The following is a 57,671-nucleotide window of genomic DNA, read 5'->3' on the forward strand; positions in this document are numbered from 1 at the left end:
TACTTCGCATAATCTGCAACGCTTGCGAAATCTCAGCAGCTTCAACACCAATCCTGCCTTGGATCTCTTCGCTTGAATAAGCCTTGGATCGTTCTTGTATATATTGATAAATTTTATCCATACGTTTCATAGTGTCACCGCTTTCATTATTTTCAAGTTGCTGTTTCTTTTCAGCATTTCACAAAGCTCTTAATTTAATCAATATGTATCGTAGATACTGCACTGTTAAAATGTTCCTGATACATGAATGAGCCATACTCTAAAGGTATAATTAGTCTCCTTTTATTCATCGATATAACACGTCTATCGAATTATCGTATTCGTAAATAATTCAGCTCTAGAAGTTTTTATAAATATTTACATTTTCTGTTGCACAAAAACAGACGGCTAAACCCAACAATATAAGTTAGTCCAGTCGCCTTATAAAGCTTCTAACATTTGCACACTTAAATCATCTCAATGATTCGCTATCGCAATATTAGCAAGCAGCAAAACTTACATATTTACATTTTATACAAAAACAATTAAATTTTATACAATTATAACCCTTTAATGCTCTTATTTCAAGTAAAAAAAATGATATAGGTAGGGCTTTTGATTGCCAATCTATATCACATTTTTACGTTTTTTATTTTATATGAAATTCAAATCACATCAATCAAAATATCACGAAACCTAGAATGTACTCCGCTCCGATAGATCCTCATTGAAAAATGATTTCAACTTATGATACTGCGCTTCTATTTGCTGCGGCACATCAACATGGACAATGTAATTTTTTCCACAAGGACCATAACCATTCATATCATCTTTCAATCTTGGTATCTCCCCCATAATGAGCTCTAAATATCTTTGTTCATTCCAAATCCCATTAATGTCTTTATTTATCAGTTTTAAGTTATGATCTACAACTGGAACAAAGGGTGCATAGTTTAGAATTTGCACGTATTGATTCTCCGTGTATTTCAAAAAAGATGCATAGGTTCTGAGCTGCATCGTAGGATCTTGGATTAAAAGGAGTGCTCTGTATTTTATATTTAATTGATCTAAAAGCGCAATTGCTTTGAATGCATTATCGCCACAATTTGTAGATTTATTTTCCACTAGAATCTTATCCGCAGGAATATGATAAAATTTAGTCATAATATCAAAAAACATATCGCCTTCGGCTCGATTTGCAACTTCAATATCAGCAAATTTTTCATTTTTTCTTATCTGTTGTCTTAATATTTCAGTTGAATGTCCAATGCCGCCATTAATGAGAATTCGATCACATAGGTTATTTTTATATGCAGTTGCTGCACATTGAATCGTATAGGGAATAGAGTTTCCTAGTAACACCAATACATCGACTTTTTTTAAGCCAGCGACCTTTTCTAAAGCTTGATAATCTAAATTATCAAGATCTCTCACCGCCAGAAAGGCAGCTATCTCATTAACAGCCTGTTGAATTTGTTTCGCATTCATCCTATCACCTCCATAAATTGTGTTCTGCAGCAAATACATTTGCTCTTCAAACTAATGTATTTATACTACTATGAACATGCCTCTACTCAACAATTTAAAATATCCCCTGTTCTTTTATTCACTGAATTTAAAACCTAAACTCTGAGTTTTTAAATACTCGCTTTTCCTCCCATATACATTCTTAAAGGTTGTGGTATCTTAATGTTCCCATCTGCCTCCAGATTATTTTCCAAAAATGCAATCAACATACGTGGTGGTGCAACAACCGTGTTATTCAGAGTATGCGGGAAATATTTTTCATTTGTCTTGTTTTTAATACGAATACCAAGCCGGCGTGCTTGTGCATCACCCAAATTAGAACAACTTCCAACTTCAAAATACTTTTGTTGCCGTGGAGACCATGCTTCTACATCAACACTTTTTATTTTTAAATCTGCCAAATCACCAGAACAACATTCTACAGTACGTACTGGGATATCCAAAGAGCGAAAAAGATCAACTGTATTTTTATATAGTGTTTCAAACCAACAAAAACTCTCTTCTGGTTTACAGACAACAATCATTTCTTGTTTTTCAAACTGATGAATTCTATATACACCACGTTCTTCAATCCCATGAGAACCAACTTCTTTTCGAAAGCAGGGAGAATAACTCGTTAAAGTCTGTGGGAGTTGTTCTTCACCTAAAATTGTATCCATAAATTTCCCAATCATGGAATGTTCACTAGTACCAACCAAATATAAGTCTTCACCTTCAATTTTATACATCATATTTTCCATTTCAGAAAAGCTCATTACGCCAGCTACTACATTGCTACGTATCATAAATGGCGGAATATAATAGGTAAAACCTCTATCAATCATAAAATCTCTCGCATAAGAAAGAATCGCTGAGTGTAATCGCGCGACATCACCACAGAGATAATAAAATCCAGTTCCACTTACTTTTCTTGCACTATCAAGGTCAATACCATTCCGTTTCTCCATTATATCCACATGGTATGGAACTTCAAAGTCAGGCACAGTAGGCTCACCAAAACGTTCAATTTCTATATTTTCACTATCATCTCGACCTATAGGGACCGATGAATCAATGATATTGGGGATTTTTAACATTTTACCCTGGATTTGATCAAAAAGTGTTTCTTGTTGTATTTTCAAATGTTGCATTTCTTCTGTGACAGCCGCAACTTTTATTTTTTTTTGTTCGACTACAGTTCTTTGACTTTGCTCCATAAGTATACCAATTTCTCGACTTATAGAATTTCTCTGACTTCTAAGAAAATCTGCGCGACCTTTAGCTTCACGAAATTGTCGATCCAATTCAATGATTTCATCAACCAATTGTAATTTATCATATTGAAATTTTTTCTTAATATTGTTCTTTACCAATTCTGGATTGTTTCGTAAAATTTTTATATCTATCATATGTTTCCCTCCTAAATTTATCTATTTTGTAAAAAAATACTCCCCCCGACCATATAATTTTATTATATGGGACGGAAGGAGTCCGCGTTGCCACCCAAATTGCCAGCATCTAGTCTGACCACTCAAACATGCTATAAAGGGCATGTCCCTTCGATTCATCATCGATAGCTCAAAAAGCGGAACAGCTTAAACTCTCTTCGGTTCACACCAAATCACCGATTCTCTGTCCAAAGTTATAAACTATATCTTTTCTCATGGCCAAGTATACCAATACATTTTCCTCATTATACACATTCTGATCTTTATTTTCAACCTTATTCTTTTTTATCACAATTAGATAAAAATTACAATGAATGGCTTCTTATAAGGAACAAGTTTCCCATATCTCTTTGCGACAAATACATTGACATTATAAAATTTCTTTTATAAACTGGCATTGCCCTTAGTGAGTTATTTCTATTTTAACGAATCTTTCTTATAACATAAAAAAACGATTTAAAATAACCTACACGAAAAGAGGTATTACCGTGAACTATCAAAACAAAGAAGAATTACTCGTCGAAATAAAAAAGAGTTATCACCTATTTGATCAAGAATTTGATACTGTCCCTGCCGAAAAATTCACCTTACATATTGAAGAAGTTGATAAGACCCCACAAGAAATGCTTGCCTATCAAATAGGCTGGTTAAATTTAATTATGGAATGGGAACAAAGTGAACTAGACGGTAAACTGGTTATTACTCCATCCCCGGAATATAAATGGAATCAGCTTGGATTACTCTATCAATCTTTTTATACAAAATATGAAGAACATTCTCTTGACGAATTGCGTCTTTTATTTAAAAATAGCGTAAATGCTTGGTGTGATTGGATTGAGCTTTTAACTGAGGAAGAACTTTTTACACCAAATATGCGTAAATGGACTATAACGAAAGCAAATTGGCCGATGTGGAAATGGATTCATATCAATTCTGTTGCACCGTTTAAAAACTTTAGGCCCAAAATTAGAAAGTGGAAAAAAATATATATACTAATATTTAGACATATACTAATTCCATCGGCAATCTTCCAAGTAGTATTTACATAAGCTGAGTATCATCTTTGCATAAAATTTACTTTATAAAAAAATTCTGACTAAGCTGCTGCCTGTTTTTTTGTACTGGATAGATAACGATCAATAATCGCTTTGATATTTGGTTCCAGCGAAATATCCTTGGTAATTGGATACAGTCGACCTTTATGCTCAATCAATACCCATTTCCCTTCTTTCTTTTCGAAGGTTAAGTCTACTCGTCCCAAATATATATTATCCTCGCCGCCTGCTTGCACAATAGGAATTCCGCCTGTACGATAAATAGGTTGGCTTATAACATAATGGTCATCTGCACCAATAATCAATGCAACACCACGATCCGCTAACTTCATATCCATCTGTACATCAGCAGACAAGCCCGCATGTGATAAAATAATCTGAATATCTGATTGGGCTTGCACTTCAGGCAGTAATTTTTGAGCTGCTTCTACTGGATTTTCAACCACCTTATTGACTGCCTGTGGATAGTTTTTCACCTTTATTGATGAAACACCCAAAATGCCAATGTTTAAGCCTTGTATATGTTTTATCGTATAAGGTTTTACACCTGGCAAGTATTGATCATCCGCTGTTTTAATACTGGAACATAAGGTAGGAAACTGTGCCTGCTTTACCAAATTATAAAGTTTCTGATCTGCAATAACAGGATCTGGATCGCCTTTAAATTCATTATTGCCAAGTTCCCAGGCATCATAGTGCATAGCATTATAAGCTGCCATTTCCATCTCACCATAAAAAATTTTATGATAAGGTCCGCGCGTATAAAGATCACCTGCATCTACAAGCAAAACATTATCAGCCTCAGCTCGTATCTGCTTAATAAGCGTTGCTTTTCTAGCCAAAGCATACGGATCATAATCATGAAAATCATTGGTATGGATAATGGTAAGATGATAAAATTGCGGTTGTTCCTTGGCAAAAGAGACTTGAGTTGATAAACTCATCAGAATAATTGTCCCTACCAGTAAAATAATTTGTTTCATATTAAAATATCGCATTTTCCAGACCCCCTTATTTATTATAAAAAGCTTACCATTTTTATAATGATTTTTGTGTTATTATTTTATTAAATTTACGTAAAACTAAAAGAATGAAAGTTGTATAACTTTATAGCAAACATTCAAAAGTTAAACTTTTAGAAAAACACTTGCATTAGAGTTAACTCCAAGTATTATTATATATAATGTATTAAAGAAATTACGACTAACGTATAAGGTTGCCAGGAATAGTTAGTGCAACTTATATAATATAAGAATGTAGTTTGGTTATTAAGGAGTGATCGTTTATCCATGAAACATCGTTTTAGTTTTTTTATATTTATTGGCATAATTGGTATGGCAGGAGGTCTTGGCGAATGGTTTATGTACCGACAAGGGTTATCATTGTTACAACCTGCCTGGACACTCGCTATTTTTTTGCTAGCACCTTTAACTTTCGTTGTGCCAAACGTTGCTGAAAAACATTTACCACGGTTACTAACGAAACTGCTATCTATTATTGGCGGTTATTGGTTTATTTTTTGCTACTATTCATTGGGATTTTTGCTGCTATATTTTATTTTCTCTGGAGTAAGCTTATTATTCCTGCAAGCAATGGATTGGAAAATAGTTTTGCCTTACTTTTCTATTGGATCGTTTCTCTTCATTGTAGTCGTTATTAGTCTGGGCACATGGAATGCGTTTCATCCAGTTTATCGAAAAGCCACATTGCTTACGAACAAGCCTTTACCTAAAAATATCCGTATTGCCTTTATTAGTGATATACATCTCGGAACTATTTTAGGTAAAAACTTCAGCAACAAACTCGCTGAAAAAATCAATACCATGCAGCCTGATATCGTGATTTTAGGTGGAGACATTATTGATGGTAATCTTGAATTCGTTCTAAAAGACAAAAGCTATGAAAATCTAAAAAAAATCAAGTCTGCCTTGGGAACCTATGCCGTATATGGCAACCACGATTATTATGGCGGCGATATAAACAAAGAACAACAAATTCTGGCTCCTACTATTCAATTTTTGAAAGACAAATCTGTTTTGATTGAAGGTATGATCCAAATTATTGGTTTAGATGATTTCATTTTCAATCCTAGAAATAAAGTTCCTCTACAAGATAATAAAGTTCTTAATATCCTTGTAGATCATGAACCATGGCGAATTCGTGAAGCCGCTGCTGCTGGTTACGATCTTTATTTGGCTGGTCATACCCATGCCGGACAATTTTTTCCGAATCGCATGATTACAAAAAAAATATATGACTTAGATTACGGCAGTAAAATGTTTGGCAATATGTTAACGATTGTTTCAAACGGCTACGGCTTTTGGGGAATTCCGGTGCGAATAGGACCTGCTCCTGAAATTGTAATCATCGAGATAAAAAACAATTAAAAATCGGTCTATGCTAGGAAATGAAACTCACTATCATAGACCGATTTTTACATTCGTTTTGCTTCCTCTAACATACTTAAAATTTCCTGACCATAATTTTTGCCTGGAACAGCCCATTTACCATTTAAACCGACCCATGTATTTACCTTGCCAAAAATCTCCGGATGTTTGTCTTTAATTAATACATACCGAGGATCTACAAGTTTTTTTCGCGGTGAACGAGTTGTTGCATAAGCCAAAAGATGTTGGATATGAGCACGTATGCCATCTTGAGGTGTTACAAAAAAAGCACCTTGTACTCCGCCACCGGTCGTCCCTAAACCGCAATAATTATTCTGCTGGGGAATAACATCTTTGCCATAGGCAAAACAACCAGTTTCCTTTATAGCTTGGCAAAGTGCCAAATCAGCACGCACACCTTCCGTTTTACCTTCTTCATAATAAAGACAAACCAGTTCTTCAATACTACAATTTAGTTTTGCTCCCGGATTCTTTTTTTGGATATAGGCGATCATTTTTTCGGGCGACACTTCTGTTTCTCCTAAAATCGTAATTTCATCCTGAATTTTGGGCTGTTCACTTGGTTTTTCATTTATTTGCCAATAAATGATTCCTAAAACAGCAGCCAAAAGCAAGACAATCGCCCCGATAAATTTCTTTTTTTGTATCAACCTCATACATATACTCCACCCTATCATCAAAAGTCACCTATTATAAGAAGCAGGGGGCTTTGATTTTTATTGTATTTAAATCCTATCACAAGACAGTATTTAAATACAATAAAAATCAAAGCCCCATAACTTATTTGCTATACAAATAACCCTGTTCTCTTAGAAAAAATAACCTTCAATTCGGAAATTTCTTCCAAAATCAACTTGTAAATTTCCAAAAACAGGAGTAAACTATAAAAGTATTCTAGTTTATCCAACGGGGACGTAGCTCAGCTGGGAGAGCACCAGGTTCGCAATCTGGGGGTCGAGAGTTCAATCCTCTTCGTCTCCACCAACTTAAAACACAAATCAATCATAAATATATACAAAAAGAAGCATCCTGTATTTAGCAGGATGCTTTTTTTGTATATATGCAATTATCTCGAATTTTTATCATACGTTTCGTTTAAGCGTTTAACTCTTTAATAATCGTTTTTGCAAACAAGGTACTAGACTGTGGATTTTGCCCAGTAATTAAATTGCCATCCACAACTACATATTCCTGCCACATATCTTTTTTGCTATAACTTGCCCCCAGTTTTTTCAATTGATCTTCCAATAAAAATGGCACTAATTTATCCAATTGTACGGCAACTTCTTCTTCATTACTAAAACCTGTAACTTTTTTACCAGCCAAAATGGATGTCCCATCAGCTAAAGCTGCCCGAACCAGTGCTGCCGGGCCATGACATACAGCGGCAATAAGTTTATTTTTTTCCATAAAATCTTGTAATGTGCTGGCCAAAAGATCATCCGTTGCCAGATCAAACATTGGACCATGCCCACCTGGAATAATCAACGCTTGATATTCATCTTTAACAGCATCGGATAAATTTTCCGTAGTTTCAAGAATTTCCTTTAGGGACTGCCAAGCAGCGGGAATTTCTTCAACAAGACTATTTGGATCCAATGGGCTTTTTCCACCCAACGGACTGGCAACCGTAATTTCATAACCTGCATTCGTAAATTCAATATATGGTACAGCAAATTCTTCCAGCCATAAACCTGTAGCATGTACCCCCTTCATTGAATCAATATTTGTAACTACCATTAACACTTTTTTCTTTCTCATATAAACCATCCTCATTTTCTTTAGCTATGATTTACTGGAACCATCTTATTTTCCACTAAAACATGCTTGATATTTTTTCTATATAAGTTGTCTTAAATTTCTATATCCCAGCACTGGCAGACTTATAGTTTAGCTGTAATTTATTTAATGCCTTCGCATCCTGTCTTTTGCCTAAGGTCGCAGCAAATTATTAAAAACAATTTCTAAATTCTCCTGAACCGGCTCAACTGATTTTATAACCTTCATTCGAAGTAAACTTCCCTGCCAAGAATCCCAGACAAAAGCCGCTAAACGGTGTGCCTCAATATCTTTTCGCACAGAACCAGTCTGTTGTCCTAAAAGAATCTGCTCAGACAAAACCGTTTTAAACTCACTAATTGACTCTTGCAACGCAAGTCGGCAGCCTTCACTAGCCTCACTAATTTCGGCTGCCAATGTACCAAGCAAACAGCCTTTCTTTAACGTCGCACAACGATATTTTTCAGTTGCTGCTAAAAATGAACTGTACAGAGCCTTCCTAGTGTCATTATTCCCGTTTTCTTCTTTTAAAAACCCCAACCATTCGCCAAGCGTTTTCTTTGCATAGTAACGTATAACGTCTACAGCAAAATCTTCTTTACTCGAAAAATAATTATAAAAAGAACCTTTTGGTATCTGTGCAACTGTCGCAATTTCCTGTATACCTGTGGCATTATAACCATGCTCTTGCAATAATAAAATGCCCTGTTCCAATAAAATTTGTCGAGTTTTCTCCATATCAGCACTCGATCTTCTCGCCATACATTGTGCCTTCTTTCTTTGTTACGAAATAAATTATCTGTTATGTACGTCTCTATATCCATATAATACGACCAGTCATCTTTAATGTCAATAAGAATTTTACAGCCTTGCAGCTTTCGTTTATAAATACACGTTTCATAAAATAAATTTATTTAATTCACCCAACAGACTATAAAACGCTTATTACTCCTAATAAATCTAACTTCTTCACCATATAAAATCTGCATTCAACCATCTATTAATTGTATTAAATAAAATGACAAAAAAAAAGCAATGTGATATTATAGGATTATATTCCTATTATTAATTCAATTTATTTCGTTAGAATAATTTTAAGTATGCCTTCTATATCTCACGCAAGTGGAAAATATAAATTCAAGAATAAAAGCATATACTATTTTATAGTATCACAATTCCATTCAGAAAGGGATACTATCCGATAATGTCTTAGCAATCTTGATTTTCATTTGTAATGATTAGGTCATTTAACCTACAACTATTTGATTTCGTATTTTCAATGATTTTTTTACTACAAAAATAAAAAACTCACCCTATCCTTTAAGGTGAGAGAAGGAATGTAATTATGAACTTAAACGAACCAAATGAAGCTTTATTAAACAGCCTGAACAATATGACAGTTCAAATAAGCCAATTAGATGAAAACAGGAAACAATTCCTATTAAAAGAATTGTTTAAACATGCAAAACTCTCCCCTGAACTCGCTTTGCAGCTAAATAATTTACCCCTAAAGCAAAAAGAAACCAGCATTAAACAAATTATAGATTCCTTTATAAAGTAAGAAAATATTTTATTTTACTGTATTTTAAAATAGAAAGTCACTCTATAGAAATATTTTAATTTTTTCATTCAACTTTTATATTAAGATCTACAATTACTCCCGGCTTCATACCATATCCATGATTCGTATCCATAAGAGTCGTCTGAACATACTCTCGGGGAACAATTATTTTATATTTCTCAACTTTAGTTTGATCTATCGTAGCAATGCAAGAGCCTGTCAGTAAATACTGTTCAAAATCCTGTATATTCGTATACAATTCAACATAGCCCTGAACCATATGACCATCTCCTTAATAATAACTAATAATGAAATATTTCGCTATAACTATGTTTTTTCCTCTAAAAACTATAATTCTTTTATTCAGATATGATTTTCACCTTTTCAAAATCAGGGCTAAATTCACCCTAACAGTTAAATACAAATTTTGGAATAATTGTCCATTGACATTGTACACTATACGGACTAAACTGAAAATGGACTTGGAACCACAGAGTCCAACAAAATAAAAGGAGATGTTTTGATGGAATTGCAAGGTAAAATCAGTCAATCGTTTATGTACACGCGTGTCGGAAAAACTCTCGGTCATTTTGTTATGATTCCAGAAAGTGGTCATTATCAAGGACAAACAGTAGGGGTCAGCATTACAGAACACACGAAAGAACAACCTGACCCTATGGATTTCAAGGAATCTCAAGAGGTTACTGTCCATACGCTGAGTGTACCAGAAGAAATAAACCCCGAACCATCAACGTGGACTGCGGACTGCAAATATTTCGCAACAGCAAAAGACTGCAAGATGCTTGTGCATCACTGATACGATTAACCAAAGCCATTGGATGAATGAATCCAATGGCTTTTATATTTTTACGGCACGTACCTGATTCAGGAAAATCTTCATGAATTTGTCATCAAATTGTCACAAAAATGCTTTATTATAAAACTTGAGATTAGTAATCCACATCTATTAATCTTATGTTTCTGGACTCCAAAGTTTCAATTTTAACTCCTTTTTAAATCGCACAGATTTTTCTGTGCGATTTTTTATATTTAAATTATATTGCTATTTACTCCTATTAGTGTATACTAATAGGAGTAAATAGTTTAATTAGTATACACTTTAAATAATGGAGGTATCTCATGGAAAAGGAAAATGCTTTGTTACTTTGGTTTGAAACAATTAATCGAAACGATGTGGATGTTGTAGGAGGAAAATCTGCTTCTCTCGGTGAAATGACCTCACAAACAGCTGTACCAGTTCCCTATGGTTTTGCCACAACGGCATATGCTTATCGTTATTTTATGAAAAAAAGTGGCTTAGATAAAAAAATATCCGATCTTTTAAATCAATTAACTGATGTAGAAAATGGGCCGCAGCTCCGCCAGATCAGCCAAAAAATCCGAACTGCAATTATGGCAGAAGAAATGCCAGCGGATCTAGCCGATATTATCGATAAAGCCTATCATGACTTAGGTGAAAAAAAAGGTGAAGCCACACCATTTGTGGCAGTACGATCCAGTGCAACAGCCGAAGATTTACCTGATGCAAGTTTTGCTGGTCAACAAGAAACGTACTTAAATGTTTGTGGTGCTGAGGATGTTATAGCAAAAGTAAAAGAATGTTATGCTTCAACTTTTACGGATCGTGCCGTATACTATCGGACTAAACAAGGTTTTGATCATTTAGAAGTAGCCTTGAGTGCCGTCATTCAAATGATGGTTTTTTCAAAAGCAGCCGGTGTTATGTTTACGGTAAATGTGGCCACTGGCGATGATACTCATATATTAATCGAAGCTGCCTGGGGACTTGGTGAATATGTAGTTCAAGGTATGGTTACACCCGATAGTTATCTAATTGATAAAAAAACATTACGTATTGACAAACATACGATTAACGAGAAAAAGATTCAATTCGTCCGCATGCCAGATGGCGGCTGCGAAGAAAAACTTGTTCCTACCGATTTAATTGATGCTGCTGTTCTTACGCCCAAGCAGGTATGTGAGTTAGCTGAATATGCACTAGCGATTGAAAAACACTATGGCTGTTATATGGATATTGAATGGGGAATAGATGAACGAACAAATCAATTGTGGATTTTGCAGGCCAGACCTGAAACCGTTTGGTCATGGCGAAACAAGGAAACGATACAAAAAGCAGCAAAAGAACTAGAATCAAACAGTAAAAAACGTGAAGTGCTGGTCAAGGGCATGCCAGCAAGTCCCGGACTCATATCAGGTATTGCTCGTGTAATTTGCCATCCATCGATGATCGACCAATTTAAAGATGGTGAAATTCTCGTCACTGAAATGACAGCCCCGGACTGGGTGCCTGTCATGAAAAAAGCGAAAGCAATTATTACCGACGCCGGTGGTATGACTTGCCATGCATCGATCGTCAGCCGGGAACTTGGTATTCCTTGCGTTGTTGGCACAAAAAGCTGTGGCATTGCCGGTACACTAGGCATAAAAAACAATACCGTCATCACAGTTGATGCAGCTCATGGCATTGTTTATGCTGGTAACTTAATAAAATCAGATGAACAAACTGAAAAGACGGTACAGCAAAATGTTACACCGTCAGAAACATTTCCCGTTACTGGAACTAAAATCTATATGAACCTCGGCGACCCCGATTTAGCCGAAAAATATAGTACACTTCCTTGTGATGGTATTGGTCTGATGCGAGAAGAATTTATCTGGACTACATATATTCATGAGCATCCCTTATATATGATTGAAGACGGTCGAGCGCAAGAAGCGATTGATAAACTTGCCGAAGGAATGCAGAAGGTTTGTCAGGCTATGTCGCCCCGCCCTGTAACCTTGCGGTTTAGTGACTTCAAATCCAGTGAATATCGTGACCTGAAAGGCGGTGACAAGTATGAGCCACACGAACCAAGTGCCTTACTCGGTTGGAGGGGTGCTTCCCGCTATTACGACCCAAAGTATACGGAGGCTTTTAAGCTGGAAATCAAAGCAATAAAAAAAGTACGTGAAGAATATGGCTTAACAAACTTGCATGTGATGATTCCGTTTTGCCGTTCTGTCGAAGAGGCTAGAAAAGTCACAGCCCTCATGGCTGCAGAAGGATTGCAACGAGGTCTTGATTTCAAAGTATGGCTGATGGCGGAGATCCCGGCCAACATCATCCTTGCCGATCAATTTAATCAATTCGTCGATGGATATTCGATCGGATCAAATGATCTTACGATGCTGGTATTGGGCTGTGACCGTGACAACGATACAATTTCACATCTATTTGATGAACGTAATTTAGCCGTTAAACGTGCCATTCGTCATCTGATTGATATAGCTCACAAAGATGGAAAAACAGTTTCGCTTTGTGGTCAGGCACCCAGTGTATATCCTGATTTTACAGAATTTTTAATTCATAGTGGCATTGATTCCATTTCGGTCAATCCTGACATGGTTGGCCAAACCAAGAAAAATGTCGCCCAGCTCGAGCAGCGCATTATACTTGAATCACTCACGGGGCGAGGTCGTATTGATAAAGAAGATTATACTTGGTAAAGCAATAATTTTATAAACTCATCACGCCCGTTGCCAGAGATTTACTTTGCAACGGGTTTTTGAGAACTTTTCAGCAAAATATGTTATGATAAAAGTACTTACTGAAAATCCCCGTATGAAAGGAGTGGCTAAACATTTCATTAACAGAAAGGCAACGTGCAATTGTTGAAATTGCTAAAAACGAAGGTCCTGTGACCGGAGAACAAATCGCCGAACGAACCCATGTCACCCGTGCTGCACTACGTGCGGATCTGGCAATTTTAGTTATGAGCGGCCTACTCGACTCACGTTCCAAAGTAGGTTATTTTTATACTGGAAAAAGTTTACTATCTTTTTTTACCGAAGAATTAAATACTATAAAAGTACATGAAATCCAATCTGTACCCGTTGTTCTTCCAACAACAGCAAATGCTTATGATGCTGTTGTTACTATGTTTTTAGAAGATGTCGGCAGTGTTTTTATTGTCGAAGGACAAGGAATTTTAACTGGCGTTGTTTCACGTAAAGACTTATTGAAAGCCGCGCTTGGTCCTGGTGACGATTTAGCAAAAATACCGGTCAAAATGGTCATGACACCGCTGGCAAAATTGATCGTAACCACATCCGATGAATCGGTTGTTTCAGCCGCCCGAAAAATCATTGAAAATGAAGTGGATTCACTGCCTGTTGTCCAACTTTCACCAGAAGGCGGTCGAGCTTATAAAATCGTCGGACGTTTGACCAAAACAAATCTGACACGGGTCCTTGTTGATCTAGCGGAAGGAAAAAGGAGTGATTTATCATAGCTGCATTACCTATTATTTATGTCATATCCGATTCAATTGGTGAAACAGCTGACACGGTAGTTCGGGCAACCATTAGTCAATTTGGGTTAGGAAATTTTGATATTGTACGTGTTCCCTATATTGATTCCGTGGAGCAAATTGATAGTACACTGCAAGAAGTTTCCATACAAAAAGCCTTAACTTGCCATACCCTCGTTTCGCCAAATCTACGCGAGGCTTTCAATCAACTCGCTCAAAAATATAATGTCGAAACGATAGATATTTTAGGACCCATGCTGCAGGCAGTACAAAAACTTTCCGGACTTGAACCAAAAAATCAACCAGGATTAATGCATTCACTCAATCAAGAATATTTTAAACGAATTGAAGCAATTGAATTTGCCGTAAAATATGATGACGGCAAAAGTCCTTTGGGTTTACGCAAGGCTGACATCGTATTAATCGGTGTATCACGAACTTCAAAAACACCACTCAGCATGTACTTGGCACATAAACGGCTTAAAGTTGCCAACGTACCTTTGATTCCTGGCATCACACCACCTGAAGAATTATTTCGCGTGCCGCCGCATAAAATTGTCGGTTTAATTGTCGATCCAGGTAAACTCAATGAAATTCGTACTGAGCGCCTAAAGGCCATTGGTTTAATGTCTGATGCAAGCTATGCGAAAATAGCTTGCATCTCCGAAGAAATCGAATATTCAAAATCTATCATGCATCAAATGCACTGTTTAGTAATTAACGTTTCAAATCGTGCGATTGAAGAAACAGCCCATATGATCTTAGAGCATTATGCCAAATTTGCCGAAGAACGAAAACTAAACTAATTGTACATAAATAGCAAGGGGCAAACAGCATAAACCTGTTTGCCCCTTGCTATTTACTGAAAAATTTTTGATTTTAAAAATCCGTAACATATTCTGCTTTCACCTTACGGGAAAGTGATTTAAAAACCAAATTATAGGAATGATCGATCAAAGCTATAATCTCTTTTTCTGGAATGCTGCCATCCAGAATTAATGTATTCCAGCATCGCTTATTTAAATGGTACCCTGGCGTAATACTTGCATACTGTTGACGTAGTATCGATGAATAGTCTATATCACATTTCAATGAAAGAACATTTTGATTATTCCTCCGAGCCATAAGTGCAAACATTTTAGCACCAATCTTAAAAACAATTACATCCGGTCCAAAAGGATAATCCTCCACAGCACCCAGTTTCGTCAAGCAATATGCATAAAAAACTTTAGATGATTGCATATTCTCACCTTTCTCAAACATACTTTAACAGTAGTCTAAAATTTACAAATGATCCGTATCAAACAAAAGTGTAACAGGACCATCATTTATTGACGATACTTTCATATCTGCACCAAATTCACCATGTTCAACATGAAAACCTTTGCTTTGACATTCTTTTATAAATTGTTCATATAACGGAATGGCAATACTCGGTTTAGCAGCCGCAGAAAATCCAGGTCTTCTACTCTTTAAATCAGCAAAAAGCGTAAACTGCGAAACAATCAAAAGTTCGCCGCCCACAGTTTCAAGATTCAAATTCATTTTACCATTTTCATCTTCAAAAACCCTTGTGCCACAAATTTTATCTGCCAGCTTAATGGCCTCTTTTTCTGTATCTTCTGGCGCAATCCCCAATAAAATTAAAAAACCTTGCTTAATTTGTCCATTAACAATTCCATCAATAACAACAGCTGCTTCTTGGACTCTTGTAACTACTGCACGCACGCTTATTTCCCCTTTATTGCATATTTCCATTGCCATTCTTGAAGCTATTTACTCTTGACAATTCTCTGTATAGTATAACAGATTTTATATTTGTACATGAAGTACTTTAATATATTTTTTACACTTAACCTTTTACATAATCCCTAAAAAGAAATAATAAAAAAATAGCCGCCGTTGATTTATACTTGTAAAACGAATATATATCAACAGCGGCTGTTTTTATATTTTTAAAAAGAATAAATTTTATTCCTTAGTATATTATTACCTATTTAATAAAATACAGCTTTCTTTTTATAAACTAGAGTTTAAACCGTTTAACTGCATCTTGTAATCCTTCAGCCATTTTCACTAAAGACTGACTAGCATTCGAAATCTCCTGCATAGATGCCGACTGTTCTTCTGTTGTAGCAGATACAGTTTGTGTATGTCCGGCAGCAGCTTTGCTAATACGGTCAATATCGCATACGGAGTTTACAATCGTTTCGCTCTCATTGGCCATTTCCTGCATAGCAGATGAAATCCCCTTAACTTGACTAGAAACACGCTCTACAAGCCCCACAATTTCAGTAAACGCTTTTCCTGCGGTATCTACTACTTCACTGCCTATCTTGACTTCCCGCGTGCCATTATTCATGGCCTCCACCGCTTTTTCAGTCTCATTTTGCACTTCAATAATCAATTCTGCTATTTGCTTGGCCGCTTCTTGAGATTGTTCCGCTAATTTGCGTACTTCTTCAGCCACTACAGCAAACCCTCGGCCTTGTTCTCCAGCACGCGCAGCCTCAATTGCCGCGTTCAGCGCCAACAAATTTGTCTGTCCAGCAATACCAGATATGGTTTCCACAATCTGACCAATCATTTGCGAACGCTCACCGAGCTTACTAACAGCTCGGGCTGAAGCTTCCACCGTTTCTTCGATCGTATTCATCTGTGTCATAACTGCTTCTACCGATTTCCCACCGCCGCTTGCCGACGTCGCGGCCTGCTCAGAAATAGTGGTCATCGTCGTAGCATTGGCAGACACTTCCTCTATTCCTGCAGACATTCGTTCTACAACAGAGGATGCCGTTTCGATTGTGCTTACTTGTTTATCAGCACCGTGTGCTAATTCACTAATCGTATCAGCTAATAAACCAATTGCCTGTGTTGACTGCTCTGTTGTAGCTGTAAGTTCTTCCGATGCGGCTGACACTTGATCGGACGAACTCATTATTCCTTGAATAATATGTCGCAAATCTTGACGCATCCGCTCCAGCGATACAGCAAGTTGATTAACTTCTTCCACGCCAGTCACTTGAATTTTTTGATTTAAATCACCTTCAGCGATTTTAACAGCCCCATTAACAAGCTCATTCAGTGGACGTGCTATACCTTTGGCTGTAAATATAGCTGCTGCGACCGCAATTAGCAAGACTAAAAATACTAAAATTGCCATAACCATTACACTGTGATAAATCACACTATTAATTTCACTTTTAGGCAGATAGGAAATTACGCCCCAATTGTAATTGTTGATGGGAGCATAGGCAATTAATGAGGAAATACCTGTCGAAGACATTCCTTCTTGAACTCCGGATTTTCCATTTATTACTGCTTGTGCATACGCTTCGGTCGCAATGCTTTCCTGCTTTTTCACCTTTTCCTCATCACGATGTGCCAAAAGCACTCCTTTTTGGTCAACAACATCTATATACCCTGTTTTACCAATTACAATTTTTTGAGCAAGTTCTCCAATTGATTTCAAGCTAACATCGCCTGCCAATACACCGACAATATTCCCATTCACATCCTTAATAGGGGTAGAAATCGTAATCGTTGGTGCATTTGTTAATTGAGAAATATATGAATTTGTTATATAGGTCTGCCCTTGAATCGCATTTGTAAAGTAATCCTTATCGGCTTTATTGTTCAATGAGCTATTCGTAGTTTTCGCAATTTGCATACCACTTTGATTCATCACATACATAGTTTCAAATTCCGGACTCTTTTTTTGAGCCACAACAATCATTTCACGAAACTTAGCCGCATCCATTGAATAAGCTGTCGGCGATAATGCCAACGTTTCTATTAAAGTTTTATCACTACTAACAAACTGTTCAATTTCCTTAGCAATTTGACCCGTAATATTTTCATTACTGCTAAATATGTTTTGCGTGGTAGCAGCAGCATTCATATATGTACTTACACTACCCACTACCAATGCAGCAAAAAAAGAAAAGACTGCTATTAAAATTGTCAAACGAATTTGCAACGTGTTTTTCATACTGAAGCCTCTCTCTCATAAAATAAAGCATCCTATATGTTTTTAATTTTCAACAAAAACTTGTCATCTCTTATCCATACTACTATTTTGTAAAAATTTTCCTTTTATAGCATATTTACAGATTTCTCTATTTGATTAAGTGCTTTAACTAATCTTGCGCGCGGGCAGGCAATATTCATTCTCATAAACCCAGCACCACCATCGCCAAATGTAGAACCTTCATTCATGGCTACCTTAGCTTCTTCAATAAAGAATTTCTGCAGCTTCGCTGGCTCCATATTCAGGTCTTTGCAATTCAGCCAAATTAAATATGTAGCTTGCGGGTGACCAATTTTTATTTTCGGTATTTTTTCTGCAAGAAACTTTTGAAGATATTCAAGATTACCTTCCAGATATTCAAGTAATTGATCAGCATAATAGTCACATTCATTATAGCTGATTTCGATTGGCAGCGTACCGAAGATTGTCCTGCCATATGCTTTGAGATTTTCAAGTGGTGCATAAAATAAATCATGATTACGACGATTTGGTATTACAGCTGCGCCTGTTCTTACACCCGCTATATTAAAAGTTTTACTGGGATTGACACAAACCACACAGTTATCAGCAGCTTCTTGTGAAAGACTCCCAAAAGGAATATGTTTACTTCCTTTATAAATTATATCTGAATGTATCTCATCGGAAACAACGAATACATTATGTTTCAAACAAAGTTCAGAAATTTTATTCAATTCCTCTCTGGTAAAACATTTTCCTGTCGGATTATGCGGACTGCACAAAAGAAACATAGTCGTTCGTTTTTGACTGAGCAGCGATTCCAGATTTTCAAAATCAATTTCATAACTACCATCTTCCTGTAAAATAAGGTTATTACCAAGAATATGTCTACCATTGTTCGGAATAATAGCATGGAACGGATGATACGCTGGCATCTGAATAACAATATTGTCGCCTGGATTTGTAAAAGCATAAATTGCATATACAATAGCAGGAATAACGGCAGGCGTATATTCTACCCACTCCGCTTCGATCTTCCAGCCAAATCTTTTTTTCTGCCAATTAACGATGGCTTCTTCAAAATTTTTATCATTGACAGGATATCCATAAATACCATGCTCCGCTCTTTTTACCATAGCATCAATAACCGGCTGTGGACACTTAAAATCAGTATCTGCAATCCACATAGGAATTACATCATCTGCATAAGTATCCCATTTTTTACATTCAGTACCTTTACGGTTAATCAATTCATCAAAATTATGCTTTATCATATATCTTCTCTCCTGTCTTTATTTAGTGATTTACTATACTTCATCATCTAATGGAATGCCAAGTTTTTTCCGCCAGTAACGAGAGTACACAGCCCCAAGCGGATTATGCGCGAGTACGCGATCTTTCGCGACAAGACAAGATACAGGAACAGTTGCCGCTCCTGTAAAAAGTGCATCATGTCCAACACAAAGACCTACTGTAATAAAAAATTCTACCTCTTTATTTTTGAGCAGTTCGGCTTGCATTAATGGATTACACATCGTTTCACGGGCACCTTTTTTAATTTGCTCTAAATTTAAATTTTCTTTGGCAACACCACAAACTTTACAACAAACAGAATATACTTCAAATGTTTTAGCAAGATATTCTTCTATCAGTTTGGCTTCCTTATTAAGTCCTATGCAAAAAGCTATGCCTATTTTCTTATAGTCCATTAATTTACAGAACTCTTTCGTTTCTTCTAACCGAGTTAGATTATTATAAAAGCGCCCCTCCGTACAGGCAGCTGCCTTCATAATATCCAACTGCTGACCAGTATAAGCATCTTTTACATCATCAACCGTAATTTTAGTACAATTTTGTCCTTCCAAATAGCATTTTTTTTGAATACATTTTGCACATTTCAATTAAAACATCTCCTCTATAAATTAATAAATATAAACACCACATTTATAAGTGCGGCTACTGCCATAGGAATTGCTGTTCGTTTAACAACTTGTACAGGTGATACGTCGGCGACTCCGGCAATGGCAACAATTGCCGCTGTGATTGGTGATACAACACGGCCAAAGCTTGTCATAATCTGCATTGGCAATACCAACGTAATAACATCAATGTGCATTACAGCGGCAATCTTAGGAGCAAGAGCCGCAAATGAGAAAAATGCTGCATTTCCTGATCCCATTAAAAAAGCACAACCAGCAATAACTATACAAAATAAAATAATTAAACTATGTATACCAAAACCTAAGTTTTGCACGCTCGATGTCAGTATGTCAACAGCACCAATTTTAGTTAACCCAGCAGCAAATACTTCGCCAGCAACAATCAAGCTGACTACAGTAGCAAAACTTTTTCCCATCCCATCGTATAAGTACTGCAAACTTTTCAAAACAGATCGGAAATCTTTGCTTCTTACATACTCAAAAACCATACTAATAAACGTACTTAAAAACATTGCAGTAACAACATCCATTTTAATCTTACTATAAAAGATCGGACTAAAACCCAAGATAAGAATCATCGGAATAATTGGTAGAACAGCATAAACAAGTGGTGGGCAGTTTTCATCTTGTTCCGTAATCTCAGTTAGATATTCATGTCCACAAAACCCTTCTTTTTTATCCCACCATTTTTGCACAAAAAAATGTGTAATACCAATAATTAAGGTTGTTATAAAAAAAATGGGAAGTTGATGATTTACAAAATATACAGATGGCTCTAACCCGCAGATATTTGCTGCCAGTATTGCATTACCCGAACCCGGGCCCACATCCATATATTGTGCACAGCCAATTACGCCCAATGCAGAAAGTTTACTGACACCAGATCGTATTAATATCGGGTACAGCATCACCATAAGCAGCAAACCAAGTCCTGCATGACTTGGTATAAACACAACCAAAAACTGACTGATAAAAAAACTGAATACCAATAAGATATATGGTGATTTGATATGTTTTATAGGCAATGCAACCAAAGTAAACAGAGACTTACTTGCACCAATATGTTCCATATACTTGGCAAAACCTGCAATAGACATAATCGTGAGCCCCAAACCAGCCACTCGCGAACTAAGCAAAACACTTATCGTATTAAAAATATCAAAAAAATCAGAACCACAAGACTGCTTTCCTTCCATAATCGGCGTATGCCCTAATAAACAGGCTGCAAAAAGAAGAACCATACCTGCTGTTAAGAGTACTGCTTGAGGATAAAACTTTTTAATAATCATATAAACGACCCAGGCAACAACTACTATTGCGATACTTATAGCCATATTAACACCATCTACTTTCCATGATTATTGCTATTTTTTTCATTGTCAATCACTAGACTTGCCTTATATAAATGCTCAGCCATTAACTTTCCTGCTTCTTCTGCCTGCTGCTCTCGAATTTTATTTAATAACTGTTTATGAAAATCCAAAGCGACTTCACTATGGCCTTTCACTGACAATGATTTTTGACGAGACAGCTTTAATAGACCCGAAAGATTATCATGAATACGATATAATACCCGATTATGTGAAGCTTTTATAATGGCTACATGAAATCTATAAGAAGATGTACTGGCATCACGATTCAATAACAAATCGCGTTCCATATCTAATACAGCCTCCAACATTTCTTCAAGTTCCTCTTCCGTTCTACGCAAAGCAGCTAACTGCGTCGCCTTCACTTCTATAGCGGTCCTCGCCTCAAAAAGATCTGGTAATAAATCACTGTCATCCTGCACAGCAAATTCAACATTTTCCAATAAATTTTTTGCTTGTATATTTTGAATATATACTCCATCACCACGAATACTTTGTACAATCCCCAAAAACTCTAGTGTCTTTAAGGCTTCACGTATTGGAACACGACTAACTCCATACAGTTCTGCTAAATCGCGCTCCGAAGGCAATTTGTCGCCTACCTTTAGTTTTCCATTTAATACAAGATTGCGAATATTATCTATAACTTGATGATATAAGCTGCCATCACCCTTCATATTCACTTTATTCAAAGGTTGGTACATAGTTTTACTCCTTTCTTTTGCCTTATTGGTATACCGGTATACCAATAAGGGTGAAATACAAAAAGATGACCTAGGAACTAAATTAAAAGAATTCAGTTTCAGGTCACCTTTGCCCGCTGTTTGAATTATCAAACTTATTACATGTTAACAGTTTTTATTTTATATGTCAAGTTTTTACAATAATAAAATACCTTTGATTTTCGATAAACTTCTTTGTTCCATTCCCCCTAATATCCACCATTTTTATAAATATATTGATCAATAAAAGAAAAAACTTTTTTATAGTAAGCGACTGGATCGACGTTCCGTGCATCGGCATGTCCTGCCTCGGCAATTTCTAATTTTTCCTTTTCACAATTCGCTGCCTCATATAACTGCAGCATCATGCTAAAAGGTGCCAGTCCATCCTTTCCGCCATGGATAAATAACATAGGTATACGGTTTTTATGGATAACAGCAAGCGGATTTGCGTCAGATAAATAATAACCTGTTTTAATTCTACATAAAACATTAACAAAATCCATAATTGGAAAAGCGGGTAAACCATAAAGCTTCTTCAACTGCAATGAAAACATTGTATAGGCACTCGTATAGCCGCAATCTTCTATAACCACTTTAACATTGTCTGGTAAAGGTTTTGATGCTGTCTGTATAACCGTCGCGGCTCCCATGGATACACCATGTAAAACAATGTCTGCTTTAGGATCGGATGGAACGATCTGGTCAATCCATAATTTCACATCATCACTTTCAAAATAACCCATACTAAGATAAATGCCTTCACTCTCACCAGAGGCTCGTAAATCTGGCATAAGCACATGATACCCATTTTTTAAATATTGATTGGCAATATCCAAAACACTATTTTGTGATCGGCCATAACCATGTACTACAACCACCCATTTATCGCTCTTCTCTTTCGGACTAAAATGAGAAGCGGTTAACTTGAGCCCATCAAACGAAATTTCCTGCCATATTTCTTTTCTAAAATCCAGAGCTGCCTGCGGCTTTACATTCGGATCTAATATTTTTTGACAGGCTGCCGGAATAGCCAATGGATCATCCGCATTGCCTCTTTTTAACGCAAAATCAACAAAATAATCTCCAATATAAGCTCCCCCTGCACTTAATAAAATAAAGAAAAGCAACAGCACTGCTACTATAGATTTTTTGTTTTGCAACAGATCCCCTCCTATAACCTTCTATATAAGTATAACAAATTTCGCCCTTGCATCACGGACTCTTTAATCCGTAATGGTCTGAAATTCATGCTCAATATAAGAAAAAATGGCTCGCATTTGCAAACGAACCATCATTTCTTTCGCACTTCTTAATCACATTGTCGCAAAAATGCTTCTATTTCTTTTTCTAGCAGCAAAAACACCTTGGCCAAAAGATAGCCATCCGCCGTCGCGTGGTTCAACCGCACGCTAACAGGCATCATAAGACGTCCATTCTCCTCGCGATATCTGCCCCAGTTCACGATCGGCAAAAAATAAAGGTAACCATCCGGCAGTTCCAAATTCAAAGAATCATAAAACAGCCATGAGATATAGGAGGCATCGAAGTAGTTTGGATGGTTCGCCATATCAAGACTATATTCCCGTGATTCTTTTGCCTGTACAATATCTGCCATACAACGTTCGTAAAAATTCTGATATTCGGGGAAATATTCCGTATACACGGGCGTACAGGTTTCCGTATCCTCATGGAAAATATACTGTGTTGGATTGATCTTATCATAAACGATGACCTGACCTGTTTCATACAAATATCCCAATCGGTAATCCTCACGCGAATTCAGTACCTTCGCGAGAATATACAAAAAATCAATATAAAACTTGGTTCCTTTTTGTTTTGAATAGACAACAAGTTCTGTAACATCCAATCGACTACTGATAGACACCGAACACTTACAATCCTCGGAAAAATGGTGAAATACACCACGTCGATAGTATTTATCCATATCTATTATTTTATAATTCATTTTTCCAGCCTTCTTTACTTAAAAATTTATCATCAATTTTTAAAAGTAAAACCGGCATAATCGACGACTATTTTAATGCTTCATGCAACTATCGTCTAGTTTAACCGGCTTTGCATGAAGCATTTACAATGCATAAAATCATAAGCTATCCCGCCCTTTTGTTCAATCATAGACAAAATTCAATGTCCGCGATGCTTTTCCCTGTGTTTTTATCTTAATGGACAATCCATCGGCCTTTCTTTGTTGAGCCCGTTCTTTCAAGAAATCCTTTTCCCTTCAATATGAGCACGTTCTTTTTTATTGCTCCCAAAGACAAATTCAATGCCAACGCTATGTCCTGCTGCCTCAGAATTTCATCTTCTTTCATCATATGCAACATCGAAATCTGTGTCGCATTCAAATCTTGATATGAATTCTCCACCACAGTTTCTTGGCTACTTTCTTGGCTACTTTCTTGGCTACTTTCTTGTTTCCGAAAAATATTAACCCGAAAACTATCTCCAATCTCAAGAAACTCAGGATCTGGAAGATGGTAATCCCGGCAGCCAGCTATGATCCGACTAATCCCGGTTCCCCACTCTTCAATGATCTTCATACGATTGAAAACTTCCGCAACGCCTTTGTTGCGGATTTTTGATTTTCCCTGCTTTATTGTCTCGATACTCAAATCACCATATAGCATGCCCGGTGAAGTAATCTCCACTCGGTCATCAAATACAGCAATCTGGATACAAGAATTTTCCATATAATTTCTATGGGTAACTGCATTCACAATGCTTTCGCGGATACTTTCCACTGGGAGCTCATAAATATCCTTGCGAACCAGACCGTCTATTTGAGCTCCGAGGTTAATATGCTTCAAGACGAACTGATATGTTTCTTCAACCTGCTCATACAAAGGACCTGTAAATTCTCTCTTATCGATAAATACAACTCTTTCCGTTCCTTTAAACCGAGCGCATTGTATGCGTGAAAAGCGAAATTTATCACTTGTCAGCAATACAAAAGCATTTGTAGCGAGAAGTTTGCCCTCTATCCGCTTCACAAGGCCCCAATTTTCAAGATGAAGCAACGTGACTTGCTTTATCACCTTTTTGGCTTCATCCGTAACGGCATCTTCCAGCATGTATTTACGGATATCACCGCACAATTTTTGCACTGCTTCACCCGTGATTTCATATCCTATACAGATCATTTCATCATACGACAGGTTCGATCCCTGCAACTCGAGTTCTTTAATGCGGAAAGCATCTGCTGGCCTTGTAGTTCCTGCAAAACGAATATATGTACCTTTATCCCGCCCCTGCGAGAGGATGTAATACGGCCGATTCGAGCCTGGATATATTTCAATGATCACGATGCACTTATGATTGATCGTTTGAAAGGAAATGTCCGGTACAATTTGTGGCTCGCACATATCCGCCACCGCATTGGCGATAGCATCCATAATTTGAAAAACGGAGGATTCTTCTACGCCAATCACGTATCTAGACACATCATCTATCCCGACAATAAGCTTGCCGCCAGCCGTATTGGCAAAGGCAATTATCGTCTTGATGTATTTTTCGCTTTTCTCTGGCAACTGCCGCTTAAATTCGATATTTTTACCTTCGCCTTTTAACAGTTCCTCGATTGTCATACGATCCCCTCCGTTCATTGCAACATTTGATTGAATTACCAACTATACCTTTATTGTAATCAAATTCAACCAAGATAGCAACTCTCTGTTCTCTTAAATATGCCGTTCTGCCTTTACCTCTGGCTTCTACATCTGACCGCTATTAATCTTGAGCACATCGACATTTCTGCCAGCAAACATTTGAATATTAACTGAACCATATTGCTTGCGTATCTATTACTGGTTTCAATAATTTTCTCTGCAGATGTTTCCAAAACATCTTTTCACTGACAGGAGATACTCTTCCGGCTATAATTTTTGATATGATTGAACTCTACGAATTTCGTATAGTTCGCTGCACTTTCATCGTTTTTCGCTCTGTATAAAAATTTTTTCACCTGACAATTTTTCCGAGCAAAAAATCATCTTCTTTTTATTTGTCCCCCTATATTCATTTTCACAAATCAAATTTTTGGATTGGCAAGATTGTTTATGCGCTACCATTTTCTTCAGGTAATTTATTGGCAAATTGTCGTCAAAAGGCAAACAAAAAAGGCTCCGCAATGAGCGAAACCTTGAATTTATTGGTGGGATTAACAGAACTCGAATCTGTGACCTCTTCGATGTCAACGAAGCACTCTAACCAACTGAGCTATAACCCCAATTATGTACCTTAGATACATGTGCTATTTTAGCATATTATCTACTATTTTGTAAATACTTAAATTTGTAATATGCTCCCAGCAATATTTTCAATCAATAACGTTAAGCTAGCAATTAAACTTCACTATGATCTGCTAAAAATTTCAATGCCGCTGCTTCTACGATGGGACAGCTAAAGATATAGCCTTGGATAATGTCACAATCCTTATCTAATAAATATTCCAGTTGTGCCTCGGTCTCCACACCTTCAGCGACAACTTTCATATTAATCGCATGTGCCATATTGATAACAGAGGCAATGATTTTTGCTCCTTGCACATCGCTTGTTATCATATCAATAAAAGACTTATCTATTTTAACTGTTTCGACGGGTAATTGCCTCAAATACGTCAAAGACGAAAAACCTGTACCAAAATCATCCAAAGATAGCTTTACACCAAATTCTTTAAGATGGGCCAGCTTACCAATAGCATCCTCCATCGACTGAATCAATACGCTTTCGGTTATTTCAAGTTCAAGCTGTTGCGGGTCAATCCCTGCTGCATTAACAGCATTGCAAACACCAACAATAAAATCATCAACAGCGATTTGTTTTGAAGATATATTTACCGCAACACGTATATCCGATCCGCCTTGCTCTGATAAGCGTCTAGCAAATTGGCAAGACTCACGCAGCACCCACATTCCAATGCTGTTTATCAGACCCGATTGCTCTGCCAGCGGAATAAATTGCATCGGCGGCACATTCCCGTATTCAGGACTATTCCAACGTAAAAGCACCTCAAAACCAATCAATTTTCGATCAATCGCAGAAATTTGTGGCTGATAAACAAGTGAAAATTCATTTCGCTCCAATGCATGCCGCAAACTACCAGTCAACCGCATTTTTTCATAGGCATCTTTTTGCATTTTCTCTGTATAAAAACGCCAGCAGTCCTTGCTTTCTTTTTTTGCTGCATACATTGCATTGTCTGCATTTTTAATGAGTTCTTCTGCGGTATCGCCATCATCAGGATAAAAAGCTATCCCAATACTGGCAGTCATATGAAATTGTCCGCCGAAAATTTCTTGTTCTTTCCCGATAGATTTACTAATCTGTTGGACAAGTTTTCGCACATTTTCTCGATCATACGCCCCTGGCAAAATCACAACGAATTCATCGCCGCCAATACGGGAAACAAATGCATTTTTACCCGCTCTATCACGTATCCGAGTTCCCGCGGTATAAATAATCTTATCTCCATAAGAGTGGCCATACGTATCATTTATCATCTTTAAATCATCTAAATCAATGAACAAAATAGAACCAACCGCACTGCCTGAGCGAGCTCCTTCCATTTCATTTTTCAACCATTCATTTAAAGAGTGTCGATTTGCCAGACCTGTCAATGAATCAAAATAAGCCATATGCTTAATAGTTTTCGCCTGCTTTTTCCGTTCCGCATCAACTTGCAGCACTTCGGTTATATCTTGATTTGTACCATAGAGTTTTATGATTTCCCCCTTCGCATCTTTGATATTATTGCGCCGAACAAGAATGTTTCGCACGATACCATCCCTGCGAATAATACGATGTTCTACGTCTTTAAGCGGGACTTTGCCATCAGAAAAATAGACTTGTCGTTCCTCTTCAAACATCCAGATATCTTCTGGATGTACAAACTCTCTAACATAAGTATCAAACGACATAAATTGTCCTTCACGAGCTACATTCGTACCATAAACAGCATAAAACTCATCGTTGAAATGATAAAGTTTTGTCTCTAAATCATATTCCCATACACCCAAGTTAGCCAAACCAGCCGCCAAAATCATCATATTTCTACTATCTAATAACACTGTCTCCAGCTGCTTACGTTCTACAATTTCAGTGTGTAAAGAAGCTAATAACAATGCATTGCCTAAAGCGAACGATGCCAGATCCGCGAAACGTTGAAACAAAGATAGTTCCTCTTCCGACAAAATCCGCTCCGGCTCGGAAAAAGCCAGTCCGATTGCTCCAATCATTTTATCTTTGTTTTTTAATGGAACTAATGCAACGTAATATATCGTATCAAAGATAGGATTCGCTAAACGCTCCGGCCAGCTATTATAATTTTTCACTGTGGCAACGGTTCCAGTTCGATAGGCTTGCCCAACAAGACCTTTCGTAAGAATACCTTCTTTGTCTAACTCGTTAAAAACACCCGTCCCGATTGTTACTGTATAAGTTCGTATTTCTGCATCCACAAAGTATACGAACCTATTTGGAGCACCGAAAAGATCTCGCACCCCATCCATTATTTTCTGCAATACATCATCATGCTTTAGGTCAGACATAAGATTGATAGCTATATCGTGTAGTAGATTGAGCACCGTATTTTGTTGATAAATTGCTTCTTCTTTTACTAATAATTCATCAAATTGTTGATGCAGCTCTTCTTCGGAAGCCGTAAGTTCCTCATACGCGGTCAAGAGTTCTTCATTCAACAAATCATTCGTTACTACCTCATTTGTTTCCTTTGCCTTACACATTGTTATCACATCCCATTGGTTCACGGTACTTTCTCTTATGATATTGAATCTTTATTGTCCATATTTTCCATGAAGATTATATCTATAATAAATATCTAAAGACATCTAAATCTTACAGGGGCAAGAAGCAATTGTCAATCTGTAAATATAATGAAGAGTATCAATTAAAGTTACGGTCAAAAAAATCATTTGATGTTTATAATTATTCACTCATCGACCTAGTTTATGCAATAAATCTTTTTGTTTTTCTGACTGTTGCTTGTAAATTTCAAAATTTTCTTGTTTAGGAATGTATGTATTGGTTATTTTCAAATTATTAGTAAGCATCTCCATCAAATCTCGGTTTTCATCCACGGCACAAGCCGCAATGATAGCATTTGTTCGTACCGCACCACTAGCAGTCTCCAACGTAATTGTCTCACTATTCATAACATCCGCTTTGATCTGGTTCCAAAGGGGGTCCCGGCTACCACCTTCCGTAATGGTAATTCGATCAATTTTGATTCCAGATTGACGATATGTATCGGTAATTTCTCGATAATCGTAAGCAATCGCTTCTAGAACTGCCCGCCATAAGACAAATTGATTGGTATCAAGTGTCATGTTTAGAAAACAGCCTTTGACACTCGAAAATTCATCATAACCACCCGTCAAATACGGCAAAAAAATCACATCATTGCAGCCCGGAGTCACCTTAGCCGCCCCTTGACTTAACGTTTCATAATAATGGTCATTTCCAGCTTGTTGACAGATACTGTCCTTAAACCAACGCAGTGCCAGCCCCCCCGTCCTGACAAATCCCCAATAAAAATAGGTGTTTTCTAGTGTACCGCTATTAAAAATCAGACCACTGCCCTTACGGCTTAATTCTGGAATAATTCCATTCGTCGAAACACAGAACATCGCACAGGTTCCCGCAACATCCACCGCTTTATTTGCTTCAAAAACACCGCTGCCAAGCATGGACTGCATCGTATCACCAGCTCCAGCACAAATAGATATCCCTTCCGGCAGCCCAGTTTCACAAGCTGCTTCAGCCGATAAAGTACCAATAATGTCCCAAGGTTTTACAATTTTAGGCATATAAATTTTGTTAATTTCCAATATAGATAACTGTGCATCGGACCATTCTTTTTCATATACGTTATAGCCCAACCCCCAGCCTGACATAGACCCCCAATCAATAAAAGCGTCGGCACTCTTAAGACCAGCTAAATTGAGCAATATATAGGGGGCATTATGAACAAACTTCCTGCCTTTAGTCTGAAATTCTTTATTATGAGTCAATAACCACCGGGCATGCAATGCTGGAAACATGCATAAGGGTTCAGCATTTCCCGTTTCTTTACCCCAAATTTCAAATTTCAGATCTTGCAGCATTGCCGCATCACTTTGCGTCCTTGAGTCTAAATAATTGATGTAAGGTGTAATAGCCTGACCGTTCTCATCAATACCAACAATTCCACAAATAATTCCATCCCCCATAATAACCTTAATGAGCCCCGGATCAATCCCGCGTTCATTTAATTGCCGCACGCACTGTTTCATACCCAATTTTGTCAAAGCAAGATATTCATTCGCATTCATATCAACCCAGCCAGCTTGTGGATAGGTCAAAGTTGTTTGATTGGATACCTGCACGATGCATTCCATATTTTCATCATATACTGCTACTTTTACACTTTGTGTTCCTGCATCAAAACTGAGATAATATTGTTTTGTCATTTGCCAAGCCCCCAACTCTTTATAACAAAAATTTCTTCATGATTATCTAAAATCTATTACATAAATTCGCCAAAACAGGTTTATATTCCTATCTGGTCTCCGTTAAATATGTTTTCAAAAACTTCCATAAATGACGATAGCACTAGATCAAATTGAACACGCACTGTCGTTTTAAGGCATAAAAAAACGCCCCATATTAAAATGAAGCGCCTATTTTGAAGAAGTTACCTCTAAAATTTTAAGCATATCAAGAAAATGCTACTCACTATCCCATCGCCAGCATACAACCACTCCGAATGCAATCTACTATATACCCTTAAATCTTCCTGAGTTTTTCTATCCCCTGCAATCGTTCTACGGCATCACGCAACGTAGATAGTTTTTTGCAAAATGCAAAACGCAGCCATACCGACTCCGCTGAATATATATGATAGAATCCTGATAAAGGCACAGCAGCTACACCCAACTTAGCTATGAGTTCTTTTACAAATTCAACATCATTTTTCCAACCTAAATAAGAAAAGTCCGCTAATAAAAAATACCCCCCCTGACTTTTTAAGAAAGGGATTCCAATATTTCTAAAAGCATTGGTTAGATAATTACGACGCTCGGTATAATCTTTACGAAGATCCTCATAGTACGCAACCGGAGCAGTTACGCCCTGTATAATGCCTTGTTGCAGCGGTGCAGGACTACTGATAGTAAGGTAATTATGTGCCATCCGGATTCCTTCTGTAAGCCAGTCTGGAGCAATAATATAGCCTAATCGCCAGCCAGTAACACTATATGTTTTAGAAAATCCATTGATTGCAATCACTTGATTCTCCATTTCCGGCTGTAACCAGATTCTTGGCAAAGGACGGTTGTCAAAACAAATTTCATCATATATTTCATCTGTAATTACCAGAAGATTATATCGTTTGCAAATATCAACAATACTGTCTACCTCTTCTTGATCAAAAATACGACCCGTTGGATTATGCGGTGAATTAAATATAATGGCTTTTGTTTTATTTGTTATAGCACTTTCAATTTCTTTTTTATTAATGCGAAAATCAGGAAATGTGAGCGATACGTAGACTGGCTTCCCACCAAACAGCTCCACATCCGGTCCATAAATCGTAAATGCTGGTTCGATTATAATCACTTCATCACCAGGATTCAATATAGCCAATAGCGTCGCAGCCATCGCCTCGGTAGCACCGCAACAAACGGTAATTTCTGTTTCCGGATTATAATGCACGCCATGTTTCTTATAGATTTTTTTTGAAATTTCTGTTCGCAGCTCTTCATTTCCCTGCATCAGTGCATATTGATTGCATCCTTCTTGAATGGCTTTAATCGCTGCCTCTTTTATACAGGCAGGTGCCGAAAAATCGGGCACTCCACCTGCTAAATCAATCGCATCATAACGCTTAACCAAAGGGGCAATCTTTCTAAAAACAGGTAATTGCAAACCAGTAATTTTATTTGATAGAATACCTTCTATTTTCTGTGTAACCGCAGTCATATTTCGCCTCCAAAATTGTTTTTTCAATACGCTAGCCACCAATTATTTCATTTATCAGAAATCGGTAATTCTTTATCATATTCATGACTCCAAAACGAACTAACATCAATATTCGTTTTAAGCACGCCCACTTCCAAAAATTGCTTTGCAATATCTTGCTGAGAATCGATTGCTTTTTGTGAAACAGCCACAACTTTATCCGGTGACTGTGCCATACCTTCTTTAAAAGTAGCCAATGCTTGATCATAAGGTTGATGTGTATTGTCTGCAATAATCTGCGCCCATTTTTCTGGATTATTACGAGTCCATTCATACGCTTTGTTGATTCTTGTTAAATAATCTGCAATTGCCGCTCGCTTTCCAGTATCACTTAAGGCCGAAATTGAGGCCTCTACGGGGAAATTACCTGATAAAATATCCTTCGCACTCACTAAAGTAACCGCACCTTGTTGATGAGCTGAAATAATTGCATTTCCATAACTAGCTAAAGCTGCAATTTTCCCACCTGAAAAGGCAGTCAGCCCATCCGATGTAGATAATTGAACCGGATTTACATCTTCCCACTTCATACCAGCTTGAGATAACATTTTCAGTAAAAAATAATGTGCAGTTGTATTATTTACATAAGCTATTTTTTGACCTCTTAAATCTTTTATGCTCGTGACACCAGAATCTTTTGGCACAACTAATTCTTGATTTAACGTAGTAGATTGTGATACTGCAATAATTTTAAAATTCCCCTGATTTGCAGATTGTGCTGAAAAAATTGGTGGTATTTCGCTAGTCAAGGTAAAATCCAAATTGTCACTCGCCATCGCTTCCAAGCATAGATTTCCCCCTTGAAAAACTTTATAGTCAACCTTATAAGGTGTATCTGCAATCCCCGCTGCTTTTAGCATTAACTCGAAATTACTCCACCCCGTTTGACCAACACGAATCGTCACTTTGCTCAAATCATCAGTATCACCACTGCCTATTTGAGCATTGTTTGTTTGGTTGCCGGCACACCCTGCAAAGCCTATGCTGAGCCCAACTATAAGTAAAAACCATAAGACCTTTCTCATAAATTACCTCCCGTGATTTCATTCTTAAATAAATTTTTATACAGTATCCATATCAAAAATTTTACCCGGATTTAAAATAGCATTGGGATCAAATGCCGTTTTGATGGCTTTCATCAATAGGAGTTCAATTGGATCAGCTAGTGTTTCCAGCGTCTGCTTTCGCTTAAAACCAATTCCATGTTCACCGGAAAGACGTCCACCGATTTGATACGTCTGGGCATAAAGTTCCTGACGTAATAACGGCAGTGCAGCTTCCCAATTCGTATTTTCTGGTTGAGGTATGATTGCCAGGTGCATATTTCCATCTCCAGCATGACCAGCTATACGAAATTCAAAAGTCCATTTCTGAGAAAGATCTTCCAATATATCAATAAATTTATTGATTTTATCAACAGGAACCACCAAATCTTCTGAAAAACGAATTGGATTTTTTGCTTCGATTGCCTTACCCCAAATGCGGCGAGCTGGCCAGATAATATCTCCAGCGATTTCTTTGACAACAAGACTCCCCTGTTTTTGCGCTATTTCATCAAGCCGTTTTTTTCTGATAGAAATTTCATCTTCAGAATAAGCTTCCCATTGAATAATCAAACAATCACCTACTGGATGATCAAAGACAGGGTAGTTTTGATAGGCTTCAATATCTTTTGCAGTTTTAATATCAATTAATTCCAAAGACAACGGATCTAGTAATGGATCGGCTAACACCTGTTTCACTAAAGCAACAACCCCCTGCAAGTCTGGCATAACAACCAGATAGTTCGGATTAAATGGTGCTAGTGGCTGCAGCTTCAAAGTGGCTTTAGTAACAATGCCTAACGTTCCTTCAGACCCTGCCAATAAGCGAGGTAAATTATAACCCGTAGCATTTTTCTTAAGACGGCTTCCGATTGTAACAATTTCGCCCAGGGGAGTCACAATTTCCAAAGAATAAACTTGATCTGCCGTCACCCCATATTTTACTGCACGGTTTCCACCCGCATTGGTTGCTATATTGCCAGCAATGACGCATTGATCATTACTGCAGGGATCTCCGGCATATAAAAAGCCCTGTTGATAGGCTGCCGTCTGAATATCACTCGTCCGTACGGACGGTTCAACAACTATGTATTGTGCTTCACGATCTAAATGGATAATTTTATTCATTCGCGCCAAATCTAGTAAGATACCACCATATAATGCCACAGCACCACCTGCTAGACCGCTGCCTCCACCACGAGGTGTCACCGGAATTAAATATTGATTGGCTAATTTGATGATCTTCGCTATTTCTTCTGCATTTTTCGGCAAAATCACAATCTCTGGATACTGTGGCTTATCATTTTTCGTAGCTGCATCATGACCGTATTCCTCTGTAATCTGTTGATGAATTAAGGTATATTCTTCTCCGACAGTTTGTTGTAACTGTTCAAGGATAAATGGCGTAATTAGATTATATTTTGTCATGTGTTATTCTCCCTTATAAATTTTCTGTCTATCTCTATAGATTCGGTTCATTCAAATTTATATTGCATATTCTAATTTTTTAGTATCCCCGATGGCAGACTCTGCATTGCCCATTACTTTATTTAATATTTTCTTCTCATAATACGTAAAATCATTATTGCGATGACGCGGGCGCGACAATTGAATAGCAATATCCATTGCAATTTTCCCATGATCAATAAAAACAACCCGATTTGCTAATGCAACGGCTTCACTAACATCATGTGTTACTAAGATAGCCGTAAATTTTTTAGCGAGCCACAGTTTTTCAATCAGTTGTTGCATTTCAATCCGGGTTAATGCATCTAATGCGCCTAATGGTTCGTCAAGAAGAAGCACTTCCGGCTCAGCAACAAGTGCTCTTGCCAAGGCTACCCGCTGTTGCTGCCCCCCCGATAGAATATCTGGCCATTTATCATTGTGCTCTTCAAGTCCAACATCGTGTATTACCTGCTTGGCAATGCTTGTATTTTCTTTTTGCATACCAAGTTTCACATTATCGATCACCCTTTTCCACGGAAGAAGCCGTGCCTCTTGGAAAAGGACTCGGATCTTTTTATTTATTCCACAGAGTTCTTCTCCCTGCATTTTAATTGACCCTTTTGTTGGTGTTTCTAGCCCTGAAATCAATCGTAATAACGTACTTTTTCCACAACCACTGCGCCCAACAATTGCTACAAATTCCCCCTGTTTTATATGCAAATTAATTCCATGCAATACCTTCGTTTCACCAAAAGATTTGTTTACATCTTCAATATTTAAATATTCTTGTGCTTCGTTGATTAGCATATCTATCACTCCCTACAATTTTTCAGTTTGCCACTTCAACCATTTTCTTTCTAAGTAACAGGCAATACTATCTGACAATTTTCCTAGTAACGCATATACAAGAATGCTCAATACAATTACATCCATTTGCATAAATTCTCTTGCATTCATTGCCATATAACCAATACCTGAATTTGCTGCTACGGTTTCAGCTACAATTAAAGTCAGCCACATAATTCCTAAACCATAACGTACACCAACTAATATCGAGGATAGTGACCCTGGTAATATAATATTCCAAAACAATGCTGCTCCATGTAATCCATAAACTTTTCCCATTTCAATAAGACGTGTATCTATCCTACGAATGCCATGAAACGTGTTTAGATAAATAGGAAAAAACACACCGAGTGATACAAGAACTAATTTAATCTCTTCACCAATACCAAACCAAAGAATCAATAACGGAATTAATGCCAAATGAGGTATGTTTCGAATCATCTGAATAGACGCGTCAAGAAATTGTGCCGATGTTCTGGATAATCCATTTGAAAGCCCTAATAGGAACCCAATACCACCGCCTATAATAAACCCGCTAAAAGCACGCTGTGTACTAGACCCTATGTATCGTATCAATTCACCATTACTTATCAATTTAATAAAAGTATCAATTACCTTTATGGGCTGTGGTAAAATTTTATTAGATACAATACCATCACTTGTTGCAAATTGCCAAAATAGCAATAATATAGCAGGAATTATCCATGGAATTATTTTGTTTAACACATAGGCTTTTTTCAATACAAGCATGATGCCAGTTCACTCCTTATATTTTTTATATAAAATAAACTGCAAGTATTTATTGTCAGCACTATATCATCGCAGCATCGTTATCAAAGCCTGAATTACGTAAAAAAGCAAAGACCCATACTAACTTTTTACAAGTCATAGTATTGGCCTTTGCTTTTGCAATCAGCTTTAATATAATCATTATTTATATACGAATAAAAAAGGCTAAGGACGGTATAAATACACATCCTTAGCCTTTAGATTTTCTAATCAACTAAGATAATATAAAGGGAGTACAACATTTGTGTGCAATTGAATTTATCAAGCACTCTTGCTGATGGCGGCTGTAAAAATATTTTCCAAAAGCGTCAAAGCACCACGATAGCCAATATATGTCTTATTCAAAACCACCTCATACGATGCCGGAAAACCAATCTCAACAATATTTCCATTTAGAGCTTTCGCCGTATCTCGTTCCCAAGTTGTACCAAAAATAATTGGTGGTTTATGCCCAAAATCTGTTTTTCTCAAGATTTCTCCCACAATATAGCCATCTTCCACAAACTCCACCGTCGTCGCTACATCTTCCGCCAAATGTGCATATTCCTTGGCAATCGCCTCACGATATTTTTCCGGAGCTTTATCGGTAATAATCTGTTTACCTGGAATAAGCCCCAACTGATTGACCAAAAATTTATTGATTGCCAAATTATAAATGCTATCCCCAACTACTGCATACGTTGCCGGCAGGCCCCACCAATATTCAGCATAAAAATCAGTAAAATGCTCCAGATAATAATAATATTCTTTTTCTTCTTGTTTGATGAATGCATCTACATGTGTGATATCTAAACCAGCAAAGTCAACAATTTTGTGTAAAAACTCTGCTGTTTGCCCAGCCCCAATCGGGAGCACCGGAATATGCAAATATGGCTGATTATATTTTTTTTCTAAATATTTTGCTGTACTTAAACCCATCCAAGGTGAAACCACCAAATTAAATTGTGCATTTGGTATAGTTTTCCATTCTGCAATTCCTTTTGAACCATTGCCAAATAAAATATTAACTTGAAACCCAGCTCCTTCAATGACACGTTTTAATTCTACCAAGTCACCACGCCAAAAGGTATTTTGAAAAGGTAATTCTGACCATACATTAATTAAGCCCTTGATTTTTTTATCTTTATTTACTGCATATTTATCAACATATTGTTCAATGATTGCCTCGGTAATAATTTCATGTCCAATAAAATTATTACCTTTAAATCCTCCTGTTTCAGCGTATACAATCGGCACATTTTTTTCTTGGAACTTACTAACGACCGAAAATACATCATCACCCACGATTTCGCCAATGCAGCCATTAAGCACTACAAATAAATCCGCTTCCATAATTTTAAGCGTTGCCGAAATCAATTCGCTCAATTTCTTTTCACCGCCAAAAATAACTTCATTTTCTCCAAGATTATCGCTCGGTGTAACCGAACCGCCAGCATAGCCGCCCCCTTGGAATCCATTATAAAAGGCTAAACTTGTATATTGCTTGTCAACACAGCCTGGTCCGCAATGCGCAATCGGCATTGCTCCCGGAATCGCCGTCACGGAATGCAATGCTCCAAGTGCGCAGCCATAACGAACCTGATTGATGGAATTCGTCTGTCCATTTTTATCCTTATTTATCGCCATAATTTTTCGACTCCCTTACCCATTGATGACTTCTGGATGTTTTGCTAACAGATATGGATCTTTTTGTTCAAGCCACCATTTTTTATATGGCAGTTTCGTATGTGCTTTAATATCATCATGGAATTTTTTATGTGCCAAAACATCTAAAATCGATTCACCCAAATTTACAATACCATCATAACCAATGGCGATATGTTCATCGCCAAGTGGTGCTGCCGGAATCCCCATTCTGGACGCAAGCGGCGCCAGCCCATTATGACGAATCAAGATAAAATCAGGGTTCACTTCCTTAAGTAAACCATAAAATTGATACTGCTGCCGGTTACTCACATTAAAGGAGCCAACATCCCCATAATTTTCAATTAAATGTCCTAAAGAATCTTCCCGCGGGTCACCACTATCATAAACAGGGTCATGATGAAATACAAGCGATCCATTAACTTCAACATCCAGCTCACGCAGGACCTGAATCAACCCATGTGCATAGGCTGATCCAGTTGCCACGTACCCTTTGATTCCTTTGAGCTTTTGCTTAAGCTGGGCAATTCGTGGTGCAACACGTTTGTGTTCAGCCTCAATGAATTGTTCTACCAGATCTTCGCGATGTGTGACTTTAGCAATTTCACGAAGCCAGGCATCCGTACCCGCAAATCCATATGGCATTGGAGCTTTTACTTCTGGAACACCAAAATGCTGCTCTAAGGCTGCTGCCATATAGGAAGACAATGTATAACAAAAGCCTACCGTCGCCGCCGCTTCCGAAAGCTGTGCCAAATCATCAACCGAAGCTAAATCAACAACATAATTCACCCGCAAATTAAGATTTGCCAACATTGGCGTAAACACATCGGAACCCCAAAGATTGATAACATTCACCAAATCTTCTTGTTTTTTGGGATTACGCTTTACAAGCTGTCGTAAAATCCCATGCTGCGTAGCATCGAAACCAGTACTCCAATGTTTCGAACGAAAGCCTTCGCAGGCAATTGGAATAACTGGAATTTTAAGCTCCGCTTCTTTTTCCCGAGCAATACTTTCCATATCTTCACCAATAATTCCCGTTGCACACGACGTAGCAATAAATATTGCTTTAGGTTGATAACGTTCCCAGGCATCATCGATCGATTGTTTCAATTTTTCCGCAGCGCCAAAAACCATATCGCTTTCGATTAAGTTCGTATTGATGATACGAATATTTTCAACTTTATGATGACGCATCGCTAATCCATTTCGATAAATGGAATTATACGGAACCTGTCCTGCCCCGCAGCCAATCGGTGAATGTTGAATAAGAACTGCATCCCGGACATTACCGGCCTGACATTCTACCATCTGTTCACTGCAAACTGAGCCTTGTGTAAAAGGACCTTTGACTTCACAAAGCCGGCAGCCGTCTTTCTTCTTGCCGCAGGCACGACTTTCATAACCAGACTCTCTATGCAAATCACTTGCTTTGCCATCCCAGGCAATAATAGTCCCCAACCGATGTTCCCGACTTTCCACTTCGGCAATGTCCAAATTGATTTTCTTTGGCATAGTTTTTCACCCCATTATAAAATATCTATATTTTTCATAAAAAAAAGCAAAGGATACAGAAAATAAATTCCTATAACCTTTGCCTTCAATTTTCATGATCAGCAAACGATTGGGCTGGATTATATAAAATAAATAATAACCTCACCTCAAATACCTTCGCCATCCAATCCAGTAAACTCTTGGAAGCGATGTTTTTCGGTACGTTCAATTTGAATGATTTTCCCTTCCTTGATTACAATGACAATTTGTCCATATTCTAAATCACCAAATTCTTTTTGAATCTTTTTACCAATTTGCGTATAATCTGACTTTTTCTCTACATTCAATTTCTGATCGCGAGTAATCATATCACATGGCCGTATTTTCTCATTGCGCTCAATCTGGACCAGACGAAAATTCTGTGTGACAAGAGTTACATTACCATGAAAGGTTGTTTTTAAAACATCTACAATCTGTTCCATTAAATGTTTTGAAATCGCTGAATTTGGATTTGTCCCAATCTGTATTTTTCTTACAGCCATTAAATCCCCTCCTAATAATAACTACCAAAATAAAGAAAAACTAAGCATGCCTCAACATGCTTAGCCTTCATTTTTTGATCAGCTAAACTTTAACAGTTCTAGAGAAATAGCAGATCTTTTGTTTTACGCTCAAAAAATTTCTAAAAAAACTCATCTTAGAAACTATCATTAAATGCAGCAAAAGTCTGGTTAATATTACTATCACACATTCTTCCCATATTTCAAATTAACCATATATGATTAATATGTTTATAATTATAGTTTGAGCAACTCAACTTGTCAATGTTTTTCATGCTAAAAATATAGTATTACTTGATGCGGTTTATGTATCAAATGCGATAATCATCTTCCAATGTATCCATGAGTCCAAATTCCATAAGAATTTCTTCAAGACGTTCCTGCGTCATTGGTTTTGGAATAACAAAATTCTTGTTTGTTTCGATCTTATGTGCTAATTCACGATACTCTGCCGCCTGTTGTGCTTCCGGCCGATATTCAATAACGGTTTTCCTGTGAATTTCAGCTCGTTGAACAATATTATCACGTGGGACAAAATAGATAAGCTGTGTTCCAAGCTCACTCGCAAATGCTTTTAAAAGATCGACTTCACGTTCTACATTACGACTGTTGCAAATAATCCCGCCGAGTCTTACAACCCCTTTATTCGCATATTTCTGAATCCCTTTGGATATGTTATTAGCAGCATATAAAGACATCATTTCCCCACTTGCTACAATATAGATTTCTTTCGCTTTCCCTTCGCGAATCGGCATTGCAAATCCACCGCACACAACATCCCCCAGAACATCATAAAATACATAATCAAGATCTTCCGTATACGCTCCTAAACGTTCCAGCAATCCAATTGATGTAATAATCCCGCGACCTGCGCAGCCAACACCAGGTTCCGGTCCACCCGATTCAACGCAGCGAATCCCATTATAACCTGATTTTAAGACACGTTCCAAGTCGACATCTTCGCCTTCTTCACGCAATGTATCCAGTACTGTTTTCTGAGCAAGCCCTCCCAGTAGCAACCGCGTTGAATCCGCTTTCGGATCGCAGCCAACAACCAGAACATGTTTGCCAAGCTCACTAAGTCCTGCCGTTAAATTTTGGGTGGTCGTCGATTTACCAATTCCACCTTTACCGTAAATTGCAATTTGTCTTAATACTTTTTCTCCCATTATTTAATCTCCTTTTATTTTTTATAATGTTAATTTGGCACTTGTTATTTCGATCAACTAGAAATTTATGTTACGTTCAATACCAGATTGTACTTTTTTCCTGAGGAATTTTATTAAATAAAACTGTCGACAAATAACGTTCTCCCGTATCTGGAAGAATAGCAACAATCGTTTTACCTTTATTTTCAGATCGTTTGGCAATTTTTGCTGCAGCAAAGGCTGCTGCTCCCGAAGAAATTCCCACCAATAAGCCTTCAACCCTTGCCAAAACGCGAGCCGTATCAACTGCCTCTTCATTTCGCACCTTATAGATTTCATCCACAAGATTCAAATCTAAAACTTTAGGCACAAACCCAGGACCAATACCTTGGATTTGATGAGCTCCCGGTTTACCACCGGATAAAACTGGTGATGAAGCTGGTTCAACGGCCACGATTTTGATGTAAGGATTTTTCTCCTTTAACGCAGCTGCTATTCCAGTTATGGTCCCCCCCGTCCCAACACCAGCAACTAAGATATCAACCTTCCCTTCTGTAGCTTCCCAAATCTCAATTCCTGTTGTTTTTTTGTGTATTTGGGGATTTGCCGGATTTTCAAATTGCTGCAAAATAATGCTGTTTACAATCTGTCCATTCAATTCTTCCGCCTTGCTGATTGCCCCTTTCATGCCTTTTTCCCCTGGAGTCAAAACCAATTCTGCACCTAGAGCTGTCAAGAGTGTTCTACGTTCCACACTCATTGAATCAGGCATTGTAATAATCAGTCGATACCCTTTTGCTGCCGCAACAAACGCCAGCCCGACACCGGTATTACCGCTAGTCGGTTCAATAATGACAAAATCTTTTGTAAGCGTGCCTTTCGCTTCTGCATCTTGAATCATCGCATAAGCCAGCCGATCTTTGATACTGCCGAGCGGATTAAAATATTCTAATTTGAATAAAAGTTCGCTTTCTTCCACTTTTGCTAATTTCGCAAATGATTTTGATCTCAGCATTGGTGTATTCCCGATAAGTTCGACTAAATTATCTACTATAATATTAGACATTTATTTTCCCCCTGCAAACACATATGATTTTCTGCCAATCCCAGCTGGTATGTTTCAACCATGTGAAAACGTTTCCTTAACTACAAGCTGCCCCAGATAAACCTGCTCACTGAAATTACTTTCCCCTGGAACCCCTACAGCATCCGCACGGCATCTCTGGCAATGACGGAAAACATCTATATATTTTTCTGCTTCACGCCTTACTCCATCAATATCATTACAACCTGGTTCTACACAATCTTTTAATTTGTGCTGTGGAATCAGCGGAATAATATTATATAAAGTTGCCCCAGCTGCTTTGACTTGTCTCGCTACTTCCTTTATATGGAACCGATTAATTTCATTTATTAGTACCGTATTAATTTTTATGGTAATGCCCGCATCGGCTATTTTTCGGATTCCTGCTAATTGATTTTTGATCAAAATATCAGCTGCTTCCATTCCTTCATAGCGTTTACCATGATAAACAATTCCTGATATAATTTTAGCCTGTATCTCTGGATCCACCGCATTGACTGTTACCGTCAACGTATCAATCCCCACATCAATAATTTCTTCAGCTCTTTCATTTAGCAATAAGCCATTCGTACTCATACATTTTAAAAGTTGCGGGAATTTATCATGAATCAACCGAAATGTTGACAATGCATTATCGGTCGCCAGTGTATCTCCCGGACCGGCAATACCAGCCACTGTTATATCAGGGCAAAGTTTCAAACCGCGTTCAATCGCCGCAATCGCCTGTTCCGGTTTTAAAATAGAAGCTGTTACCCCCGGTCGATTTTCTGTTGTATTTATTTTTCTATCACAAAAATTGCACTCAATATTGCACCCTGGGCATACCGGCAGATGCATCCTGCCTTTATTTTGTTTGGCACCAAAACATGGATGTATTTCTCTTATTCTTGCCTTATCGATCATTTTTCTGCCTTCTTTCCTTTTTATGCCTTAATCCTCTCCTCGCTAAAGGACAGATTCAACTTCTTCCTTGTATTTATATTGTTTTACATCATAAGCAATAAGCTTCTGCATTGCATTTTCAATAAAATCTCGGACTGCAATAGCCTGTATCCCCTGTATTTCCAGTACACGTTCTGCACCACCACCGATCTGAGCACATAAAACATAACGGCAGTCAACCACAGCCAGCACAGCTTTCTCCAGTGCAGACTCATCATGCCCACCTGTGCTGCACGGTGCTTCTATCAATCTTTCTTCAAAAAAATGATACTGTTTATTTTCGTCTACCTGAATAATACTGAAATTTTCAGTATGTCCAAAATGTTGATTCACGACCTTCCCATCGCTCGAAGAAATTGCTACTTTATATGTCATAAAAACGCCCCCACTTATTTAGCTAAAACAGGACCCCACTAGTTAAAAACATTGTTCTAGTTCTTAGACATAGAACAAAAAAGCCTGTCAAATGTATCACACACTTTTATGTGATACATTTGACAGGCTTTAGCATTCTAATCACCAGTCAGATAGATTCTATTTTACAAAGCTTACCATGGAAAAAACATCGCATAGAAAAATCTCCAATAGCATACTTTCCGTATATGTTTACTTTTAACTGTATGAGTATTATATTAACATACATTTTTTATTTGTCAATACAAATTAACCTCTTAGTGTAAAATTTGTGATCGATATATGATAATGTCTTACTATAGTGTGATTCCTTTCTGTGGTAAATTAATTATATTACAGTTTGAAGCCACTATGGATTTTTCATTAGTTCAATTTCATTTTACAATGAGTCTATTTTTAATAATTTTAAACCATCACTTTTAAAAATCAAGATCATTTTTTAAGATTACGGCTTGTGCAGCAATCACATCGTTTCCATTAAAAGTAAGTGCTGGCGATCCACAAATTTCATAACCGTCCTCTAATAATGCTGAAATTCTTTCGCAAAAAGATGCATCATCTTTCCCGGTAATTAAGCGATAACGAAGTTTCTTTTCCATAGTAAAACTCTCCTTTTTTTATAAAATAAAATAATCAACATAAATCCTTACGCAAAAGCCAATCAACTTGTGACGTTTTCCCCATAACGAACGCATGCTCACCAATTTTGTAAAAGCCATTTTTTTGATAAAAGTGAAAAGCTCTTTGATTGTTTTCCCAAACACCAAGCCAAATATACTGTTTTTTATATGATTTTGCCATTTCAATTGCTTTATTCATTAAAATTGCCCCGAATTTTCGACCATGCAGCTCTTTGCAAACATAGATTCTTTCAATTTCTAAAGAAAAATCATCTTTTATATCCGTTTGTGCTGCCCCAATATTTAATTTTAAATAGCCCACGACTTTTCGATCTGTAACAATAAAATAAAAGAAAGTATTCTTGTTTAAAATTTCTTTCTCTAACTTCACACGATCATAGGCTTTTTGTAGATAGTCTTCCATATCTGCCACTGTACTTGCAGTAGAAAATGTATCTTGATAGGTTTGCCGGGAAATTTCCTGTAAAACGGTTACATCATCTTTCGTACATTGTCGAATAATAAACTCCATAAACTCCGCCTTTTTTCAAATAATGTATTTTTATATTCTAGCACGAAAGACAACCTGCGTCACTGTCTACAAAAAGTAGAAAGCAAACTTATTGAAACAACTAGTTCCCACAAGTTTGCTTTCTACTTTTTATTCAGGCTTTTCGTAGTGAAATATGCTGGTCAATTTTACGGTAATAGTCAATAATTTTTTTCAAAGCTGCTTCGATTTTATAATCGACTTCAAAAACGGCAATTGATTTTTTTTCTAATTGTTTTTTAACACCAGCACCAACTTTTTTACATAACAAACAACGGCAATCAAGAATTTGAACAATTTTTTCATTTATTTTCGTTTCATCATGACTACCACCGCAGCCAACACCTTGACTTTTACAAGAACTCCCCGAACCGCAAGATGAAGTATCTTGTCCTAATGCAGGATGTTCCGCGGCTTGGTGCAGCAAAACAGTCGCAGGTTTTGTTCTGCCTAGCTGTTGAAAACTCCCATCATCGTCAATAAGAACAATCAAAAACGTTTCTGTGCTCCCAAAATGAGCATTGATTTCCACACCATCCGTAGAAGCAATTGCTATTTTGTATGCCATAAACTGATCCTTTCTGCCACATGATTCGTCTTCATATTCTTTCGCTTTGTTTAAAAGAAAAACCACAGGCGGCTATAATAATATTTAGTGGTTGAACTATTATCTACGGTAGATTTCCCATCGATGAATTCATTTCTCCAAACAACATTTTTCCAAGGAACATACTCGGTACCAATTTCATACCCCTTAAAACCACCATCACCAACACCAGCAACATCATAGGTTGTGCTTATTGTGCTATTTGCTTCCATACGACGATATTGTGTATATAGTTTATACGATCCAATTTGTGATACATCTGTTTTTTTATAACTAATTTGCAGCGAATATGCTTTATTCTCTTGATTCGCATTTGACTTTGCATAATCTAAGCTAGCCGAAAAATCCGGACTGATTGGAAAAGTTGCATAACCCTGCCAAACATTTTTACCGGTGCCAGCCACCGGACTAGAAAAATTATGATAGGCTAAACCAAGTTGTGCTGGACCAATATTTTTTGTAAGTTCCAGACTTCCATACGTGTTCGTATCATTGTTGGCATTAACTGGAGTCGAAATTTCCGTTCCATAACGACCTGTTATTTGGAAATTATTTGCAAGTTTATAATTTGTTAAGATTCCTTTAAAAGCTCCATCATAAACGAGACCATCAAGTACAGTTGCATGACGACCTTGGCGACCAATTGATGTCGTACCACCAAAAATCTTACCAGTAACATAAGCTTCATTTAAAGAAGTCCCGGTACCATTTTTACCTAAAGTGCCCGTTTCATATTGGTCGGACTTATTTAAGGTACTCGTATTTTGCAAGCGTGTTGTGAAGCTCCATTGATCGTCAATTTTATATGTTGTATAGATTCTTGTCCTCGTCGCAAATGGATTGCTTTTTGTTTTTACACCATGAGAATCCGTATCTTGATTTTGATATTGAAAATAATGTTCTCCCGAAAAAGAAATCCGGTCAGCAAGGTTTTGAGCCGCAGGTTTTTCGTTTGCCAGATGAACCCCTAAAGCCTTAAGTTCTGGCGAATACTCCGTCTGTAATTTCTCCAAAAGAGCTTTATCCTCCGTATTGGCTTTATCAAAATTCGCTGTGGCCTTAGCCACAATGACCGCAATTTCATAGCGCGTTAAAACTGTATTTGGTTTAAACTGTTTGTCTTCATCTTCAAAAATCCCATCCTTTTCTAATTGTTGGATGTTGCTATATTCCCAGTTTCCCAAAGGAACTTTTTGAAATGGATTTGCTGTAGCGGCTCCAGCAAATACGGTTTGAGTCGACCCTGCCACCAATAAAATATTTAAAATAAGTGCTAAACTTTTTCTCATGTTTTTCCCCAACTTTCTAGCTATTGTTTATAAACAATAGTTTCTAAATGATCATCTCGATTCGTAAACTATAGTGGTTTTTCTAAACCCCAAAATGTAGATTAACTTTTTCAGCTAAATAAATAAATTCGTTGATAAATAACGAAGACCCGTATCCGCTGCAATAACAACAATTCGTTTGCCACTATTTTCCGGGCGTTTTGCCAGTTCAGTTGCTACATGGATAGCTGCACCAGAGGATGTTCCCAATAAAACTCCATCGGATTTCGCAACGGCTCGAGCCGCTTCATAGGCATGAATTGTTTCAACTTCAAAAGCTTCATCATAAATATCCGTATCCATTGTCTCCGGCACACGTTCTTTGGCAACACCGAAAAATGGATGGACACCCGTAATCTCTTCCGGTTTGGGATTGCTATCATTTGGCAGGGAATTAGGTCCAGGCTGTATCGCAACAATTTGCAAGTTCGGATTTTTAGACTTCAAAAAAGCGCCTGCACCAGATATGGTTCCACCAGTCCCCACCGTTGCAACCAGAATATCAATTTTCCCAGCTGTATCTTCCCAAATTTCAGGACCCGTTGTCCGTTTATGTATGTCTGGATTTATGGGATTTGCAATCTGATTAACAAAAAAGATATCTTTTTGCTTCGATAATACATTTTCTTCTAAGGATTTAATAGCGGCTACAAAATCGCCTTTGGTTTCAGCCAGCACGCTAGCTACTGCAGGTTCTTCTGACAGCTTGATTGTTTCTCCGCCAAAAGCCTGAATTACTTTGAATCTTTCCTGACTGACCTGGTCTTGGATATAGACACGGAATTTATACCCTTTAGCCGCAGCGATAGCGGCTAAGCCAATCCCCGTATTGCCACTTGTCGTTTCGACAATCGTATATCCTTTTTTGAGTAATCCCTTTTGTTCAGCATCTTCAATCATCGCCAAAGCAATTCTATCCTTTATGCTTTGGTTAGGATTAAAATATTCAAGCTTTACCACCACCTCCGCTTTTAATTGATTCTGCTGTTCATAATTAACAAGTTCCAGCAACGGCGTATGCCCCACTAATTCTGTAATGGATTTATTTATTTTACCCATAAAATGGACCTCCTCCACAATCATAACCGGCTTAGTTAAATCTGGTTTTCACAACTGAATAAATGTCTTCAATCAATTTTAAGCCGCCATCATAACCGACATAATAACTGTTCATCACTAAACGTTCATTCACCGGCCAGGAAACATTCAAAAAATGTGCATTTGTTTTCGCCGCAATATCTTTTTCCCAATAACCACCAAGCAGCAATGGATAGCCATGATAATCCGTATTTTCTATCTCTTGTTGAATTTTATAACCATCCACGCCAAACTCCACAGCTGCTTCGATATTGTAATTCAAATCTTTAAAATATCCTTCAATGTCATTTCGATATTGTTTTGGCGTATCATCAACAATATATTGTTTAGCTGGAAACAACCCCATATCATTGACCAAAAATTTTGTAATTCCCAATACATATTGTGCATCAGCTACTATAGAGAATTTTTTCGACATAACACGAGTTTCCAAGAACAGATCCGCAAAACGTTCGATATAGTAGTAGTAATAGGCTTCCTTTTCGCTGATCAAGTTTTCAATTTTTCCTTGATCGACTCCCGCAAAGCTGCCGACTGCCCGCAGAAATTTACTTGTTTCAAAAGCACCGATTGGCAGAGTTGGATAATGTAAATATGGTGTGCCAAATTTTGCTTGCATCCGTTTTACATTTTCCAGTCCAACCCAAGGTGAAACCAATAAATTAAACTGTGCTTCCGGAATTTTTTTTATATTTTCAATGCCGCGTTTATACCCGAAAATAGTATTCGGAATCAGGCCAAGTTCTGCTACAAGTTTTTCCAGTTCACGTAAATTCCCCAGCCAAAATTCATCTTGATAGGGTACATCAGCCCATATATTGACTAAGCCTGGTGTCTTTTTTTCCTTGGGGCTTAAATATTGCTCAACAATTGCATCAACGACCCATTCATGACCCTGATAATTATTGCCTTTAAAGCCGGGTGTCGAAGCAAAAATAACGGGTTTTTTCGCATCTTTAAAATCAGCTACGATTTCCTCGACATTATCACCAACAATTTCCGGTGTGCAACCAGTAAGTACCACATATAAATCCGCATCAATAACTTTCAGAGAATTTTCAATCGTGGAGTGCAGTTTTTTTTCGCCGCCAAACACGACATCCTGCTCATTGATACTTGTACACGGAAAAATATTGGGTGAAAAGTATCCGCTGCTGCCGGATGAATTTGATAGCTTTTGTGCACATCCCGCCCCTGAATGAAGAACCGGAATTGCCCGTTCAATTGCCTGTACCGTAGACATTGCCCCCATAGCACATTTATATCGCTGCTTATCTAATATCTTTGCCATAATCTAACGAGACCTCCATTTTTACTTTGCACTTTCGATAAACGTGCTGCCAAAAATTATTTTGTTTTTTCAAGAAACAAATCTAATTTTTGTTTATACCACCAGTCTGTATAAGGCAGTTTAACCATCTTAGCCAGATTTTTTTCAAAGCTTCGATTGCGAATCGTATCTAAAACCGTATGCGCAAATTCCAACGTTCTTTTATAACCAAATATCATGTACTCATCCGCTACGTAAACGGCAGGATAACCTTGTTTAATTGCCCAAACAGTAGAACCCGGATGCCGTGACAGATATAGATTTGGCTTATATGTGTTTAAAATATTAAGAATCTCAAAATTTTGCTGATCAGCTACACTGACCTCAAAATTCGGTGTATTTTTAAGCAGATAATCCATTGCTGGCGGAATTTCGCCATTTTCATAACGTTTGTCATAATGCCAGGCGGCTGCCCAAACGACTTCCATACCAAGTTCTTGTAAAACTCTTGATACTTCAAAGGTATAGCCAGGTCCCATGCCCAAAACAGCCCGCAAGCCTTTCAATTCTTTCTTAACTTCTTCAATTTGCGGTAAATATTTGATTCGTTCGGCTTGTATATATTGTTCGACTTCCGTTTCTTTATGAATTGTTTTTCCAATTTCTCTAAGCCAAGTCTCAAAACCAACAACGCCCAAAGGATTAATAGTTCTTATATAAGGAACCCCATATTTTTCTTCCAAACCATTTCCTAAATAATTCCCTAAAGTCCCACAAATACATACAGTAGCCAAAGATTCAGAGATATGCGAAAGTTCTTCTACTGTCGCATTGGCATACAAAAATACCGGCTCCACGTCAAAATTTTTAAATAACGCAATAATATCATCGCGAGCACTTTCATAAAAGTTTTTAAAATTAATCTTGTTGCGTTTCTGTTTTGGTTCTTTTACAATCGTTGTCAAAACAGCATGATCGGAAAGATCAAAGCCACTTGCCCATATTCTTGATTTAAACCCTTCGCAATGAATGGCTGCAATTGGTACATCAATTTCATCTTTGAGTTCAGCAACAATACTATCAATATCTTCGCCAATAATTCCTGTTGCACAAGAACTGCTGACAAAAATAGCTTTGGGTTTATATCTCCGATTTGTTTCCATAACAATATCATGCAAGGAATCGCCTGCACCAAAAATTGTATCTTCTTCACTCATATCTGTTCCGATATAGACTGTGTTATTTACCACACCTCTTTTTTTCGCAACCTGTTTCGTAACCGTATAGATCTGCGCTCCCGTTACCGAGCAACCTGCTGGTCCATGATGAATGACCGCGACATCACGAATACCCGATAATTGTCCGAGTGCACAACCAGAAAGGCATGTACTGGATTGTGAAAAGCAGCGCACCCCACCTTTTAGCGATCCGCAATTACTTTGGTTTGCTAAATCTTTTAAATCACCTACATATCCAGTAATTGATCCAAGTCTATTTTCTCTTGTCCCAATATCAGAAATATCGAGTTGCATTGCCATTTGACTTACCTCCTGCTTTTATGTGCTTCGTTCGATTTATAAATTATCATACAAATCTTCGGTTAATGTTAAACTGCCCCGATACCCGGCATAGGTACGATTGAATATCAAGCGATCCGTAATTGGAAAAGAAATTACACTACACTGAATATCTTTTTGTAAACCTATTTCCCGTTCATTTGTACTACCGATTAATAACGTAATCTCTTCATTTTCAGCTAAAGCTTTTGCGATATGATATTGATCTGACTCAAATAAAACCTGTGGCGGCTTTGCATACTCAAGTGAGGTCAAACGATTTTTTATCCGCTCCTTATCCTCCTCACGAAACATCGGCTCGGTAATAATGGTTAAAAGCGGCGTAAAACTATAATCATTTGCTAAATATCGCGTTAAACCGATTGCCATATTGGAATCACCCACAATCGCAAAACGCTTCCAGCTGAGTGCCCCGATTGCTGTTTCGAGATAATTATAGACATACTCTTCTTCTTCGGCGATAACCGCTTCAACCCGCACTGGATCAAGTTTCAGCGCTGCTGCAACCTGCCTGATAAAGTCTGTCGTATCGGTCGCACCAATTGGCAGCCCTTCAATACGAAGGCTTGGCACAGCAAACTCGACTTCATATTGCTCAGCAGCATCCTTTAACAGCCAAGGGTTTACGATAATATTTAACGCTGCGGCTCCAGAATTTTTAATTTCATCCATACCTTGATGCTGGGTAAAAAATGTATTGACCTCTAAACCCAGTTTATTTAAAATACGAGTCAATTCTTCAAAGTTCCCACTCCAGAAAGGATCGTGATTGGGGATAATACCCAATAAATTCACTAGATTTTCCTGCTTGGTTCTTCCCTTTTCTACGATCTGGTCCAAAAAAACCTTGAAAACAGTTTCATAACCATAATCACTATTACCGGCAAATCCCGGTGTTTCTATCGCATAAATCGGATGACCTTTGGCGCGAAATTCATCAACAACACTTACAATATCATCACCAATAATTCCAGCCGTGCAGCCAGTCAATACAAAATAAGCTTTTGCATCAATGACCTCAATCGTTCCTTGAATCGTACTGCGAAGTTTGTCCTCACCACCAAAGACGACTTCTTTTTCTAACATATTTGAAGAGGGAATCGACACACTCGATACAAAAAATGGTGTCTTACCTCCAGCCTGCCCCGACTCACCGGCACTTGTCTGCATGCAGCAGCCAGGTCCTGCATGAAAGATAGGACATGCCCTGTCAATGGCGCCTAATACTGCATTGATTCCCCCAAGGACACAATTGCCTCTTGGATTTTCCGTTACTTTTGACATGGTTTAAACTCCTATCCTTCGATATATTTAAATGGATTTTCTGTGTACCAGTTTTCTCTATAAGGCAGTCTGGCATGTTTGGCAAGTTTCACATTGAATCCTGGATTATCTACCTGATCGGCAATTTTATTGCCCAAATACAAAATACCATCATACCCCATCGTTGGTCGTTTCATATCTAAAACATGCGTAGTTGGAATACCAAGGCGTGCCGCCCAGGTTGGCACGCCAATAAATACATCGGGCTTCAAGCGTTTGACAAGATTAATCTGCTCAAATGGTTGCATATTGGCAATATCCACCACAAAATTCTTATGAATTCCATTTAAATATTCAATATCAATCTGCGCATCAACATCATATGTAGGTGTTTCCAAACCAACCAGTTCCATGCCAAAGTCCTCTAATAAAGCCGCAGCCGCAAACGATCGTCCTGTACCACCGCAAATAAAAACTTTTTTACCTTGGAGCCGCTTTTTGATCTTAGCAATTTCCGGCAAAACCCGAGCATGCTCTTGTTCAATGATTTTTTCTGCTTCACTGGCTTTGCCAACAATTTTCGCGATGCCACGAAACCACTTATCGGTATTTCTTACACCAATTGGCATTACCGTATGAGAAAACGGAATATCATAAACATCGGCAAGTTCTTGCATAAACTCATCGGCAAAAACTTTACAAATGGAAGTTGACGCCACCGCTGCCGGTATTTTCTTTATTTTTTCTAGAGAACTGTAAAATGGTATATAATTTGCTTCTACCCCCAATGTCGCCAGCATTCTTTCAATTTCCAGCTGGTCTTTATAACTTACGGTTGTTGGTGCAAATAAATTGATCAAATTTGGTATCTTTTCGGTTTTTTCTTTATTTAAAATATACTTTGCTATCGAAATAAAGGCCGCATCAAAACCAGATGCACAAACTTTTGATTTAAAGCCTTCACAATGAATCGGTATCAATAAGGCTTTATTCGTTTGTTGTAAATCTCGAATGACTGCATCAACATCATCACCAATAATGCCAGATGCACATGAGGTGAAAATAAAGATCAATTTGGGATTATAACGTTCCCCGGCATAGACAATCGCTTCCTGAAGTTTTTTTTCACCCCCGAAAACAACATCATTTTGATCGATATTACTCACAATAATCCGTGGATTTTTTATCAGTTTCACACCACGATGAGCCTGACCTACACGAAAACCATCGGTTGCCATTGTAGTACAACCTATGCAGCCTTGCGGCGAATGAGCAATAAACACGGAATCATCCAACGACATCAATGCTGCCATACTGTTAATCTGTTGGCATTGCAGTCCCTGTGCGAAACTGCGATCCGCCTTTTTCAAACAACCCTTGTTAAAATCCTGTTCTAAATTTTGGCTGGTATCGCCTAAATCATTAAATGTATGGGGTCTGCTTTCACGAATCCCCGAATATATTTCACCCACGCAGCTTCCTCCTCATTGAAAAGCTCATAACTCGGTTAGCTTAAAGCCACCCGACATCAGCCTATTTCATTCACGATATTAAATATAATACATATTTTCTGCCGAAATAATCCGTGCCAAAAACTGTTTCGTTCGTTCTTCTTTGGGATGTCGGAAAATTTCTGCCGGAGTACCCGCTTCGACAATAAAACCACCATCCATAAAGACAACTTTGCTCGCGACATCTTGCGCAAAAGACATTTCATGCGTGACAACAATCATCGTAATACCACGCTCAGCTACACTTTTTATAACCGCGAGTGTTTCACCAACCAGTTCAGGGTCCAGTGCTGAGGTTGGCTCATCAAATAAGATAACCTCAGGATCTAAGACCACAGCTCTGGCAATCCCAACACGCTGCTGCTGTCCCCCTGATAACTGGCATGGGTAGGCATCTTTTTTTGCCAATAACCCCACCCAAGCCAATGTATCTTCTGCTTTTTTTTTCGCATCCCCATATGGTACATGCCGTGCTGTAATCAGTCCTTCCATAACATTTTCTAAGGCTGTTTTATTATGAAACAAGCTATAATTTTGAAAAACGAACGCTGTTTTGCGTCTAATTTCCAAAATTTCTTTGCTTGAAGCTTTTTTCAAATCTACCGTTTGCTCACCAATTGTCAATGTACCGGCATCGGCTTTTTCCAAAAAATTAATGCAGCGCAGTAAAGTTGTTTTTCCTGAACCACTTGGTCCAAGTATTACAATGACATCGCCTTTGTTAACCTGAATAGAAACATCGTGTAATATCTCATTTTTCCCAAACGACTTTTTTGCATTTTTAATTTCGATCATACTAAATTCCTCCTGTATTTATCACCCCGTTTTTCAATACGCCTGGCAAATTTTTCGACAAGGATTGTAAAAATCCAATAAATCAAAGCAGCAGCGATATAGCCTTCAAAAAAAGCATATGTTTTTGAAGCTGGAATAACAGAACCTGCCAGCACTTCTGTTATTCCAATAACCATAACAATCGAAGAACCTTTAATGGTACCCACAATATTATTCGTCAGCATCGGCAATGCTACTGGAATAACCTGGGGAATAATAATCCGTCGCAACGTTTGCAGCCTCGTCAAGCCTACTGAATACCCTGCCTCATACTGCCCTTGGTCAACGGAGAAAAACGCACCTTTTATGGATTCTTCCATATAGCAGGTCGCATGCAGTGATAAAGCAAAAATACCAATCCAAATCGTATTAATGTCAGCCATGCTGATGCTTAAATGTAAAACCGCTGCAAAATTATTGAATGTAGCCATAAACAAAAGATGATAAATCATCAAGGCTACGACAAGCGGTATACCCTGATATAACGTAATCAAAAAAGCCAATAGCGGGGCGAAAAAGGGAATTCTATAAACCCGAATTACAGCGATCAATATTCCCAAACATAAGCCAACCAATATTGGAATAAAGGTCAGTTCAAAGGTATTCGGCAGATACTCGATACCCGATCGCACAGAGTCATAAAAATAAATAAAATTAAAACCCATCGTATCTCCTTATCTGCCATAGGCTAATTTTTTATCTAAAAGATAAAACGCACCTTTGACCAGCAAACTGATAATAATAAAAAATATCGCAATAAAAACATACGCTTCTAATACATGTTTTGTAGCTGTCCCAATCGTTTTTGCTCTGCCCATAATGTCTACAACACCAATTAAAAATGCCAATGATGTATTTTGAAACAACCCGATAAAGTCAGAGCCAAAACTCGGAACCGCTACCCGCACTGCCTGAGGCAGGATAATCCGCCGAAAAGCTTGAAATTGTGTCAATCCAACAGAGTAAGCCGCTTCCAGTTGTCCAGTCGGTATCGCTAAAATGGAGCACCTAAAGATTTCCGATAAAAAAGCTCCCTGATTGAGTATATATGTAATATATACAAAAATAATTTTATCCCAACGATTTACATTAATATTGAACAATTGCTGCATCACGATCGGAATCCCGTAAAAGACAACCAACAATTGAACCAACATTGGAGTACCACGCATAAAAGATACATAAATCCCCGCCACCTGATGAAGAATCGGTATTTTTTTTATCCGGATCACGGCAACCAGCATAGCCAAAATGACACCAAACAACGTAGCATAAAAAACAATTTTAAAAGTAACCGGTAGATACGCTACAATTTGGGGTATATTTGTAAAAAACCTGTCCCAATCAAACAAATCCACCATCGCTATTTACTCACTTTCTGTGTAATTACCGCCAATTACTTTCGTAGAAATCTCAGCTAATTTACCTGATTCTTTTAATTTCTTCAAAGCTCCATCAATTGCCGTCTGCAATTCCGTATTACCTTTCGCAAACACAAAGTAAGTCTTGGATGTAGCAACAGGTTCCCCCACTTGTTTGAGAACAGACTGCCCGTTACCATATGCTTTATTGAATTTATCCGCATCACGTTTTGTTACAATGACTGCATCCCAGACCCCATTATTAATGCCAACAACCGTTTCTTCATCGGTACTATTATCGGCATAAGCCAAAATGATTGGATTATCTTTGTGCGTTTCATTGAATTTTTCCAAAAGATACGTTGAATTACTGCCAGTTGAAGTCTTGACCTTCTTACCCTGTAAATCACTTAAAGAATGAATCGTTTCATTTTTTGCCGCTACTGTAACATACGTTGTATACGTCGTATAGCTTTCTTGTCCGAATAAATATTTTTTCTGACGTTCTTCATTTGATTCATACTGATGTGCACCAATATCAATTTTGCCAGCATCTAATGAAATAAGCACATTCGCAAAATCATACGTTTGAAATTCAAATTTATACTGCGGCAATAATTCATTGACTGCCTTTAATACCTCATATTCATAACCACTTAAATTCCCGTCCTTATCTAAATAGCAATATGGTTCATAATTATTGCCTGTACCAACAATAATTGTCTTTACATTTGTATCACTATTGGTTGTGCCGCATGCCGTAAGCAGGACAATACTTACTAAACTCATCATTACTACGGTAATAATTTTGCTAATTTTCATAATTTCCACCTTTGACCTCTCAAAATTTATAATATAATTTCTTATATTGCATATATAACAGCATGGTATTAAACCTACTACTATCATATAGTTAGCAATCGCTGGATTGGCATAAAAAAAGAGGTTATAAAATATGCACAGTGCAAATTTTATAACCTCTAGTTTTCTAGTCAGTTGATAAACGGTATGTAATTTCCAAACTATCTGTAAAGGATAAAATGTATAACATAAACCTACAGATATTTTCGTCAAAGCAATATCATACTCTGGTTATATGAATACTATGAATATCATTCTAGTATTTATATGAAACTTTGTCAACTATATTTTTTAAAAATGCTAATCATGTGTGATTAATATATTTTCAAAAACTTCCATAAATGACGATAGCACTAGATCAAATTGAACACGCACTGTCATTTTAAGGCATAAAAAAACGCCCCACATTAAAATGAAGCGTCTATTTTGAAGAATTTACCTCTAAAATTTTAAACATATTAAGAAGATGCTTACTCACTATTCCATAGCAGCATACAACCACCCCGAATACATTCTACTATATATCCTTAAATCTTCCTGAGTTTTTTTATCCCCTGCAATCGTTCTACGACATCACGCAACGTAGATAATTTAATAGCAATTTGTCGGTGTAAATTTATGAAAATTGCCTCTCCGTTTATATATTATATTCTTCTTGCGGTAGGATGCGACGGAGAAACGTTTTCGTGCGTTCTTCTTTGGGTCTGAGAAATATTTCTTTGGGCGGTCCTTCTTCAACAATCTTGCCATCTGCCATGAACACGACATTTGTCGCAACATCAGCAGCAAATTTCATTTCATGCGTCACAATAACCATTGTTTTTCCTTCTTTTGCCAGCTGTTTAATAACAGCCAATACTTCTCCCACAAGTTCAGGATCAAGGGCTGAAGTTGGTTCATCAAACAAAATAACATCCGGTTCCACAGCAATTGCTCTGGCAATACCTACTCGTTGCTGCTGTCCACCAGAAAGTTGAGACGGATAAAAAGAAGCCCGATCCGCAAGTCCGACTTTTTCTAAAGCCTTCATGCCAATTTCAACTGCTTTTGTTTTCACAATTCCTCTACCCACAATGAGACCCGTCGTTACATTCTCTAAAGCTGTTTTATTTTGAAATAAATTATAATTTTGGAAAACAAATGCTGTTTTTTGGCGAATTTTGCCAATTTCTTTGGAAGACACTTTATGCATGTCAATAGATATGGTGTCGAATTCCATCTCGCCCTGATCGGCTCGTTCTAAAAAA

53 protein-coding genes and 2 tRNA genes (2 of these 55 cut by a window edge) are annotated in these 57,671 nt (G+C 37.6%); 8 read left to right on the top strand and 47 right to left on the bottom strand.

Annotation, left to right across the window (positions count from 1 at the left end; genetic code table 11):
* The 3 genes from F606_RS0109460 to serS form a co-directional block, all read right to left on the bottom strand.
* Nucleotides 1–130, bottom strand: the start of a protein-coding gene (locus F606_RS0109460) for a sigma-54-dependent transcriptional regulator (RefSeq protein WP_019553648.1). 2,663 nt of this gene lie to the left of the window's left edge; only the first 130 of its 2,793 coding nucleotides appear in the window; its start codon is at nt 128–130; the stop codon falls past the left edge of the window.
* A 545-nt stretch (nt 131–675) separates the two neighbouring features.
* Nucleotides 676–1,467, bottom strand: a complete 792-nt coding sequence (locus tag F606_RS0109465) for a YdcF family protein (protein ID WP_019553649.1) — start codon at nt 1,465–1,467, stop codon at nt 676–678.
* Nucleotides 1,468–1,616: 149 nt separating this feature from the next.
* Entirely contained in the window at nt 1,617–2,894 is a 1,278-nt protein-coding gene (gene serS / locus F606_RS0109470; RefSeq protein WP_019553650.1) for a serine--tRNA ligase, read from the bottom strand.
* A 527-nt stretch (nt 2,895–3,421) separates the two neighbouring features.
* Here serS and F606_RS20905 point away from each other — a divergent pair.
* Nucleotides 3,422–3,982: a ClbS/DfsB family four-helix bundle protein gene (locus F606_RS20905; RefSeq protein ID WP_019553651.1), complete on the top strand. Its 561-nt coding sequence runs from the start codon at nt 3,422–3,424 to the stop codon at nt 3,980–3,982.
* Between the two features lie 47 nt (nt 3,983–4,029).
* On the opposite strand, the gene F606_RS0109480 is transcribed toward F606_RS20905, so the two are convergent.
* Nucleotides 4,030–4,986 carry a bifunctional metallophosphatase/5'-nucleotidase gene (locus tag F606_RS0109480; protein ID WP_019553652.1) on the bottom strand — a complete coding sequence of 319 codons (957 nt, stop codon included), beginning with the start codon at nt 4,984–4,986 and terminating at the stop codon, nt 4,030–4,032.
* Between the two features lie 291 nt (nt 4,987–5,277).
* On the opposite strand from F606_RS0109480, the gene F606_RS20910 reads away from it, so the two are divergent.
* Nucleotides 5,278–6,375 (top strand): metallophosphoesterase, encoded by a 1,098-nt coding sequence (locus F606_RS20910; RefSeq protein WP_019553653.1) that lies wholly within the window; start codon nt 5,278–5,280, stop codon nt 6,373–6,375.
* A 47-nt stretch (nt 6,376–6,422) separates the two neighbouring features.
* Here the strand turns inward: F606_RS20910 and F606_RS20915 are convergent, their stop codons facing one another.
* Nucleotides 6,423–7,052, bottom strand: a complete 630-nt coding sequence (locus F606_RS20915) for a glucosaminidase domain-containing protein (RefSeq protein WP_019553654.1) — start codon at nt 7,050–7,052, stop codon at nt 6,423–6,425.
* 252 nt (nt 7,053–7,304) lie between these two features.
* Here F606_RS20915 and F606_RS0109495 point away from each other — a divergent pair.
* A tRNA-Ala gene (locus tag F606_RS0109495) sits at nt 7,305–7,380 on the top strand.
* Nucleotides 7,381–7,491: 111 nt separating this feature from the next.
* On the opposite strand, the gene F606_RS0109500 is transcribed toward F606_RS0109495, so the two are convergent.
* Nucleotides 7,492–8,157, bottom strand: coding sequence for a type 1 glutamine amidotransferase domain-containing protein (locus F606_RS0109500; RefSeq protein WP_019553655.1), 666 nt, complete (start codon nt 8,155–8,157; stop codon nt 7,492–7,494).
* A 171-nt stretch (nt 8,158–8,328) separates the two neighbouring features.
* Nucleotides 8,329–8,937: a TetR family transcriptional regulator C-terminal domain-containing protein gene (locus F606_RS0109505; RefSeq protein ID WP_019553656.1), complete on the bottom strand. Its 609-nt coding sequence runs from the start codon at nt 8,935–8,937 to the stop codon at nt 8,329–8,331.
* Between the two features lie 583 nt (nt 8,938–9,520).
* On the opposite strand from F606_RS0109505, the gene F606_RS0109510 reads away from it, so the two are divergent.
* Nucleotides 9,521–9,736 carry a hypothetical protein gene (locus F606_RS0109510; RefSeq protein WP_019553657.1) on the top strand — a complete coding sequence of 72 codons (216 nt, stop codon included), beginning with the start codon at nt 9,521–9,523 and terminating at the stop codon, nt 9,734–9,736.
* A gap of 64 nt (nt 9,737–9,800) precedes the next feature.
* Here the strand turns inward: F606_RS0109510 and F606_RS0109515 are convergent, their stop codons facing one another.
* Entirely contained in the window at nt 9,801–10,016 is a 216-nt protein-coding gene (locus F606_RS0109515; RefSeq protein WP_019553658.1) for a hypothetical protein, read from the bottom strand.
* Between the two features lie 243 nt (nt 10,017–10,259).
* On the opposite strand from F606_RS0109515, the gene F606_RS0109520 reads away from it, so the two are divergent.
* From F606_RS0109520 to F606_RS20920, 4 genes are all read left to right on the top strand, one after another.
* Nucleotides 10,260–10,553, top strand: a complete 294-nt coding sequence (locus tag F606_RS0109520) for a hypothetical protein (RefSeq protein WP_019553659.1) — start codon at nt 10,260–10,262, stop codon at nt 10,551–10,553.
* A gap of 323 nt (nt 10,554–10,876) precedes the next feature.
* Nucleotides 10,877–13,267: a phosphoenolpyruvate synthase gene (gene ppsA, locus F606_RS0109525; RefSeq protein ID WP_019553660.1), complete on the top strand. Its 2,391-nt coding sequence runs from the start codon at nt 10,877–10,879 to the stop codon at nt 13,265–13,267.
* A gap of 161 nt (nt 13,268–13,428) precedes the next feature.
* Nucleotides 13,429–14,052, top strand: coding sequence for a helix-turn-helix transcriptional regulator (locus F606_RS0109530; protein WP_281166763.1), 624 nt, complete (start codon nt 13,429–13,431; stop codon nt 14,050–14,052).
* Between the two features lie 23 nt (nt 14,053–14,075).
* Nucleotides 14,076–14,876, top strand: coding sequence for a pyruvate, water dikinase regulatory protein (locus tag F606_RS20920; RefSeq protein WP_281166764.1), 801 nt, complete (start codon nt 14,076–14,078; stop codon nt 14,874–14,876).
* A 73-nt stretch (nt 14,877–14,949) separates the two neighbouring features.
* On the opposite strand, the gene F606_RS0109545 is transcribed toward F606_RS20920, so the two are convergent.
* The 39 genes from F606_RS0109545 to F606_RS0109745 form a co-directional block, all read right to left on the bottom strand.
* Nucleotides 14,950–15,312 carry an MmcQ/YjbR family DNA-binding protein gene (locus tag F606_RS0109545; protein ID WP_019553664.1) on the bottom strand — a complete coding sequence of 121 codons (363 nt, stop codon included), beginning with the start codon at nt 15,310–15,312 and terminating at the stop codon, nt 14,950–14,952.
* 42 nt (nt 15,313–15,354) lie between these two features.
* Nucleotides 15,355–15,798 carry a D-aminoacyl-tRNA deacylase gene (dtd, locus tag F606_RS0109550; RefSeq protein ID WP_019553665.1) on the bottom strand — a complete coding sequence of 148 codons (444 nt, stop codon included), beginning with the start codon at nt 15,796–15,798 and terminating at the stop codon, nt 15,355–15,357.
* 298 nt (nt 15,799–16,096) lie between these two features.
* Entirely contained in the window at nt 16,097–18,061 is a 1,965-nt protein-coding gene (locus F606_RS0109555; RefSeq protein ID WP_019553666.1) for a methyl-accepting chemotaxis protein, read from the bottom strand.
* A 104-nt stretch (nt 18,062–18,165) separates the two neighbouring features.
* The gene (locus F606_RS0109560) at nt 18,166–19,332 is read right to left on the bottom strand and encodes a MalY/PatB family protein (RefSeq protein WP_019553667.1); all 1,167 of its coding nucleotides are present in this window, start codon (nt 19,330–19,332) and stop codon (nt 18,166–18,168) included.
* A gap of 33 nt (nt 19,333–19,365) precedes the next feature.
* Nucleotides 19,366–19,959: a DUF1847 domain-containing protein gene (locus F606_RS0109565; RefSeq protein ID WP_019553668.1), complete on the bottom strand. Its 594-nt coding sequence runs from the start codon at nt 19,957–19,959 to the stop codon at nt 19,366–19,368.
* 14 nt (nt 19,960–19,973) lie between these two features.
* Nucleotides 19,974–21,332: a C4-dicarboxylate transporter DcuC gene (gene dcuC, locus F606_RS0109570; protein ID WP_019553669.1), complete on the bottom strand. Its 1,359-nt coding sequence runs from the start codon at nt 21,330–21,332 to the stop codon at nt 19,974–19,976.
* Nucleotides 21,333–21,343: 11 nt separating this feature from the next.
* Nucleotides 21,344–22,072, bottom strand: coding sequence for a FadR/GntR family transcriptional regulator (locus tag F606_RS20925; RefSeq protein ID WP_019553670.1), 729 nt, complete (start codon nt 22,070–22,072; stop codon nt 21,344–21,346).
* 227 nt (nt 22,073–22,299) lie between these two features.
* Nucleotides 22,300–23,253, bottom strand: coding sequence for an alpha/beta hydrolase (locus tag F606_RS0109580; protein ID WP_019553671.1), 954 nt, complete (start codon nt 23,251–23,253; stop codon nt 22,300–22,302).
* A 149-nt stretch (nt 23,254–23,402) separates the two neighbouring features.
* Nucleotides 23,403–24,059 (bottom strand): CatA-like O-acetyltransferase, family 3, encoded by a 657-nt coding sequence (locus F606_RS0109585; protein ID WP_019553672.1) that lies wholly within the window; start codon nt 24,057–24,059, stop codon nt 23,403–23,405.
* A 214-nt stretch (nt 24,060–24,273) separates the two neighbouring features.
* Nucleotides 24,274–25,698 carry an ATP-binding protein gene (locus F606_RS23655; protein WP_019553673.1) on the bottom strand — a complete coding sequence of 475 codons (1,425 nt, stop codon included), beginning with the start codon at nt 25,696–25,698 and terminating at the stop codon, nt 24,274–24,276.
* A gap of 564 nt (nt 25,699–26,262) precedes the next feature.
* Nucleotides 26,263–26,339, bottom strand: a tRNA-Val gene (locus F606_RS0109600).
* Between the two features lie 115 nt (nt 26,340–26,454).
* Nucleotides 26,455–28,854 carry a bifunctional diguanylate cyclase/phosphodiesterase gene (locus F606_RS22305; RefSeq protein WP_019553675.1) on the bottom strand — a complete coding sequence of 800 codons (2,400 nt, stop codon included), beginning with the start codon at nt 28,852–28,854 and terminating at the stop codon, nt 26,455–26,457.
* 210 nt (nt 28,855–29,064) lie between these two features.
* Nucleotides 29,065–30,579: an FGGY-family carbohydrate kinase gene (locus F606_RS0109610; protein ID WP_019553676.1), complete on the bottom strand. Its 1,515-nt coding sequence runs from the start codon at nt 30,577–30,579 to the stop codon at nt 29,065–29,067.
* Nucleotides 30,580–30,895: 316 nt separating this feature from the next.
* Complete coding sequence (locus tag F606_RS0109615) at nt 30,896–32,089, bottom strand: pyridoxal phosphate-dependent aminotransferase (RefSeq protein WP_019553677.1); 1,194 nt, start codon at nt 32,087–32,089, stop codon at nt 30,896–30,898.
* Between the two features lie 47 nt (nt 32,090–32,136).
* Nucleotides 32,137–33,153 (bottom strand): ABC transporter substrate-binding protein, encoded by a 1,017-nt coding sequence (locus tag F606_RS0109620; RefSeq protein ID WP_019553678.1) that lies wholly within the window; start codon nt 33,151–33,153, stop codon nt 32,137–32,139.
* Between the two features lie 36 nt (nt 33,154–33,189).
* The gene (locus tag F606_RS0109625; protein ID WP_019553679.1) at nt 33,190–34,599 is read right to left on the bottom strand and encodes an FAD-binding oxidoreductase; all 1,410 of its coding nucleotides are present in this window, start codon (nt 34,597–34,599) and stop codon (nt 33,190–33,192) included.
* Nucleotides 34,600–34,656: 57 nt separating this feature from the next.
* Nucleotides 34,657–35,427 (bottom strand): ABC transporter ATP-binding protein, encoded by a 771-nt coding sequence (locus F606_RS0109630; protein WP_019553680.1) that lies wholly within the window; start codon nt 35,425–35,427, stop codon nt 34,657–34,659.
* 12 nt (nt 35,428–35,439) lie between these two features.
* Nucleotides 35,440–36,216, bottom strand: coding sequence for an ABC transporter permease subunit (locus tag F606_RS0109635; protein WP_019553681.1), 777 nt, complete (start codon nt 36,214–36,216; stop codon nt 35,440–35,442).
* 300 nt (nt 36,217–36,516) lie between these two features.
* Complete coding sequence (locus F606_RS0109640; protein ID WP_019553682.1) at nt 36,517–37,881, bottom strand: nitrogenase component 1; 1,365 nt, start codon at nt 37,879–37,881, stop codon at nt 36,517–36,519.
* Between the two features lie 15 nt (nt 37,882–37,896).
* Nucleotides 37,897–39,417, bottom strand: coding sequence for a nitrogenase component 1 (locus F606_RS0109645; RefSeq protein ID WP_019553683.1), 1,521 nt, complete (start codon nt 39,415–39,417; stop codon nt 37,897–37,899).
* A gap of 146 nt (nt 39,418–39,563) precedes the next feature.
* On the bottom strand, nt 39,564–39,938 hold the full coding sequence (locus tag F606_RS20935) for a YezD family protein (protein ID WP_019553684.1): 375 nt from the start codon (nt 39,936–39,938) through the stop codon (nt 39,564–39,566).
* 329 nt (nt 39,939–40,267) lie between these two features.
* The gene (gene nifH / locus F606_RS0109660; protein ID WP_019553685.1) at nt 40,268–41,125 is read right to left on the bottom strand and encodes a nitrogenase iron protein; all 858 of its coding nucleotides are present in this window, start codon (nt 41,123–41,125) and stop codon (nt 40,268–40,270) included.
* A gap of 76 nt (nt 41,126–41,201) precedes the next feature.
* Entirely contained in the window at nt 41,202–42,170 is a 969-nt protein-coding gene (cysK, locus tag F606_RS0109665) for a cysteine synthase A (protein ID WP_019553686.1), read from the bottom strand.
* Nucleotides 42,171–42,224: 54 nt separating this feature from the next.
* Complete coding sequence (locus tag F606_RS0109670) at nt 42,225–43,091, bottom strand: radical SAM protein (RefSeq protein ID WP_019553687.1); 867 nt, start codon at nt 43,089–43,091, stop codon at nt 42,225–42,227.
* Nucleotides 43,092–43,133: 42 nt separating this feature from the next.
* Nucleotides 43,134–43,505 (bottom strand): NifB/NifX family molybdenum-iron cluster-binding protein, encoded by a 372-nt coding sequence (locus F606_RS0109675; protein WP_019553688.1) that lies wholly within the window; start codon nt 43,503–43,505, stop codon nt 43,134–43,136.
* Nucleotides 43,506–43,963: 458 nt separating this feature from the next.
* Entirely contained in the window at nt 43,964–44,143 is a 180-nt protein-coding gene (locus tag F606_RS0109680; RefSeq protein ID WP_019553689.1) for a DUF1737 domain-containing protein, read from the bottom strand.
* Between the two features lie 34 nt (nt 44,144–44,177).
* Nucleotides 44,178–44,696 (bottom strand): GNAT family N-acetyltransferase, encoded by a 519-nt coding sequence (locus F606_RS0109685; protein ID WP_019553690.1) that lies wholly within the window; start codon nt 44,694–44,696, stop codon nt 44,178–44,180.
* A gap of 133 nt (nt 44,697–44,829) precedes the next feature.
* Entirely contained in the window at nt 44,830–45,282 is a 453-nt protein-coding gene (locus F606_RS0109690; protein ID WP_019553691.1) for a NifB/NifX family molybdenum-iron cluster-binding protein, read from the bottom strand.
* A 50-nt stretch (nt 45,283–45,332) separates the two neighbouring features.
* The gene (locus tag F606_RS0109695; protein WP_019553692.1) at nt 45,333–46,610 is read right to left on the bottom strand and encodes a hypothetical protein; all 1,278 of its coding nucleotides are present in this window, start codon (nt 46,608–46,610) and stop codon (nt 45,333–45,335) included.
* A 114-nt stretch (nt 46,611–46,724) separates the two neighbouring features.
* Complete coding sequence (locus F606_RS0109700) at nt 46,725–47,708, bottom strand: PLP-dependent cysteine synthase family protein (protein ID WP_019553693.1); 984 nt, start codon at nt 47,706–47,708, stop codon at nt 46,725–46,727.
* A 31-nt stretch (nt 47,709–47,739) separates the two neighbouring features.
* Nucleotides 47,740–49,038, bottom strand: coding sequence for a nitrogenase component 1 (locus F606_RS0109705; protein ID WP_019553694.1), 1,299 nt, complete (start codon nt 49,036–49,038; stop codon nt 47,740–47,742).
* Between the two features lie 56 nt (nt 49,039–49,094).
* On the bottom strand, nt 49,095–50,555 hold the full coding sequence (locus F606_RS0109710; RefSeq protein ID WP_019553695.1) for a nitrogenase component 1: 1,461 nt from the start codon (nt 50,553–50,555) through the stop codon (nt 49,095–49,097).
* A gap of 36 nt (nt 50,556–50,591) precedes the next feature.
* The gene (locus F606_RS0109715) at nt 50,592–51,878 is read right to left on the bottom strand and encodes a nitrogenase component 1 (RefSeq protein WP_019553696.1); all 1,287 of its coding nucleotides are present in this window, start codon (nt 51,876–51,878) and stop codon (nt 50,592–50,594) included.
* Nucleotides 51,879–51,889: 11 nt separating this feature from the next.
* A complete protein-coding gene (locus F606_RS0109720; protein ID WP_019553697.1) occupies nt 51,890–53,329 on the bottom strand; it encodes a nitrogenase component 1 in 1,440 nt (479 codons plus the stop codon).
* A gap of 78 nt (nt 53,330–53,407) precedes the next feature.
* Nucleotides 53,408–54,163 (bottom strand): amino acid ABC transporter ATP-binding protein, encoded by a 756-nt coding sequence (locus F606_RS0109725; protein WP_019553698.1) that lies wholly within the window; start codon nt 54,161–54,163, stop codon nt 53,408–53,410.
* On the bottom strand, nt 54,160–54,867 hold the full coding sequence (locus F606_RS0109730; RefSeq protein WP_019553699.1) for an amino acid ABC transporter permease: 708 nt from the start codon (nt 54,865–54,867) through the stop codon (nt 54,160–54,162). Before F606_RS0109730 ends, F606_RS0109725 begins: the two co-directional genes overlap by 4 nt.
* 9 nt (nt 54,868–54,876) lie before the next feature.
* The gene (locus F606_RS0109735; RefSeq protein WP_019553700.1) at nt 54,877–55,563 is read right to left on the bottom strand and encodes an amino acid ABC transporter permease; all 687 of its coding nucleotides are present in this window, start codon (nt 55,561–55,563) and stop codon (nt 54,877–54,879) included.
* Between the two features lie 6 nt (nt 55,564–55,569).
* Complete coding sequence (locus F606_RS0109740; protein WP_019553701.1) at nt 55,570–56,385, bottom strand: transporter substrate-binding domain-containing protein; 816 nt, start codon at nt 56,383–56,385, stop codon at nt 55,570–55,572.
* Between the two features lie 676 nt (nt 56,386–57,061).
* A protein-coding gene (locus tag F606_RS0109745) for an amino acid ABC transporter ATP-binding protein (RefSeq protein ID WP_019553702.1) crosses the window boundary here: on the bottom strand, nt 57,062–57,671 show its 3' portion. 143 nt of this gene lie beyond the right edge of the window; 610 of the gene's 753 nt are visible here — the last part of the coding sequence; its start codon lies off the right edge, out of view; it ends in the stop codon at nt 57,062–57,064.

This window comes from Propionispira raffinosivorans DSM 20765, assembly GCF_000381065.1.
Classification (GTDB): domain Bacteria; phylum Bacillota; class Negativicutes; order Selenomonadales; family Selenomonadaceae; genus Propionispira; species Propionispira raffinosivorans.

Coding starts and splice junctions, on each gene's coding strand:
- F606_RS0109465 (WP_019553649.1), bottom strand. CDS start 1,467: ATGAATGCGAAACAAATTCAACAGGCTGTTAATGAGATAGCTGCCTTT.
- serS (WP_019553650.1), bottom strand. CDS start 2,894: ATGATAGATATAAAAATTTTACGAAACAATCCAGAATTGGTAAAGAAC.
- F606_RS0109480 (WP_019553652.1), bottom strand. CDS start 4,986: ATGCGATATTTTAATATGAAACAAATTATTTTACTGGTAGGGACAATT.
- F606_RS20910 (WP_019553653.1), top strand. CDS start 5,278: ATGAAACATCGTTTTAGTTTTTTTATATTTATTGGCATAATTGGTATG.
- F606_RS20915 (WP_019553654.1), bottom strand. CDS start 7,052: ATGAGGTTGATACAAAAAAAGAAATTTATCGGGGCGATTGTCTTGCTT.
- F606_RS0109500 (WP_019553655.1), bottom strand. CDS start 8,157: ATGAGAAAGAAAAAAGTGTTAATGGTAGTTACAAATATTGATTCAATG.
- F606_RS0109505 (WP_019553656.1), bottom strand. CDS start 8,937: ATGGCGAGAAGATCGAGTGCTGATATGGAGAAAACTCGACAAATTTTA.
- F606_RS0109510 (WP_019553657.1), top strand. CDS start 9,521: ATGAACTTAAACGAACCAAATGAAGCTTTATTAAACAGCCTGAACAAT.
- F606_RS0109515 (WP_019553658.1), bottom strand. CDS start 10,016: ATGGTTCAGGGCTATGTTGAATTGTATACGAATATACAGGATTTTGAA.
- F606_RS0109520 (WP_019553659.1), top strand. CDS start 10,260: ATGGAATTGCAAGGTAAAATCAGTCAATCGTTTATGTACACGCGTGTC.
- ppsA (WP_019553660.1), top strand. CDS start 10,877: ATGGAAAAGGAAAATGCTTTGTTACTTTGGTTTGAAACAATTAATCGA.
- F606_RS0109545 (WP_019553664.1), bottom strand. CDS start 15,312: ATGCAATCATCTAAAGTTTTTTATGCATATTGCTTGACGAAACTGGGT.
- F606_RS0109555 (WP_019553666.1), bottom strand. CDS start 18,061: ATGAAAAACACGTTGCAAATTCGTTTGACAATTTTAATAGCAGTCTTT.
- F606_RS0109560 (WP_019553667.1), bottom strand. CDS start 19,332: ATGATAAAGCATAATTTTGATGAATTGATTAACCGTAAAGGTACTGAA.
- dcuC (WP_019553669.1), bottom strand. CDS start 21,332: ATGGCTATAAGTATCGCAATAGTAGTTGTTGCCTGGGTCGTTTATATG.
- F606_RS20925 (WP_019553670.1), bottom strand. CDS start 22,072: ATGTACCAACCTTTGAATAAAGTGAATATGAAGGGTGATGGCAGCTTA.
- F606_RS0109585 (WP_019553672.1), bottom strand. CDS start 24,059: ATGAATTATAAAATAATAGATATGGATAAATACTATCGACGTGGTGTA.
- F606_RS23655 (WP_019553673.1), bottom strand. CDS start 25,698: ATGACAATCGAGGAACTGTTAAAAGGCGAAGGTAAAAATATCGAATTT.
- F606_RS22305 (WP_019553675.1), bottom strand. CDS start 28,854: ATGTGTAAGGCAAAGGAAACAAATGAGGTAGTAACGAATGATTTGTTG.
- F606_RS0109610 (WP_019553676.1), bottom strand. CDS start 30,579: ATGACAAAACAATATTATCTCAGTTTTGATGCAGGAACACAAAGTGTA.
- F606_RS0109615 (WP_019553677.1), bottom strand. CDS start 32,089: ATGACTGCGGTTACACAGAAAATAGAAGGTATTCTATCAAATAAAATT.
- F606_RS0109620 (WP_019553678.1), bottom strand. CDS start 33,153: ATGAGAAAGGTCTTATGGTTTTTACTTATAGTTGGGCTCAGCATAGGC.
- F606_RS0109625 (WP_019553679.1), bottom strand. CDS start 34,599: ATGACAAAATATAATCTAATTACGCCATTTATCCTTGAACAGTTACAA.
- F606_RS0109630 (WP_019553680.1), bottom strand. CDS start 35,427: ATGCTAATCAACGAAGCACAAGAATATTTAAATATTGAAGATGTAAAC.
- F606_RS0109635 (WP_019553681.1), bottom strand. CDS start 36,216: ATGCTTGTATTGAAAAAAGCCTATGTGTTAAACAAAATAATTCCATGG.
- F606_RS0109640 (WP_019553682.1), bottom strand. CDS start 37,881: ATGGCGATAAATAAGGATAAAAATGGACAGACGAATTCCATCAATCAG.
- F606_RS0109645 (WP_019553683.1), bottom strand. CDS start 39,417: ATGCCAAAGAAAATCAATTTGGACATTGCCGAAGTGGAAAGTCGGGAA.
- F606_RS20935 (WP_019553684.1), bottom strand. CDS start 39,938: ATGGCTGTAAGAAAAATACAGATTGGGACAAATCCAAATTCAGCGATT.
- nifH (WP_019553685.1), bottom strand. CDS start 41,125: ATGGGAGAAAAAGTATTAAGACAAATTGCAATTTACGGTAAAGGTGGA.
- cysK (WP_019553686.1), bottom strand. CDS start 42,170: ATGTCTAATATTATAGTAGATAATTTAGTCGAACTTATCGGGAATACA.
- F606_RS0109670 (WP_019553687.1), bottom strand. CDS start 43,091: ATGATCGATAAGGCAAGAATAAGAGAAATACATCCATGTTTTGGTGCC.
- F606_RS0109675 (WP_019553688.1), bottom strand. CDS start 43,505: ATGACATATAAAGTAGCAATTTCTTCGAGCGATGGGAAGGTCGTGAAT.
- F606_RS0109680 (WP_019553689.1), bottom strand. CDS start 44,143: ATGGAAAAGAAACTTCGTTATCGCTTAATTACCGGGAAAGATGATGCA.
- F606_RS0109685 (WP_019553690.1), bottom strand. CDS start 44,696: ATGGAGTTTATTATTCGACAATGTACGAAAGATGATGTAACCGTTTTA.
- F606_RS0109690 (WP_019553691.1), bottom strand. CDS start 45,282: ATGGCATACAAAATAGCAATTGCTTCTACGGATGGTGTGGAAATCAAT.
- F606_RS0109695 (WP_019553692.1), bottom strand. CDS start 46,610: ATGAGAAAAAGTTTAGCACTTATTTTAAATATTTTATTGGTGGCAGGG.
- F606_RS0109700 (WP_019553693.1), bottom strand. CDS start 47,708: ATGGGTAAAATAAATAAATCCATTACAGAATTAGTGGGGCATACGCCG.
- F606_RS0109705 (WP_019553694.1), bottom strand. CDS start 49,038: ATGGCAAAGATATTAGATAAGCAGCGATATAAATGTGCTATGGGGGCA.
- F606_RS0109710 (WP_019553695.1), bottom strand. CDS start 50,555: ATGGCAATGCAACTCGATATTTCTGATATTGGGACAAGAGAAAATAGA.
- F606_RS0109715 (WP_019553696.1), bottom strand. CDS start 51,878: ATGTCAAAAGTAACGGAAAATCCAAGAGGCAATTGTGTCCTTGGGGGA.
- F606_RS0109725 (WP_019553698.1), bottom strand. CDS start 54,163: ATGATCGAAATTAAAAATGCAAAAAAGTCGTTTGGGAAAAATGAGATA.
- F606_RS0109730 (WP_019553699.1), bottom strand. CDS start 54,867: ATGGGTTTTAATTTTATTTATTTTTATGACTCTGTGCGATCGGGTATC.
- F606_RS0109735 (WP_019553700.1), bottom strand. CDS start 55,563: ATGGTGGATTTGTTTGATTGGGACAGGTTTTTTACAAATATACCCCAA.
- F606_RS0109740 (WP_019553701.1), bottom strand. CDS start 56,385: ATGAAAATTAGCAAAATTATTACCGTAGTAATGATGAGTTTAGTAAGT.